Raw genomic sequence first — 56,459 nt, forward strand, 5'->3', positions numbered from 1 at the left:
CGCCAAGGTCGAGCAGCGCTGGTCGGCGCGGGTCGCCGACGGCGGGTGACGGCCTGCCGCCCGACGCGCGGCGACGACATCGCGAGAGCACGAAGCACGGAGGAGACCCGGATGAGCGTTGCCCGCCCGCCCCTTGAAGGCGTCACCGTCGTCAGCCTGGAACAGGCGGTGGCCGCGCCGTTCGCCACGCGCCAGCTCGCCGACCTGGGGGCGCGCGTGATCAAGGTCGAGCGGCCCGGCGCCGGTGACTTCGCCCGCCGCTACGACGAGACGGTGCACGGGCAGTCCAGCCACTTCGTGTGGCTGAACCGCTCGAAGGAGTCGGTGACGCTCGACGTCAAGACGGACGGCGGGCGCGCGGTCCTCGACCGGTTGCTCGCCGGGGCGGACGTCTTCGTGCAGAACCTGGCCCCTGGAGCTGCGGCCCGACTCGGCCTGTCCGCGCGGGAGTTGGCGGAGCGTCACCCGTCGCTGATCGTCTGCGACGTCTCCGGCTACGGCAGCGACGGGCCCTGGGCCCACCGCAAGGCGTACGACCTGCTGGTGCAGTGCGAGACGGGCGTCGTGTCGGTGACGGGCGCGCCCGACGCCCCGGCCAAGGTCGGCATCGCGATCGCCGACATCGCGGCCGGGATGTACGCCTTCTCGGGCATCCTCACCGCCCTGTACGAGCGGCGGGCCACCGGCACCGCCCGCGCGGTGGAGGTGTCGCTGTTCGAGGCGCTCGCGGAGTGGATGGGCTATCCCGCGTACTACACGGCGTACTCGGGCGGGCAGCCGGAGCGGGTCGGTGCCGCGCACGCGACGATCGCGCCCTACGGCCCCTACGAGGCGGCGGACGGCAAGACGGTCCTGCTGGCCGTGCAGAACGAACGGGAGTGGGCCTCCTTCTGCGCGGAGTTCCTGGACGACGCCGCGCTCGCCGACGACCGGCGCTTCCACCGCAACTCGGCCCGGGTCGCGCACCGCGCCGAACTCGACGCGATCGTCACGGCGCGCTTCGCCGAACTCGACGCGCGCGAGGCGGTCGCCCTCCTGGAGCACGCCAAGGTCGCGAACGCCCGGCTCAACACGGTCACCGACTTCCTGGACCACCCGGTCCTGAGCGGCCGCGACCGCTGGCGCGACGTCACCACCCCGGGCGGCCCCGTCCGGGCGCTCGTCCCCCCGGTGACTCTGCACGGCGTCCGCCCCCGGATGGACCCGGTCCCTGCGGTGGGCGAACACACGGAGGCCGTGCTGAAGGAGTTCGGCTACGACGCGACGACGATCGGGGAGCTGCGGACACAGGGGGCGCTCTGAGGATGGGCGGGGCGCGCGTGGGGGCCGTTCGGCCCACCACAAGGGTCACTCGGCCCGCACCGGGCGAAGGGCCTCACTGAGACACTGATGCCAGAGCCTCCCGTGCCCTCGCTCTCCCGCCGCGGCGCATGGTCGAGGCACCTGGGCCCGCCGCCCGCAGGAGGGGGAGCTGCGAACGGCGGGCCCGGCCCGGGGCCGCACCCGGCCGGATCGGGAGCGATAAGGTGTCGCGTCACCTTTGTCGCGTCACCCTTCTCGCGTCACCCTTGTCGCGCCCGATCGCTCAGGAGTACGTACGTGTCCGTAGCCATCGACCCGTCCGAGGCAGCCGTCCCCTCCGGGGAGGACACCGGCGCCGGGAACGCGCCGGAGAATTTCTGGCAGCCCCCGGCGGCGGAGAGCGGGAGCGGCCCCGGTGACGGGGACGGAGCCGAGGCCGGGCCGGACGCCGAGGACGCCGAGGACACCGAGGACGACGCTTCCCGTGAGGTGCCGGAGGCCATCGCCCGCGACGCCCGCGAGTTCGGTGTCTACGCCCGCACCGGCGGCTGGTCCTTCGCCCTGAAGGTGGCCCGCAGTGTGCGCCCGGGCGGCCAGCCCGCCGGTGAGACGCCCAAGGTGTCGGCGCGCAGGTTCGCCGAGCTGGCGGGGTGCTCGGCCGAACGCGTCATGCGCTTCTACAAGGCGTGGGACAAGGCGGCGGACGACGGGGTGGTCCCCCAGTTCGAGGCGCTGGCGCCGGGCGCCGACATCGACCTCCCCGACGCCGACGTCTGGCTGTCGTACTACGTCTCCCGGTCGAGCGCCGCCTCGGTGCGCGGTCAGGCGATCACCGAGGCCGCCGAGGCCGAGGGCATCCGCCCCACCAAGGCCCTGGAGGTCGCCGAGAACCCGACGGCGCTTCGGGCGGCCATCCTCGCCGACCCGGGCACCGCGGAGGCCGCCCGCAAAGCGCTGATGGACCGCCTCGGCGAGGACGCGGCGCTGCGTTCGGGCCTTGCCCGCGACATCGTGCGCGCCGACGACCTGAAGAAGGCCGTCGCCGAGGAGTCCAAGACCGGCGACCGACTGGAGTACGTCCGCAGGATCGCCGAGGAGGGGCAGGTCAAGACGCCTGCCGGGCAGAAGATCGAGGCCCCGCGCCAGTTGCGCGAGGAGGCCGAGCGCCACCTGTCCCTGATCGACGAGCTCGACGAGGACGAGGAGGCCGGCGAGTGGGCCCGCGAGGCGTACGACACCGTGCGCACGCTCGTCGCGGAGGCCGTCGAGGCCGACCCGGAGCTGCGGGTGCAGGAGCGGCGCGCCAAGTTCTACAGCAGCCTCCAGAAGGCCACCAAGGCGTTCGAGGAGCTGACGTTCGACGACGTCCAGGAGATCGACGCGATCTACGAGGACGACATGGTCCGTCGCCTCGAAGAACTCCAGCAGGCCCTCTCGGCCTGCATCACGGCCCTCCAGACGGTCCAGCGGAAGGACTGACGACCCCTGCGCCGGTCCGGGCGCGGACAGTGGCATCGTGGGACACGATCATCGAGCTCGGCTCAGGAGGCATTTCGTGACGGACACCCCCGACACCCCCCGCTCGACCGGCCGCCCGGCCCATCAGAACGTGACGTTCGACAGCAACGGCACGCCCGCCCACGGCTACCTCGCGCTGCCGCCCTCGGGCAGCGGCCCCGGTGTCATCGTCATCCAGGAGTGGTGGGGTCTGACCGACCACATCGCCGACGTGACCGACCGTCTCGCCGCCGAGGGCTTCGTGGCGCTCGCCCCCGACCTGTACGGCGGCAACGTGGCGCACGACTCCGGCGAGGCCTTCCGCATGATGCAGGAGCTGCCGGTGGAGCGCGGCGTCGAGCTGTTGTCCGGCGCGGTCGACCACCTGCTGGCGCTGCCCGAGGTCACCTCGGACTCCGTCGGCGCGGTCGGCTTCTGCATGGGCGGCGGGTTCGTCCTCTACCTGGCGGCCAAGGACGCGCGGGTCAGCGCGGCCGTCCCGTTCTACGGCGTCATCCAGGGCGACGTGCCCGACTTCTCGCGGCTCAAGGCCCAGATCCTCGGCCACTACGGCGAGCGGGACGAGGCCATCCCGGTGGCGACGCTCGACGGCCTGCGCCGGACCATCGAGGAGCAGTCCGGCATCGAGGCGGACCTGCGCGTCTACCCGGCGGACCACGCCTTCTTCAACGACGGCCGCCCCGAGGTGTACGACGCGGAGTCCTCGGCCAAGGCGTGGTCGGCGACGCTGGACTTCCTGCACACCACCGTCCGCTGACTCCCGGGGCGGCGGGGCCGGGAGGGCACTCGCCCCCGGCCCCGCCGCGCTCGGCTCACCAGATCCGGACGCGATCCGCCGGGTCGAGCCACAGCCCGTCCCCCGCCTTCGTGCCGAACGCCGCGTGGAACTCGTCGAGGTTCCGCACGATGTTCGCGCGGAACTCCGGCGGCGAGTGCGGGTCGATCGTCAGGTACTGCTGCTCCTGCTCCTTGCGCCGCTTCGTGCGCCAGCAGTACGCCCAGTTCAGGAAGAGGCGCTGCGAGCCGCTGATGCCGTCCTCGGTGACGGGCACGTCCGCGCCGTCGAGCGAGATCAGGTACGCGGTGTGGCCGATGGTCAGGCCGCCGAGGTCGCCGATGTTCTCGCCGACCGTCAGCGAGCCGTTGACGAACTCGCCGGGCAGGTTGCGCGGTGAGAACCCGTCGTACTGCTTGATGAGCGCCTTGGACTTGGCCTCGAAGGCGGCCTTGTCGTCGGCGGTCCACCAGTCGTTGAGGTTGCCCCGGCCGTCGTACTGGGCGCCCTGGTCGTCGAAGCCGTGCCCGATCTCGTGGCCGATGACGGCACCGATGCCGCCGTAGTTCTCGGCGGCGTCCGCGTCCGGCGAGAAGAACGGCTTCTGGAGGATGCCCGCCGGGAAGCAGATCTCGTTCGTGCCCGGGTTGTAGTACGCGTTCACCGTCTGCGGCAGCATGAACCACTCGTCGCGGTCGACCGGCGCGCCGATCTTGGCCATCTGCCGGTCGTGCTCGAAGGCGTCGGCGGCGTGCGCGTTGGCCAGCAGGTCGTCGGCGACCACGGTCAGCGCCGAGTAGTCGCGGAAGGTGTCCGGGTAGCCGATCTTGGGACGGAACGTGGCGAGCTTCTCGTACGCCCGCTGCTTCGTCTCCTCCGTCATCCAGTCCAGGGCCGCGATGGACTGCCGGTAGGCCTCCAGGAGGTTCGCGACCAGCTCGTCCATGAGCGCCTTGGACCTGGGCGGGAAGTGCCGGGACACGTACTCCTTGCCGACGGCCTCGCCCATGGCGCCCTCGACGAACGCGACGGCGCGCTTCCAGCGGGCCCGCAGCTCGGGGGTGCCGTTGAGGGTGCGGCCGTAGAACTCGAAGTTGTTGCGCACGAACGCCGACGACAGGTACGGGGCGCTGCTGCGGACGACGCGCACCAGCAGCCAGTCGCGCCACTGCTCGACGGGCGTCTCGGTCAGGACCGTGGACAGGTGCGCGAGATAGGACGGCTGCCGTACGCAGGACCGGGCGAGCGTGTCGTCGCTGCCGCCGAGCCCGGTGACGTAGCCACGCCAGTCGAACGCCGGGGCCAGTGCGGTGAGTTCGTCGAAGGTCGTCAGGTTGTACGTCTTCTGTACGTCCCGCGTCTCGGCCCGCTCCCAGTGCCCCTCGGCGAGCCGGGTCTCCAGGGCGAGGACGGTGCGCGCGGCGGCGGCCGGGTCGGCGTGCTCGGCGAGCGTAAGCAGCTCGGTGAGGTACGCCTGGTACTTCTCACGGGTCTCGGCGAACTTCTCGTCGCGGTAGTACGACTCGTCGGGCAGGCCGAGGCCGCCCTGGAGGATGTTGTAGAGGTAGCGGTCGGAGTTGCGGTCGTCGGTGTCGATGTACGAGCCGAAGAGGCCGGAGCCGCCGATGCGCTCGAAGCGGCCGAGGAAGGCGGCGAGCCCGCGCACGTCGTCGATGCGGGCGACTTCGTCGAGCAGCGGTCGCAGCGGGTCCAGGCCGCGTGCCTCGACGGCGTCCTCGTCCATGAACGACGCGTACAGGTCGGCGATCTTGCGGGCCTCGTCCGGGTCGAGGCCGGTCGGGCCGCCCGCCGCGATCTCCTGAATGATCTCCTTGACCTGCTGCTCGGCGACGTCCACGAGCTGCACGAAGGGGCCCCAACTGGAGCGGTCCTCGGGGATCGGCTCGGTCTCGAGCCACCGGCCGTTCACGTGACCGAAGAGGTCGTCCTGCGGTCGGATCGTCGGGTCCATGCCCGGCGTTGCGTCATCCAGAGTGCTCATCGCCGCAGCCTACCCAGGTCAGAGGGCGAAAAGCGTCCCGGATAGGACACCGCCCCGGCCGGCGGGGAGCCGGGCGGGGCGGGGGCGACGATCGGGAGGATCGGCGACTTATCGGGTGAGCGTGGCCAGGGCCTCGTTCAGCGTCTGCGACGGGCGCATGACGGCGGCGGCCTTCGCCGGGTCGGGGCGGAAGTAGCCACCGATGTCGGCGGGGTTGCCCTGGACGGCGAGCAGCTCGTCGACGATCTTCTGCTCGTTCGCGGCGAGCGTCTCGGCGAACGCGGCGAAGGCCTTGGCGAGGTCGGCGTCGTCGGTCTGCCCGGCCAGCTCCTGGGCCCAGTAGAGGGCCAGGTAGAAGTGGCTGCCGCGGTTGTCGATGCCGCCGACGCGACGGGTCGGCGACTTGTCCTCGTTGAGGAAGGTGCCGGTGGCGCGGTCGAGGGTCTCGCCGAGGACCTTCGCGTGTGCGTTGCCGGTGGTGGTGGCGAGGTGCTCGAAGGAGACGGCCAGGGCGAGGAACTCACCGAGGGAGTCCCAGCGCAGGTAGTTCTCCTTGACGAGCTGCTGGACGTGCTTGGGGGCGGAGCCGCCGGCGCCCGTCTCGAAGAGGCCGCCGCCGTTCATCAGCGGGACGACGGAGAGCATCTTGGCGCTGGTGCCCAGCTCCAGGATGGGGAAGAGGTCGGTGAGGTAGTCACGCAGCACGTTGCCGGTGACCGAGATGGTGTTCAGGCCCTGGCGGATGCGCTCGACCGACAGCTTGGTGGCGTCCTCCGGGGAGAGGATGCGGATGTCCAGGCCCTCGGCGTCGAACTCCGGCAGGTACTGCTCGACCTTCTTGATCAACTGGGCGTCGTGGGCGCGGCCCTCGTCCAGCCAGAACACGGCCGGGTCACCGGTGGCGCGGGCCCGCGTCACGGCGAGCTTGACCCAGTCCTTGATCGGGGCGTCCTTGGTCTGGCAGGCGCGGAAGATGTCGCCCTCGGAGACCGCCTGCTCCAGGACGACGTCGCCGGCCTTGTTCACCAGGCGGACCGTGCCCGTGGTGGGGATCTCGAAGGTCTTGTCGTGCGAGCCGTACTCCTCGGCCTTCTGCGCCATGAGGCCGACGTTCGGCACGGAGCCCATGGTCGCCGGGTCGAAGGCGCCGTGGGCGCGGCAGTCGTCGATGACGACCTGGTAGACGCCCGCGTAGGAGGAGTCCGGGATGACGGCGAGGGTGTCGGCCTCGTTGCCGTCCTTGTCCCACATGTGGCCCGAGGTGCGGATCATCGCCGGCATGGAGGCGTCGATGATGACGTCGGAGGGGACGTGCAGGTTGGTGATGCCGCGGTCGGAGTCGACCATGGCGAGGTCGGGGCCCGCGGCCAGCTCGGCCTCGAAGGACGCCTTGATCTCGGCGCCGTTCGCCAGCGACTCCAGGCCCTTGTAGATGCCGCCGAGGCCGTCGTTCGGAGTGAGCCCGGCGGCGGCGAGGTCGGCGCCGAAGCGGGCGAAGGTCTCGGGGAAGAAGGCGCGTACGACGTGGCCGAAGATGATCGGGTCGGAGACCTTCATCATGGTGGCCTTCAGGTGCGCGGAGAACAGCACACCCTCTTCCTTGGCGCGGGCGACCTGCGCGGTCAGGAACTCGCGCAGCGCGCCGACGCGCAGCACGGAGGCGTCGACGACCTCGCCGGCGATGACCGGGACGGACTCGCGCAGCACGGTGGTGGTGCCGTTGTCGGCGACCAGCTCGATGCGCAGGGCGTCGTCGGCGGCGATGACGGCGGACTTCTCGGTGGACCGGAAGTCATTGGCGCCCATCGTCGCGACGTTCGTCTTCGACTCGGCGGTCCAGGCGCCCATGCGGTGCGGGTGGGCCTTGGCGTAGTTCTTGACCGAGGCGGGGGCGCGGCGGTCGGAGTTGCCCTCGCGCAGGACCGGGTTCACGGCGGAACCCTTGACCTTGTCGTAGCGGGCGCGGATCTCGCGCTCCTCGTCGGTCTTCGGCTCGTCGGGGTACGCGGGCAGCGCGTAGCCCTGCTCCTGGAGCTCGGCGACGGCCGCCTTGAGCTGGGGGATGGAGGCCGAGATGTTCGGCAGCTTGATGATGTTGGCCTGCGGCGTCTTCGCCAGCTCACCGAGTTCCGCGAGGGCGTCGGGGATGCGCTGGCCCTCCTCCAGGTACTCCGGGAACAGCGCGAGGATGCGGCCCGCCAGGGAGATGTCACGGGTCTCCACGCGCACACCGGCGGTCGACGCGTAGGCCTCGATGACCGGCAGGAAGGAGTACGTCGCGAGGGCCGGGGCCTCGTCAGTGTGCGTGTAAATAATGGTCGAGTCAGTCACCGGGGGCTCCGCTCCACGTCTTTCCGTCGTCGTCTTCAGTCTTGTTCAGTCTTGCGCATATTGCTCGACATCAAGATATCTCGTGCCCGCCCCGGCACCGAAGGGGCCCCGCCCCTGCAAGATCGCGCCGGTGGGGCCCTGACGGTGGGCCTGCGGGTAGAGAGGTCCGGTCCGGTGCGCCAGGCTCCGAGGGGCGGGTTCAGCGGGTGATCGGCGCGGCACCGGTCGCGGCGAGAAACAGGTCCCAGAGCCGGGCCGCCTCCTTTGGGTCGATGGCGTGGGCGCGGACGCCGCCGTCGTCTGCAAGGCGTCGGCAGGTGAACACTTCCGCATCGATGATCGTCGCCTCTGTACGACCTGCTCATGTGCGCCGGTGCTCGAAAGCTGCTCTTTTTGCGCCCGTACGTACATCTGCACCCCCGGCTTCGTCCGAGGGCCGCCGGTGCATCGAGTGCGCCCGCAAGCGGCGGCATCGGCGGGGAAGCAGCATGGTGCAGGACGGCAGAGTTCATCACAGCGGGGGTGAGGATGCACAACAGCGAATTGGCCGCGGCAGCAGAAGGGAGGGCTGTGCCGCCCGGAGACCCGGGTATCCCGGGGCCAGTCGGAGCGCGGGCCACGGTCAGGCGGGCACTGGGCCAACTGGTGGCCGCACTCCCGGACGGTGTCCGCCCGGTGGCCGAGTACCACCTGGCGGTGGGAAAACCGTGGGAGCAACAGGCTGCTGGTAGTGGCAAGGGCACCCGGGCGACGCTGGTCCTCACCTGTGCGCGCTCGGTCGGCGCGGAGGAGAACGCGGCCGTGCCCGGGGCTGTGGCGGTGGAGTTGGTGCACGGCTTCTCGCTGCTGCACGACGACATCATGGACCGCGACCGGCTGCGAAGGCACCAGCCGTCCGCCTGGGTGGAGTTCGGAGTTCCGGCGGCGCTGCTGACAGGTGACGCGCTGCTGGCGCAAGCACTGCGGGTGCTGGGAGAGTCCGGTTCGCACCGCGCCGTGTCCGTGCTCGTGGACGCGCTGGACGGCCTGATGCGCGGGCAGAGCATGGACATGGCCTTCGAGCAGCGAGCCGACGTGACGCTCGTGGAGTACCGGTCGATGGCCGAGGGGAAGACCGGAGCCCTGCTCGGCGCCGCCTGCGCCCTGGGAGCCGTCCTCGGCGGAGCGCAGGAGCCGGTGGTATCCGCTTTGCGGCGTTTCGGCCAGCATGCAGGAATCGCCTTCCAGTGCGCCGACGACATCCTCGGGCTGTGGGGAGATCCGCGGCTCACGGGCAAGCCGGTCGGCAGGGACCTGACCTGCGGAAAGAAGACCTACCCGCTGTTGGCCGCACTGGCTGCCGAAGGACCGGCCGGCGACCGCGTGCGGCACCTGTACGCCTGCTCCGGTGGCTGCTCCACCAAGCGAGTCGAGGAACTACTGGAGGCGATCAAGGACGCGGGCGGCCGGGCGGCGGCCGAGCGGGAAGCGGCGGCACAAGTCCACAACGCGTTGCGCCACCTTGACAGCGCCCGCTTGTCCGAACCCGCGCGCAGGGAACTGGAGTCCCTCACTTACGGCCTGGCTGACCGCTGCCGGTGAGGCGGCCCGGACGCCTTCGACACCAGATGAGGAGCATGATGACGGAGCAGCAGGAACGCGTCCAAGCGTGTTCCGACACCGCCGGCACCGCCGACACCGCCGCGCCCGGCGCCGATGCGCAGCAGCCAACCGCATCGGACGCTGCAACGTACCGGGCGGGAGCCGGCACCCCCCGGGCAGAGGTCGGCGGCCGGCAGCCGACACCCGGGCACCTCCTGGTCAATCCGTTCCCCGTCCTGGGTGTGCACCCCGAGGTGAGCCGTATCGCGGAGTCCATCGACGACTGGCTTGCCGACAAACGCATGTTCGACGACAGCGAGGGGGTCAGGCGGGCCAAGGCCGCAGAGTACGCCAGGCTCGCCGGATGCACCCTGCCACGCGGAAACGCGGTGGTGGTCGGCCTTTTCGGGCGGTTCAACGCCTTCTTCTTCGATGCGGACGAGCGTTTCGTCGAGGTGCCTGCGCGTGAAGGCACCGTCTCTGCCGCCGCGATCGAACTGCTCTCCTGGGGTCGCATCGTGGAACACGCCCGCTTCATCCCGGCCCCCGCGGCCGGTGGACCGCGCGGCGGCCTGTACGACCTGTCGATGCAAGTGCGACAACATGCTTCGCCTGCGCAAGTCGCCCAGCTCAACCGGGGATTCCTCCAGTACATCGCGGGCGCAGCATGCGAGGCGGCCCTGCTGGCACAAGAGCGGATGCCACCGCTGGACGCCTATCTGGCCCTCCGCTACGACACGATCGCCAAGCACTGGGTGCTGCCATGGGTGGAGATCGCCGGCGGATACGAACTGTCCGCCGCACTCCGGCACGACCCCGAGCTGGATCGTATGACCAGCGCCCTGACGCATGCGGTCGCCTGGGCCAACGACATCGTCTCGTGCGAGCGCGAAGTAGGGCAGTGGGCCAAGAGCCCCAACCTGCCCAGTGTGCTGGCCCACCAACGCCACTGCGAGCTGCAGGAGGGCATGGCCGAGGCCGTCGTCATGTACGACCGGCAGATCGACCACGCGCTGTCCCTGCTGACCGATCTACGCAAAAGGGCCGACGCCATGCTGACCCGCTATCTCGACGACCTCGAAATCCTCGCCGGCGGCTGGCTCAACTGGCTGCAGAGCGCCACCCGCTACCAAGACACGACCCGGTAATCACCACGGGACGTGCCCGCGCCGATGTTGTCGACTTCCACGAACGGCAGCGGCACCCCGGAGCCGGCGCGGTCACGACGATGTCGGCCAGGGCACTGCTCCTGCGTGGCGTGACACAGGTACCGGTCGTCGGCAACGGCGCCTCAGTGAGATAGGAGCCCAGCGTGCCCAGCCCGGGAGGCCCGTTAACTTCCGTCTGTGCTGCCGTGAGTGCCTCCACCGCTGAGCGCCTGCCCGTCCCCATTCCCACCGACCGGCTCCACGGGCTGATCGACCCGGCCGACACCCCGATGGCGAAGTGCGTCGTCGCGCTCATCGCCATTCACGGCCTCGGCCGGCGCGAGACCCGCTGCCTCCGCCTCACCGACCTCGACCTCGACCTCGACCTCGGGCGCCTGACGGTCCGACGGGACCTGAAACACACCGTCTACCTCGACGAACTCACCCACGCCCTCGCCGCCGACTGGCTCCGGGACCGCCACCGGCGCTGACCCCTGACCACCAACCCCTACCTGCTGGTCAGCCAGCAGACCGTGGCCGACGACCGGCTGCCGCCCGTCTCCACCATGGTCACGAACGACATCTTCCGGCCGCTCGGCCTGACCCTGTCCAAGCTTCGCCAGGACCGCATTCTCGACGAAGCCCGCCAGACCGCCGTCCCCGTTCACCTCATGCGCGTCTTCGGCATCGCCGCCGAGACCGCGATGAAGTACATCTACGGCGCCCACCCCGAACGCCGGTCCACCCTCTGGCGCTAGGGACACCCACAGGCATCGGTCACGCGCGAGCCTCGTCCACCACCGACAACTCGGCCAGAGCCGGACGGACCCGTCCCGCGTTGATGGTCGTGATCAAGCACTCCGCGACACCACCACGGCAAATGGGGCGTCTGTAGTAGTCCGCTCGATACCGGTGCGGTCGACGCTGCACGCCACGATGGCACCCTGAAGCAGGCTCGGTCATCTCGGTCGGTAGGAAAGGACGGGATCAGCCCACCCGCCGAGCCGTCGGCTGATCCCGAAGCGCTCAGGAAGCCACCGACGCCTTTGGACGTGTCGCTCGCTCACCGCTGACCATCGGGGACCTGAGAGGTCTTCCACCCCCCACCAGGTCTTCACTGCTTTGCTGCCATTCAACTTCAACAGCGGCCAACGCGGCAGATGCAGTCCGACAAAGAACATCGATACGTCATCGCCGCACTTTGTCGTGTAGAAGTACTTCTCGGTATCTGTGTAGCTGGCGCCCAGCCCACACTCCAGGCCCATAGTTCCACCGAGCCACGTCAGAGCTAGCTTGCCGCCAACTGGGATCGATGGGACCAGCACAGGGTTGAACCACTGTTCCCCGTTCAAGCCGCGTGTAAGCGAGGTTCGTTCAGCCTGGGCAACAACGATGTTGGTAGCGGGACCGGCCCCGACATTGACCAGCCACCACTTCGGCTCCCCAGTACCGCCTTGGCCGCTCTCCCACATGAACTGAAGGACAGGCATGTGAGACCGGCGGCTGGATGCGTATGTAACGCCCAACGATCCAAGCGAGACAAGAACAGCCAAGATCGAAACTAAGAGTGCCAGCACTGTTGCTCCCCCTACGACAAACGTTTCCACCGGACATACCCAGGGAGGTGGCCAAACCCTCTGTGTCATCCCAAGCCCATGCAGACACGCGCCCTTGACAGGACTCTCCTCTCTTGCCGCGGCTGCGGACCCACCCCCTACGCACCGCTAGGCTCTCAACCACGCGCGGGTTCCGCCCCGTTCACGTCCAGGAATCCGCGAACCCGCGCGCTTCCGGCCCCGGCGTGATGATCTATTGGCACGTCGAGCGGAAGTCGGTCTGCATCTACAGCCAACTCAAGAGCTGTTCGGCCTCCGAGGTCGCCTCGATGATCGAGGGCGTGCTGCGGCACTGCACCGACATGGAAGTGGACCGGCAGTACACCGACACCTACGGCGCCTCCATCGTCGGGTTCGCCTTCGCCCACATGCTCGACTTCAGGCTGATGCCACGGCTGAAGAACATCGGCTCCGCGAAGCCGTACCGGCCGGCGGCCGGGCAGGACGAGACGTGGCCGCACCTGGCGCCGGTGCTGTCCACGTGCTGTCCACCAAGACGATCACGAACTCGGTGATCGAGTTGTCGAGCTTCTCAATCGCCTTCCGCACGCTGCAGGTTCGTCGTGGTCTCAGTCTCGGGCAGTGTGGCCTCGCGCCGATGGTCGGCGGTCCTTACTCTCCCCCGTCGGCGGAATGGAGCTGGAAGTCGACGACGACGCAACCGACCTGTCCGTCATCGGTGCGGCCGATCCAGACGGGGTAGGCCCCGTCGCCCTGGCCGGCACGGAAGGCGATGAGGTTCGGCTCGGGCTCTGTGCCGGGCAGTTCGACACTGAAACGGCTGTCGCTGTCGAGGGGTATGAAAAGGTCCTCGTCCAGCTGGTCTTCGATCACCGTCCGCGTCGCATCCATGAAAGCCGCTGTGCCGGTATCCACGCCGACGCCGTAGAACTGGCCCTCGCCGAGCAGCCCCAGGTCCTCGTCGGGCTGGAGGGCCATTTCCCACTCGCGGGTCGGGATGTTCAGGAACGTCACCCTGGCCGCGGCGACATCGGCCCCGCGCGTCGTGCGCAGAAGCGACAACGTGACCGGGAACTCGCCCAGGGGCACAGCGACGGTCCGCGGGTCTCGGACATAGCCGGGGTCCGAGACCGCAAGCTGCCCTGACGTGATCCGCAGCAGGCCGGCGTCGACGCGCTCGACCACGGCCGGCCCCTCCGGAGTGTCGCACGCGCCCGGACTGAACAGTTGCTCGATCCCGGTGGCGCGCAGCGGTCCCGATCCTTCGTCCACCGACATATCGCGCAGGATCACGGTCGTGGCGGGCTCGTGGTTCTGCTGGGCGAGGAACGGCGCGAACACCTGCCAGTCGCCGAATTCCGGTGCGGGGCACAGGAAGTTGTCGACGGGCGCCGCGAACCGCCGCACGGGGTCGCTCGACGAGCCGGATGTTCGAGCGTGCAGTGGCTCTGTCGACGCTCCCCGCTCCCCGGCGAACTCGGATGTCACCTCGACCTGCCCGTCGGCCGAGACGGTCGTGGTCTCCTGGACAGTCCACTTATTGGACGCGTACTCCTGCTCGTCGGAAAACTGCCACCGCGTGTTCCGGCGAACCAGCAACATCCCCGTGTGGTGCGGCGCGAGGTCGATCATCTGCGTGCGCCAGGACCTGTCGTCGAACAGATACACACGCCACTTCCCGCGCGGCCAGCGTTCGACCAGTGCCAGCGGTCGCTCCCGCGCGGACAGCAGAACCGCGTAATCCATCCCGGCAGCATGCTTGCGTGCCGCGAGGGCGCGTGACATCGGCTCCGGATGGGTCATTCCACGATAGGGACCCCACATCTCGCCGTACGACACATCAAGACTGTCGAAGATCACAGCCGCGCAACTCCCCTCCGAAACCTCGTTGTGCCGCAGTCTGCCACTGAGGTGTGACACAGAGGATTGTGGGAGGCTCGCGCCCTGGAGTCACCGACGAAATGGGCCGCCCCAGGTGACGAAACACAGTCGGTTCGGCGGGCCCCATCGGTGAGGCGTATCACCGCTGTACCTGCGATCCACCGCCGACTCCTCGACAGACCTGACGGAGTCCTATTGGGCCTGTCCGCCCCTCCGGTGCGGGCGAGGGTGACCGGTTCAGCCGGGGAGTGCGAGGCGGAAGGTGGTGTGTCCCGGGCGGCTGGTGACGGTGGCGGTTCCGCCGTGGGCGGCGATGACGGCGTGGACGATGGCGAGGCCGAGCCCGGTGCTTCCCGTGCCGCGGGAGCGGGCGTGGTCGGCGCGGACGAAACGGCCGAAGACTTCGGGTTGGAGTTCGTCGGGGACGCCGGGGCCGTTGTCACTCACGTCCACACAGACGGTGCTCTGTTCCGTGGTGAGGGAGATGGTCACGTCGGTGCCCGGCGGGGTGTGGGTCCGGGCGTTGGCGAGGAGGTTGCCGATCGCCTGTTGGAGGCGGTGGGCGTCGCCGGTGACGGTGACCGGTTCTTCGGGGAGGTCGAGGAGCCAGTGGTGGCCGGGCCCTGCGGCGCGGGCGTCGTCCGTCGCGTTCAGGATCAGCAGGGTCAGATCGACCGGTCGGTGTTCGAGGGGCCGTCGTCCAGGCGTGCGAGGAGGAGCAGGTCGTCGACGAGGCGGGTCATGCGCTGTGACTCGCTGCCGATGCGTTCCAGTGCGTGGCGGACTTCGGCGGGGACGGGGCCGTGGTGGCGCAGGGCGAGTTCGGCGTGGCCGCGGATGTTGGCGACGGGGGTGCGCAGTTCGTGGCTGGCGTCGGCGGCGAAGTGACGGAGTCTCTTCTCGCTCGCGTGGCGCCGGGTCAGGGCATCTTCGACGAGCGATCTGCACCGTACGGTCCGGCAGCCGGATGTCGATAGGCGAGCGGTCCGAGCGCGGCACGGCGACGTCGAGCTGTCCCGCGCGCATGTCGAGCCGCACGCCCCAGTGCCCTGGTAGCGCAGCGCGCACCCGTACTCGGAGACCTCCGGCAACGGCACCGGGTCCAGGCACAGCGCGTCGCCTCGGGCCTCCAGGCCGGTCAGCCCGCGCTGGACGAGATCGAGGGCGCCCGCCATGGCGCCCAGGTGGATGCCCTCGCCGGTGGTGCCGCCTTGCAGGTCCGCGATGTCACCGCGCAGCGCTTCCTGGACGTAGGTCCACGCGTCGGCGCGGCGCACGCGCGCGAGGACCCAGCCGTGGACCGGTCCGCTGAGGGTGGAGCCGTGGCTGGTGCGGCGGAGGTAGTGGTCGACCGGCCCCGCCAGGTCTGGCCGTCGCTGTCGAGTCTGTGCCCGAGCGGTCGGGAGAGGGCGGCGAGTTCGGCGGGCGGGAAGAGGTAGCCGAGCATCGGCACGTCGGCCTGTTCGGACGCCTGGTAGCGGTTGACGGTGTCGCCTTCCGCCTCCAGGGTCCGGTCGAAGCGGCGGGCGTCGAACGGGCTTCGGCGGCCGGGGTCCTCGGGCGGGTGCGTGTGCGGGAAGGCGTCGAAGGCCGCCTTCCATGTCGCCGCGTGCACCCGTGCCGAGTCGGTGATCACTCCGTCGCTGTCAAGGACGACAGCCCGGATGTCCCGCGGCAGGCCGATGTCGGGGTCGGAATCGGTGGTCGTCATCGGCGCCGCCCGCGCACGGGGTTGTGCGGATGCCTGGCCCTGCTCATGGGCTTCTCCGTAACGTCGCTGTACGTATCGGGGAGTGGGCTACGCGATGTGGGGTGGGCCGTGAAGAGGTCGCTGTACGAGCGGGAGTTGTACCGGTTGCAGACGGAGCTGGTGAAGCTCCAGGAGTGGGTGCGGGCCGAGGAGGTGCGTCTCGTCGTGATCTTCGAGGGCCGGGACGCGGCGGGCAAGGGCGGCACGATCAAGCGGGTCGCCGAGCACCTCAACCCCCGGGTCGCGCGGATCGTCGCTCTGTCCGCGCCCACGGAGCGGGAGCGGACGCAGTGGTACTTCCAGCGGTACGTGGAACAACTCCCGGCCGCCGGGGAGATCGTCCTGTTCGACCGGAGCTGGTACAACCGGGCGGGCGTGGAGCACGTGATGGGTTTCTGTACGCCCGTCGAGCACCGGCGCTTCCTCCACCAGTGCCCCCTCTTCGAGCGGCTCCTGGTCGAGGACGGTGTGCTGCTGCGCAAGTACTGGTTCTCGGTGAGCGACGCGGTGCAGGAGAAGCGGCTGCGGCGCCGCCTCGAAGACCCCACCCGGCGCTGGAAGTTGTCGCCGCTGGACGTCGAGTCGATCACGCGCTGGGAGGCGTACTCGCGGGCGAAGGACGAGATGCTCGTGCACACCGACATCCCGGAGGCGCCGTGGTATCTCGTCGAGAGCGACGACAAGCGGGGCGCCCGGCTCAACATGATCGCCCACCTGCTGTCCACGGTGGACTACGAGGACGTGCCGCCGCCCGCGCTGGACTTTCCGGCCCGGCCATCGGCCACGGGATACCGGCGGCCTCCCCGCGATCTCCAGAGCTACGTCCCGGATCACGCGGCGGGCCTCGGCTGACCAGGGCGGGGCGCCGGCCGCGCTCACGCGGTGTCGGGCACGATCGCCACCGGGCAGCGGGCCTGATGCAGCAGGGCGTGGCCGACCCGGCCGAGCTGGAGGCCGAAGTGACCGTGGCGGCGCCGGGCCCCGATGACCAGCAGGTCGGCGGCGGCCGAGCGGTGGGCGAGCACCTTGTGGGCGGGGCCCTCCACGGTGACCGGGTTGATCCGCACGTCCGGGTGGGCCACGACGGCGTCCTCCAGGACGGCGGCGAGGAAGTGCTGCGCCTGCTCCTCGTGCTGGTGCTCGGCGCCGCGCGCACCGGGGCTCTCGTGCGTGGGGCAGCGCCAGGTGCGTACGACGTCGAGGAGGCAGTGGCGGGCCCGCGCCTCGCGGAAGGCGAACCGCAGCGCCGCCGAGTCGGCCGCCGCGTCCCCGGCCGCGAAAAGGATCCGCTCGTGCGCGCCGGTGACGCCGGCCTCGTCACCCCGTACGACGATCACCGGGTCGTGGGAGCGCGCGGCGACGGACAGGCCGACCGAGCCCAGCAGCAGCCCTTTCAGTTCGCCGCGCCCGCGCGAGCCGGTCACGACGGCCCACGCGTCGCGGCCCTCGTCGAGGAGTGCGTTCACCGGTTCCTGCGGTGCCATCGTGGTGGAGAGCTTGACCTCCGGGTTGCGCCGGCGGGCGCGTTCGGCGGCCTCGCTCACTATGTTCTCGGCGAGCGCCTGCTCGGAGGAGGTGTCCAGGGGGGCCGCGTACGCGGTGCCTTCGTACCGCGACCACAAGAACGCGTACACGACCCGCAGCCCGAGCCCGTGCCGCGCGGCCTCGTCCACGGCCCAGTCGACCGCCTCCAGGCTCGGGTCCGATCCGTCCACGCCCACGACCAGGGGAAGTTCCACCGTCCCCACCGCCTTCCCTCATGTCTCGCGTCCGGAATCGGTTACCGCGCTGTCCGTGCTCGGCCGGCGGATCGGCGGATCGGCGGATCGGCGGACTGGTGAAGACGGCCCGGTCTGTCGCCGTCCGCCGCCGCGGGCCGCGGGCACGCGGGTGCCTCTTCCTCCCTTCTCCCACGGTCGGCCTCGCGTCCGCGAGTGCCCGTTCGGCCCCGGCAGGGGACCTTCGGCCCCATGTCCCGCCGTGGCACGCGGCCCAGGATGAGCGGACGCCGTGGACGGAGGGAGCGCATGGTGGCCGGCTCGGCACGGATCGCGGTCATCGGGGTGGGGAACGAGTTCCGGCACGATGACGGGGTGGGGTGGGCGGTGGTGGCCGAGCTCAGGGAGCGGGCACGGAAGCGCCCGTGGCCACCAGGCACCGTCATCGACGCGTGCGACGGCGATCCAAGCGCCGCGTCCCCGTCCAGCACCATCACGCGCATGTCGCCGCGGTGGCCGCCGAGCACGGGCTGCGCTCCGCGTTCATCGGCGTCGCCTACGACGGGCTCGGTCTCGGCGACGACGGCACCCTGTGGGGCGGCGAGATCCTCGTCGCCGGTCTGAGCGAATACCGCCGGGTGGCCCGCTTCGCCCGCGCTCCCCTGCCCGGCGGGGAGGCCGCGGTGCGCAACCCGGCCCGGATGGCGCTGAGTTACCTGTACGCGGGAGAACCGCTGGGCGCACCCAGGCCCTCGCCCCGGCTCGTACGCACTTTCGCCTCCCGCCTGGGAGCACGTGAGGTGGGCACCGTGCGCGCCCTGGCCGAGCGTGGCCTGGGCAGTCCGCCCGCCTCCAGTTGCGGCCGTCTCTTCGACGCCGTGGCCGCTCTGCTCGGCCTCGGTGACGTGGTCTCGTACGAGGGGCAGGCCGCCTTCGCCCTGGAGAGCGCGGCGGCGACCGTGCGCGCGCCCGCCCCGCCGTGGGAGCTGGTGCGCGCGGAGGGGCTGTGGGTGTACGACCCGACGCCGACGCTGACCGCACTGCTCGAACAGCGCGCGTCAGGCACACCCGTTCCCCGTCTGGCAGCCGCCTTCCACACGACGGTCGCCGAGGTGACCGCCGCGCTCGTCGCGCACGTGGTGGCCGACGGCGCGCCGCGCACCGTGTGTCTGGGCGGCGGCTGCTTCCAGAACCGCCGGTTGCTGGCCGAGGTACGGCGGCGCCTGCGCGCCCAGGGGCTGCGGGTGCTGACCGGACACGCGGTCCCCGTCAACGACGGCGGCATCAGCTACGGGCAGGCCGCCGTGGCGGCTGCCCGCCTCCACCAGGAAGGATGAGCGCGATGTGCCTCGGCATCCCCGGCCGGATCCTGGACATCCGCGACAGCGGCGGACTGCGCATGGGCAGCGTCGACTTCAGCGGCGTACGGCGCGAGGTCTGCCTCGCCTACACCCCGCGCGCGGGCGTCGGCGCGTACGTCATCGTGCACGTCGGCTTCGCCATCACCCAGGTCGACGAGGCGGAGGCCGAGCGCACCCTGGACGTCCTGCGGGCCATGGCCGACCAGGTGACGGACGAGCTGGGGGAACCGCTGCCGGGGCCGGCCGGCACCGCTTGAGGGCCGGTCGGCCCCCTCGTCTGCCCGGCCAGCCGCTGGGGGCGCCACCGACACCGCCGGACGCTGGGGAACGACCCCAGACGGAAGGACCGTGATCGCGCGATGGCCACGACTCACGAAGCACCGGTGCACGCGCTCCTCGCGGACGGCACCACCGTCCGCATACGCCGTGCGGGACCGGACGACCGCGACACCGTGCGCCGCTTCTACAAGCGGATGTCGCCGCAGAAAACCTCGGGGCCGTCGAAGTGGCGGGTGACGCGCAGCCCGAGGTCGGCGAAGACCTTGAGGACCTCGTGGTTCTCGGCGAGCGCGTCCGCGCTGAATGGAGGAGCGGGCACGGGCGCTGGACGGCGTCCTGACGGTCGGATCCGGGCCGCGCGGCGTCGGCACGCGAGTGGTATGGCGGGTCCCGACCGGCCGCGACGACCCGGACGCGGCCCCCTGACACTCAGGCCTGACGGCCGCTCACCTCACTCGAGGGCAGGTGCGCGACCATGATCGCGGCCTGGATCCTGCGCTGGACACCCAGCTTGGCCAGCAGCCGGGAGATGTGGTTCTTGACCGTCTTCTCGGAGAGGTAGAGCTTCTTGCCGATCTCACGATTGGTGAGCCCCTCGCCGATGAGGCCGAGGATCTCCCGTTCGCGCGGCGACAGAGCGGCCACCTCGGGCGGCACGGCGGGTGTCTCGGCGGGCTCCGCGCGCAAGGAGCGCATCAGCCGGCTCGTCGTGGCCGGATCGAGCATCGACGCGCCGCAGGCCACGGTACGGACGGCCGAGGTGAGGTCCGAGCCCTTGATCTGCTTGAGCACGTATCCCGACGCACCGGCCATGATCGCGTCGAGGAGCGCCTCCTCGTCGTCGAACGAGGTGAGCATCAGGCAGGCGAGGCCCGGCATGCGGCTGCGCAGTTCCCTGCACACGGTGATGCCGTCCCCGTCGGGCAGCCGTACGTCGAGCACGGCGACATCGGGGCGTAGTGCCGGGCCGCGGGTGAGCGCGCGGTCGGCCGTGTCCGCCGTGCCGACCACACTGATGTCGGGTTGCGCGTCGAGGAGGTCGCACAGACCGCGGCGGACGACCTCGTGATCGTCGAGCAGGAACACCCTGATCGGGTGGTCGGCGCTGAAGGAAGGTGTCTCGTTCATCGCTGTGCCTCGATTCCGGCCGAGGTCGGCCCTGCCCCGATCATCGGGCCGTGGCGCGCCGGACACCAGGGCCGACCGGCCCCGAGCGTCGGTTCCTTGCCGGTGTTCGGCCGTCCGGCGGTCGTGCGGCGCCGGCGTGCGGAGCCTCGCCGCTGCTCGTCCTACGGCGCGACGCCGGAGCCGTGGGGCCCGTAGAGATCAAGGAGTCTGGTGCGCGTGGCGCGCAGCCGACGGGCGACGATCGTGCCGATCCACTGGGACATCGCTTCGGCGAAGGCCGGATCGTCGTGGCACAGGGAGCGCACGGCGACGGCGTCGAACTCGTACGCCCTGACCGGCGTGACCGCCTGGGCGCCCAGATGCCAGACGTGCGGACCGAACAGCCAGGACCAGCCGACGAGTTCATTGTGGCCCAGCCTCTCGATCACGGCTGCCCGGCGGCCCGGCACCCGCATGTCGAGCTCGATCGTGCCGGTGCGGATCAGCCAGAAGTGGTCGGCGCGGGCTCCTTCCTCGAAGAGGCGGACGCCTTCGGGTACGGCCATCTCCCGCGCCAACTCCATGATTTTGGCGCGATGTTCGACGGGAAGGGCGCGGAGTGTGCCGAGATCGGACGCGGTGTTCATGAAGCACCTCCATGGGCGGGTGGCGCTTGTGCTCCTTCCAGGTTGTGGCGGCGCGGTGACAGGCGCCATGGGCCGCAGGGCCCGAACGGAGGGGCCCGGGACCACCGTCATGGCCGTGCATGAGCACCCCCAGCGGAGCAGAGGCCGCCACCTCCCGGTCTTCCACCGGCGGGCCACCTCCGCCCCCGACACAGCGGTGTCGGCACGCACCGCCACACCCAACGCACCGGGGTACGCGCTCACGGCCCTGCACGCTGGCCGCCGCTGCCGCGGGCACCGTGTGGGGCCTTGGCCGCCAATGGGCCGCACTGCCCTTCGTACGCGACCACACGTGGCTGCGCTGAGCGGTGGGCTCGGCACGGCAGTCGGCGCGTGCCGGGCCCACCACCCCGGGGCCCGCCCGGCCTGACGCCGCGCACACCGGGACCGCGCCGCGACGGCTGGGCCGACCGGGCCTGCCGACAGGGACCAGCAGCCCATGCTCGGCACGGCTGAACCGCCCCATGCTGGAAGCGCTACCTCTTCGAAGCGCTACCTCTTCGGAAGGGCTACCTCTTCGGAAGGGCGACGACCATGTCCCGCACCAGCACCGTGGGGTTCGACGGATCGGCCGAGAGCCGTGCGACGGCCGGATGGGCCGCACGAGAGGCGTCGTTGCGCGGTCTGCCTCTTCGACTCGTCCATGCGGGGCGGACCGCGCCGGGTCCCGCGCCATCGGCCGGGAGGGAAGCGCGCACGCTGGTGGCCGCGGGGCACGGCTGCGACATGCTGGTTTCGGGCATCCGTGGACCGGGACGCGTGACGGGCTACGCCGTCGGCTCCGTGAGCCTGTCCGTCATCGCGCACAACGCGCCCCACGACGAGGGCTCCCCCGTGAAAGCACACGCACCCGCACCCGCACCCGCGGTCCGCGCGGACGGAACCCACCTGCCCCTGGCCGCGGACCGGGCCGCGGCCTCCTGAACCGATCGATCGACGACGACCGAGGAGTACACCCTCATGACCGTCCGTGTCGGCATCAACGGTTTCGGCCGTATCGGCCGCACCTACCTGCGCGCGGCCATGGAACGTCTGGAGACGGGCTCGCTCGACGTCGAGGTGGTCGCCGTCAACGACATCGCCGCACCCGCCACACTGGCCCATCTGCTCAGGTACGACTCGACGTTCGGCCCCCTGGGCCGCGCCGTCCACCACGACGACGCGTCGATCACCGTGGACGGCCGGTCCATGACGGTCAGCGCCGAGCACGACCCCGCGGCGCTGCGCTGGTCCGACCTGGCCGTGGACGTGGTCATCGAGTCGACCGGCCGATTCCGCAGCCGTGACGCCGCCGCTCTGCATCTGAAAGCCGGTGCGGGCACCGTCCTCCTTTCGGCGCCCGGCAAGGACGTGGACGCCACCCTCGTCGTGGGCGTCAACGACGACACCTACGACCCCGGGCACGACCGCGTCATCTCGGCGGCGAGCTGCACCACCAACTGCGTCGCCCCCATGGTCAAGGTGCTCCACGAGAACTTCGGCATCGACCGCGGCGTGATGACCACCATCCACGGCTACACCAACGACCAGGCCCTGCTCGACGGCCCGCACAAGGATCTGCGCCGGGGCCGCTCCGCCGCGCTCAGCATCATCCCCACCAGCACGGGTGCCGCCCGCGCCGTCGGGCTGGTACTGCCGGAACTGGACGGCGCGCTCGACGGGATCGCCGTGCGCGTACCGGTAGCGGACGGCTCGCTGACCGACCTCGCGGTGCTCCTCGGCCGCGACGTCTCCGCCGAGGAGATCAACGCGGCGTTCATGACAGCGGCCGACGGCGCCCTCAAGGGCATCCTCACGGTGGCCGACGCGCCCATCGTCTCCCGCGACGTCATCGGCAACCCGGCCTCCTGCGTCTTCGATCCGGCCCTCACACAGGCCCACGGCACGCTGGCCAAGGTCTTCGGCTGGTACGACAACGAGTGGGGCTACACCCAACGCCTCCTCGACCTCACCGCACTCGTCGCCGACGGCTGACCGGCCACCCGCGCGAGCGCCCTTCGACAAGGGAGGCTGATCTTATGTCCGCGACACCCGCGACACCCGTACGAGTGCTGGTCGCCTACGGCACCGCCAACGGAGCGACGGCGCAGATAGCGGGCGCCATCGCCGATGTGCTCCGCAAAGCGGGGCTCCAGGCCGAGCCGCGGCTGGTCCGCTTCGTGGCCGACGTGTCGCCTTACGAGGCGGTGGTGCTCGGCAGCGGACTGTACGCCGGCCGCTGGCAGAAGGACGCCCGCAAATTCGTGCGCCGTCACCACCGCGCTCTGGCCGCGCGCCCTCTGTGGCTGTTCAGCAGCGGTCCGCTCGACGTCTCGGCGTCCCAGCGGGACATCCCTGCCACACCCTCGGTGCAGCGTCTGGCCGACGAGCTCGGCGCACGCGAGCACGTCACCTTCGGAGGGTGCCTGCACGAGGACGCGCATAGCCGGGGAGCCCGAATGATCCTTCGATCCGGCAAAGGCGGCGACTTCCGGGACTTCCCCGCGATCGAGAAGTGGGCGGCACACATCGCGGATGCCCTGCTGGCCGAACGGGGCGTCTCTCCCTGACTCGTACGGCCGGAGGTATCCGGAAAGGTGTATGAACGGGCCGGGGCGGCCCATGAATTTGCAGCCGTCCACAGGCGGCCACACCTCAGGCGCGATCCCGACTCGCCGACACGGCCCGGGCGGGGAGCCCGGGGTTCTCCATGCCGGACAAGGCGGTCAGCCCGTCGGCGGAGGTCTGCAACCTGCCGCGGCCTGGCCGTGCAGCGGTGCCACGCAGAGTCCTGTCAAGCCCCCCTCACACACGTATGCCGCAGCGTGTACCAAGCGGAAACCCTGGCGGAGCTCGACGCGCCGGTACGAACCCGTCAGGTGACCGCGCGACGCAGTTCCACTCCGCCTTCGGCAACAACCCACTGGACAAGAACGGCCGCGACCCTTCCGGCCGCACGGACCAGCTCAGCACGTCAAGCCTGCGGGCAAGCCGCTCGACTCGGCCGGGGCAACGCTCCGTAGTCAGCACCCTCACGCCCATTCATCGCAATTGGGGCAGGCCGCACAGCGGTCCGCAGGCCGCGCCGCGGGGCCGCACACGCTCGGGCTGCGGCCTGGACCACCTGACCGCCACACCCCGCCCCAAAAGTATGGTGTCCCACCACATACGCCGCTGACCTGCGTGTTCCTACCTTGTGCCAGCAACTAGACGTCCCCGTCCCCGCCTGGAAGTGGTGCACATGGCCTCCGCAGCAAGCGCTCCGCCGACCGCCGCCAGCCTCAAGCGCATCGTCGCGGCGAGTCTCATCGGCACCACCATCGAGTGGTACGACTTCTTCCTGTACGGTTCCGCCGCCGCGCTGGTGTTCAACAAGCTGTTCTTCCCCGGGTCCGATCCGCTCGTCGGCACCCTGCTGTCCTTCCTGACCTACGCCGTCGGTTTCGCCGCCCGGCCGCTCGGCGCGCTCGTCTTCGGGCACTACGGCGACCGCCTCGGACGCAAGAAGCTGCTGGTGCTGAGCCTGCTCATGATGGGTGGCGCCACGTTCGCGATCGGTCTGCTGCCCACCTACGCCACCGTCGGCGCCGCCGCGCCGGTGCTGCTGACCGTGCTGCGTCTCGTCCAGGGTTTCGCCCTCGGCGGCGAGTGGGGTGGGGCCGTGCTGTTGGTCTCCGAGCACGGGGACGCCGAGCGCCGGGGTTTTTGGGCTTCGTGGCCGCAGACCGGCGCGCCCGCGGGCCAGCTCCTCGCGACCGGTGTGCTGTCGGCCCTGACGGCGCTGCTCTCGGACGCGCAGTTCACCTCGTGGGGCTGGCGCGTGCCGTTCCTCCTCTCCGGTGTCCTGGTGATGGTCGGTCTGTGGATTCGTCTCTCTGTCGATGAATCGCCGGTCTTCAAGCAGGCGTTGGCCCGGGCCGAGGCGCGCAAGGCACAGGCGGGCGGGGCGGTCGAGAAGATGCCGCTGGTCGCGGTCCTGCGGCACCACTGGCGTGACGTCCTCGTCGCCATCGGCGCCCGTATGGCCGAGAACATCAGCTACTACGTCATCACCGCCTTCATCCTCGTGTACGCCACCACGTCGGCCGGTGTCTCCAAACAGACCGCGCTGAACGCCGTGCTCATCGCGTCCGCCGTGCACTTCGCGGTCATCCCGCTCTGGGGCGCCCTGTCCGACCGGGTCGGCAGGCGCCCGGTGTACCTGCTGGGCGCGGCGGGCGTCGGCCTGTGGATGTTCCCGTTCTTCTCCCTCGTCGACACCGGGAACTTCGGCGGCCTGATCCTCGCGGTCACCGTCGGACTGGTGCTGCACGGCGCCATGTACGCCCCGCAGGCCGCCTTCTTCTCCGAGATGTTCACGACGCGGATGCGGTACTCGGGCGCCTCGATCGGTGCGCAGTTCGCCTCGGTCGCGGCGGGCGCGCCGGCCCCGCTCATCGCGACGGCCCTGCTCGCGGACTACGACAGTTCCACGCCGATCGCGCTGTACGTGATCGCCGCCGCGCTGGTGACCCTGCTCGCCGTCGGCCTCGCGAAGGAGACCCGCCACCGCGACCTCGACGCCGTCGAGCCGCAGGACCGTACGGGCGAGGCGCCCGCCGGCCTCCGTGCCGACGCCCACAGCCTCTGACGCGCCCCGCCCGGATGCACTCCGGCCCCGTACATCCACCGTGCACGGGGCCGGTCAGCGCAGCGCCGGACCCGCCAACCGGTGCAGCCTGAGGGCCAGTTGGATCTCCAGGGTGCGCGCGGGTTCCTGCCAGTCGGGGCCGAGCAGCCGCCCTATCCGTTCCAGGCGCTGGGCGACAGTGTTCACGTGCACGTGCAGCGCGTCCTTCGTGCGGGCCGGGCTCATGCCGCACGCGAAGTAGGCGTCGAGGGTCCGTACGAGGTCGGTCCCTCTGCGCTCGTCGTACGTGACGACCTCGCCGATGGTCCGGGTGACGAACCCGCCGATGTCGCGGCTGTCGGCGAGCAAGAGCCCGAGGAACCCGAAGTCCTCGGCCGCGGCGCCCTCACCGGCTCTGCCGAGCAGGCGCAGGGCGTCCAGGCAGCGCTGGGCCTCGGCGTAGGCGACGGCGGCGGCGCCGGCCCGGGTGGCCAGGTCCGCGACGGGGGCGGAGGCGCCCACGGTGACCCTCTCGTGGGTCGCCGCGGAGAGCCGCTTGGCCACGTGCGCGGCGACCCCGGAGGCGGTGGCGTCGGCGCGCAGCGGCAGGAGCAGGACCGTACCGCCGTCGCGGGCCGCGGCCAGTCCGTGCCGGGTCGCCGCGAGGTGGTCGGCGGCCGACCACAGGCGGCGGCGCGCGGCGGCCACCTGTTCGGCGTCGGCCCCGGCCGTCTCCAGCCGGGCCGCGAGCACGACGTGGGTGGCGTCCAGGTCGGCGTGGAGGCGTGCGGCGCGTTCCCGCAGCAGCCGCGGGTCGCGGTCGCGGGCGTCGAGCAGGTCGTCCAACAGCTCGCCCCTGACCCGCTGTTCGGCCTCGGAGGCGGAGCGTCTGGCCAGCAGCAGCAGCGAGGTGACCATGGCGGCGCGTTCCAGGGTGCGCTGGTCGACGGGGTCGAGGCCCGGGTGGCCGCGCAGCACCAGGGCTCCCAGGAGTTCCCCGCCCGCGGCGACCGCGGCGACCCAGTCCTCCCCGCGGCGCACCGCGTGCCCCTCGGTGCGGGAGACCTCGACGGCCTCGGCCGGGGCGGTGTCCGTGTCGGCGAAGTGGACGGTGCTGTCGAGCACCTGGGAGACGGCGGCGGCGACATCGTGCACGCCGCCCCCGCGCAGGACCAGCTCGGCGAGCCGGTCGTGGACGTCGGAGGCCCGCTCGATGACACCGCTGCGGTCGCGGATGATCTCGTTGGCCCGCTCGAGCCCGGCCAGCGCCTCCCGGGTCTCCGTGAGCAGGTTCGCGGTGTCGATGGCCGCGGCGGCGAGCGCAGCGAACGAGCCGAGCAGCGCGATCTGTTCGCGCTCGAAGACGCGGTCGCGCCGGTCGGCGGCGAACAGCACCCCGATCACGTGCGGCCCCAGGCTGAGCGGCACCCCGAGGATGGCGACGAGGCCCTCGTCCTGGACTCCCGCGTCGATGGTGCGGGTGTGCTGGAAGCGCACGTCCTGCCCGTAGTTGGCGGTGACGTACGGCCGGGCGGTCTGGGCGACGAGGCCGCCGAGCCCCTCCCCCATGCCGAGGCGCAGTTGCTGGAAGCGGGCCGCGACGGAGCCCTCGGTGACCCGCATGTACGTGTCGCCGCGGACCGGGTCGTTCAGCGTCAGGTAGGCCACGTCGGTGCCGAGCAGTGATCGGGCGCGCTGGACGATGGCCTGGAGGACCGCGTCGAGGTCGCGCAGCCCCGCGAGGTCGTGGGCCGTCTCGAAGAGGGCCGACAGTTCGGCCTCGCGCCGCCGTCGGCCCTCCATCTCCTCGCGCACCGCGAGCGCGAGGCGTTTGGCGTCCTCCAGCGCCGCGACGCGCGCGGGCGTCGCTCCCTCGGCGCGCGCGAGCAGCACCGGCTGTTCGTAGGCGTCGGCGGAGGCGCCCCTGGCGAGCAGTTCCAGGAAGGGGGCCTGCGCTCCGTCGGTGGCCGGGTGCGGTGGGTGCTGCTCCATGCCCAACAGGATCACCCGCGGTCAGTGAGCGGTCCAGCCGCCGTCGAGCGACAGCGACGTACCGGTCATGAACGAGGCCTGCGGCGTGCACAGGTACGCCACCGCCTCGGCGACCTCGTCCGGTTCGATGAGCCGCTTGAGGGCGCTGTCCCGCAGCAGCACCTCGCGCACCACGTGCTCCTCGGGGACCCCGTGCGCGGCGGCCTGGTCGGCGATCTGCCGCTCGACGAGCGGTGTGCGCACATAGGCCGGGTTGACGCAGTTCGAGGTGACTCCGTGCGGGGCGCCTTCCAGCGCCGCGGTCTTCGACAGTCCTTCGAGGCCGTGCTTGGCCGCGACGTACGCGGACTTGAACGGGGAGGCGCGCAGGCCGTGCACCGACGACACGTTCACGATGCGGCCCCAGCCCTGTTCGTACATGTGCGGCAGCGCGCCGCGGATCAGCCGGAACGGTGCCTCCAGCATCACGGTGAGGACCGTGTGGAAGACGTCGGGCGGGAACTGTTCGATGGGGCGCACCAGTTGCAGCCCCGCGTTGTTGACGAGGACGTCGGCGCCCGCGGCGGCGGCCTCGGCGGCGTCGAGATCGGTGAGGTCGAGGACGTAGGGCTCGATGCCGTCGGTCCGCTCGGCCAGCGCGTCGAGGCCGTCCCGGTCCCGGTCCACCGCTCTGACCTTGGCGCCCGCGGCGGCGAGCCGCAGGGCGCAGGCCCGGCCGATGCCGCCGGCGGCGCCGGTGACGAGCGCGGTGCGTCCGCCGAGGTCGAGCGGTGCGGTGGGGAGTACGGCGTGAGGGGTGCGCGGGGTCATGCTCCGCACCCTAGGCACCCCGCCGACGCCGCCCGATGTGGGCGGCACCCATACTTCAGTGCTCGGTCGTGGTCCGGAACCACGTCGGTCCCTCGGACTGCGCCTGCTTGATGCGCAGCAGCGCGTGCTCGCCGAGCGGCGGCAGGGCGTCCAGCGGGAACCAGGCGACCTCCAGGGACTCGTCGTCGTTGACGCGGGCCTCGCCGCCGGTGGCCCGGCAGCGGAAGGTCGTGTCCATGAAGGCGCACTCGTCGCCGTTGGGATAGGTCAGGGGCTCCAGCGCCTCCACGAGCACGACGCGCTCGGCGACGCACTCGACGCCCGTCTCCTCCAGCACCTCGCGCGTCGCGACGTCCGCGGGCTGTTCGCCGGGCTCGGCGATCCCGGCGGGCAGTTCCCATTTGCCTGTGTCGCTGCGGCGGCCGAGGAGCACCTGCCCCTCGCCGTCGAGGACGACGGCGGTGACGCCCGGCAGGTAGAGCAGTTGGTGGCCGGCGCGGGCGCGGATCGTGCGGATGAACTCTGGAGTCGCCATACCCACGACCCTAACCGGGCCTTCTCTCCGCCCGGCGACCTAGTCGCTCGTGCGCCGCCGGGAGCGCGCGACGGCCCAGGCGAGGCCGCCGACGCCGATGGCGACGAGGAGCGCCTCGGGCCAGATTCCCGCGCGTGTGGCGACGGTCCGGGAGGTGCGCCTCGGGACGTCGGCGAGCAGGGTGTCGGCCTCGAACATGCCGGTGTGCTGCGCCACGGACCCGTCGGGCCGGATCACCGCGCTGATGCCGCTGGTGACCGGGACCATCACGGCCCGGCCGTGCTCGACGGCGCGTACCCGGTCCATGGCGAGCTGCTGGTGGGTCATCTGGCTGCGCTCGAACGTGGCGTTGTTGCTGGGCACGGAGAGGATCTGCGCGCCTTCGCGGACCTGGTCGCGGACCACGTCGTCGAACGCGGCCTCGTAACAGGTGACGTTGCCGATCTTCGTCCCCGCCATGTCGAAGGCGACGGCCTTGTCGCCGGGCACGAAGTCCCCGGCGCGGTCCACCTCCTTGCTGAAGATCCGGAAGAAGCCGCGGTAGGGCATGTACTCGCCGAACGGTTGCAGATGCCGCTTGTCGTACGTCGCGCCCGGGCCCGTCCTCGGGTCCCACAGGATCAGCCGGTTGCGCACCGAGCCGTCCTTCGCGGTGACGACGGCGCCCACCGAGATCGGCGCCCCGACCGCCCGGGCGGCCCGGGTGATCTCGTCGTAGGCGTCCTGGTTGACGTACGGGTCGATGTCGGAGGAGTTCTCCGGCCACAGGACGAGGTCGGGTCGCTTCACCTCGCCGGATCGGATCCTCGCCGCCAGCTTCAGCGTCTCGCGCACGTGGTGGTCGAGCACGGCGCGGCGCTGCGCGTTGAAGTCGAGGCCCATGCGCGGCACGTTGCCCTGGATGAGTGCCACGCGCGCGGTGCCGTCCTGCGCCGCGTTCGACACGAAGGGCATGACCGCGGCTCCGGCGAGCACGGGCGCGACGGTGAGGGCGGCAGCGGCGACGACGGTGCGGTCACGCGCTGTGCGGACGCCGTCGGCGCCGGAGCGGCGAAGGGTGGCGACGCGCAGGACGAGCGCGGCGAGTCCGAAGCCGCACAGCACCACGGCGAAGCCGAGCAGTGGGGTGCCGCCCAGCGAGGCGAGCGGCAGGAACACACCGCTGGGCTGCCCGAAGGCGACCTTGCCCCAGGGGAAGCCGCCGAACGGGAAGCGGGCGCGCAGCGCTTCGTCGGCGATCCAGACGCCGCTCGCCCACAGCGGCCACAGCGGAAGCCGCGACACGTACGAGATGCCCAGGCCGGCCAGGGACAGGATCAGCGCCTCGGCGACGGCGAGCGCCAGCCACGGCAGCGGGCCGACGTCGACGCCCGTCCACGAGAGCAGCGGCACCAGGTAGGCCAGGCCGAAGACGAGCCCGAGGCCGAAACCCGCCCGCAGCCGTCGTCCGTGCACGGCGACCCCGAGGAGCGCGAACGACAGGGGCGCCAGCCAGGGCAGTTCGCGCGGCGGGAAGCTCGCGTAGAGCAGCAGCCCGGCGAGCGCCGCGAGACCGACGGGCACGAGCCGTCGCAGGTGGGAGGGGAGAGCGGGCTGCGCGGCGGGCTCGTCCGAGGGGGCGACGGGAGGTGCGGTGGCGGTCACCCGGGGAGTGTACGGCGGGTCGCTGTCCAGGGGACATGCCGGTCGGCGGGGCCGGCGTCGCCCACTCGGCCCCGGTGGGCGGGCGGTCACCGCCGGGGCGCCCGAGAAACGTTCCTGCGCAACTCCAGCGCGCGGACCCGCACCAGCCGTTACCGTGTGCCCGAGTCCCCGACGTACCGGCCGGATCCGGCCCGTACGTGCGGGGCCCGTCATGGTCGGGGGGCGACGGGTGGAAGCTACGGGGTGGTCCGCGGGCGCCGGTCGCGGCATGGCCCGGCGGCACGGATTCGGTGACGCGGCGGGCCTCACGGTCCTCGGCGGCTGCGCGGTGTGGTCCCTGGTGACGGCGACCGCGCGAGGGGGCCGGCCCGAGGGCACCCTGCTCGCGGTCCTCGCCGTCGCCGCGGGGTACGCGTGCGGCCGGATCGGCGGGGCGCTCGTCCCCGTGGCCGCGTCGGCCGCCGCCGGGATAGGCGGGCTGTGCCTGGTCGCGGTGGACCCGCACGGCGTCCCCGCGCCGGAGACGACGGCCCCGCTCGGGCACGCCGGTGCCACGGCCGCGCTGTTCGCCCTGTCGGCGGGAGCGCTGTGCTGCGCGGCGTGGTCGGCGCGGCACCGGGCGCCGCGGATCGCCTGGCACGTGGCGGCGGCCGGGACGGCGGTACCGGCCGCGGTCGTCGGCTCGGGGGCCGGGACGGTGGCCTGCGGCGGCATCGTCCTGTGCTCGCTGGCGGCGGCCGGGGCGCGGCGCAGACCGGCCGGGCTCGTGGGTTTCGGCCTGGTGACGGCTCTGGTGGCCGCGCTCGGCGCGGCCCTGGCGAAGGGCCTCCTGCCGTCCGGACCGGCGACGACGCTGGCGGACCGGCTCACCCCGCACCGCGTCCTGCTGTGGCGCGACGCGCTGCGCCTGGCGGAGTCCGAGCCCCTGCTCGGTGTCGGTCCCGGCCGGTTCGAGGAGCTGAGCCGGGCGCTGCCCCCGTCAACGCCGCCCGACGGCAAACCGCACGCGGCGCTCCTTCAGGTGGCCGCCGAGCAGGGCATCGTCGGGGCGGTGTTGCTGGCGGCGGCCTACGGGTGGGTGCTGTACGCGCTGTGGTGCTCGGCGCGGCCGACCCCGGTGGTCCTGGCCGCGGGGGCGGCGCTGACGGCGGTGGCCGCGATGGCGTCGGTCGGCAACGCGCTCAGTTTCACGACCGTGACCGCGGGCGTGGGCCTGCTCGCGGGCATCGCCACGGCCGAACCGCTCACCGACGCCCCGCCGCACGACGTGGCCGCCCCGGCGGACGTCCGGGGCGGCCACGGGTGAGCATGCCCGGCACGGTCACAGAAGAGGGCCCGCGGCCTTCTTGATGCGGTCCCGGATGTGCCGCACGGCGCTCTCCGCGTCGTCCACGGTCACCGTGAACTTGCGGCCGTCGCCCAGGCGCAGCACCAGGCCCTCGCCGCGGCGCACGACGACGGCCGTGCCGATCTCGGGGCGCCAGCGGTAGCCCCAGCCACCCCACTGGCGCGGGGTGACGCTCGGGGCGAAGTCCGCGTCGACGACATGGGCCAGGGGGATGCGGCGGCGCGGCAGGCCGACATGGCCGCAGCGCACCTCCAGGTGGTCCTTGTCGACCTTCACGGCGACGTGCAGGAACGCGAGGGTTCCGAACAGGATCAGCAGCCCGGCGGCGATGAGCCCGACCACGGACATGGCCAGGGCGGCGATGCTCGTCGCCCAGGAGCTCACGACGGCCAGTTCGATGCCGAGGGCCAGGCAGGCGAAGCCGCCCAGGGCCAGGAGCCACTGCACGCGGTTGCGTGCGCGACCGGTCCAGATGTCGCTCGCGTGGGCGGAAGTGCGTCGCCCGGGGTGCTCTTCGGCGGCGTGTTCCCTCATGCACACGAGCGTACTCAGGTTCCGCCGCGAAGGCACCGCATCGCGGAGCGTAACCACCTCGGACGGAGGCCCCGCTCAGCCGGCGTGGCTGAGGGCCTGGAGCGAGCGGCCTTCCGCGTACGTGAGAGCCGCGGGCGGGAGGGGTTCGGTGCGGCCACTGAGGATGACGGTGAGGGTGCCCTGGGCGCCCGGTTCGGCCGGGGGCCGCTCGCCGATCCTGCGCAGCGCCTGCGCGGCGACGGCCCCGGCGCTGCTGTGCAGCACGAGCGGGGCGGCGCCGGGCCGCTGCACCGCGGCGCGGATGCGCTCCGCGACCAGTTCGTAATGGGTGCAGCCCAGGACGACCGCCCTGACGTCGCGCGGCGTGAGGGCGGCGGCGGCCGCGACGGCCCGGTCGATGCCGTCCTCGTCGGCCCACTGCACCGCGTCGGCGAGGCCCGGGCAGGGCACCTCGGTGACCTCGACGCCCCCGGCGAAATCGCGGATCAGCCCGCGCTGGTACGGGCTGCCCGTGGTGGCGGGGGTGGCCCAGATCGCGATGGGGCCGCCGCCCGCCGCGGCCGGCTTGATCGCGGGGACGGTGCCGATGACGGGGATCGCCGGTTCGAGCCGGGCGCGCACGGCAGGCAGGGCGTGCACCGAGGCCGTGTTGCAGGCGATGATCAGGGCGTCCGGCCGGTGGGCGGCGGCGGCCTCGCAGGCGGCGAGCGCACGCTGCCTGACGTCCTCGGGGGTGCGCGGACCCCAGGGCATGCTGTCGGGGTCGGAGGAGAGCACGAGATCGGCGTCCGGCCGCAGGTTCCGTACCGAGACGGCAGCCGCGAGCAGTCCGATTCCCGAGTCCATGAGCGCGATCTTCACCCGGAAACCATAGACGATCGCACCGACAGGGCCGCGTCCGTGGGGCAGACTGCGGCGGATGGACGTCGTTGTGTGGATCACCGCGGCCTCACTGGGCGCGTGGCTGTGGCTGCTGTTCTGCCAGGGGTTCTTCTGGCGCACGGACCTGCGGCTCCCGCCGCGCGGCGCGGTGGAGCCCGGGGACTGGCCCGACGTGTGCGTCGTCGTCCCGGCCCGGGACGAGGCGGCGGTACTGCCGGACAGCCTGCCGTCGCTGCTCGCGCAGGACTATCCCGGCCGGGCGGAGATCTTCCTCGTGGACGACGGCAGCACGGACGGTACGGGCGAGGTGGCCCGTGCGCTGGCGCGGCAACACGGCGGGCTGGCGCTGACGGTCTCCTCGCCCGGCGAACCGCCCGCGGGCTGGACGGGCAAACTGTGGGCGGTGCGGCACGGCATCGGCCTGGCACGCGCGCGTGGCCCGGAGTTCCTGCTGCTGACCGACGCGGACATCGCCCACGCGCCGGACAGCCTGCGGGAGTTGGTGGCGGCGGCGCGGGCGGGCGGCTTCGACCTGGTGTCGCAGATGGCGCGGCTGCGGGTGGCGAGCCTGTGGGAGCGGCTGGTCGTGCCCGCGTTCGTCTACTTCTTCGGGCAGCTCTACCCGTTCCGGCGCATCGCCGCGAAGGGGTCGCGCACGGCCGCCGCCGCGGGCGGCTGCGTCCTGCTGCGGACAGAGGCGGCGGAGCGGGCACGGATCCCGGACGCCATCCGGCACGCGGTGATCGACGACGTGTCGCTCGCGCGGGCCGTGAAGCGCTCGGGCGGCCACATCTGGCTGGGTCTCGCCGAGCACGTCGACAGCGTGCGGCCGTATCCGCACCTCGCCGACCTGTGGCGGATGGTGTCGCGCAGCGCGTACGCGCAGTTGCGGCACAACCCGCTGGTCCTGCTCGCCACGGTGCTCGGTCTCGCGCTGGTCTACCTGGTGCCGCCCCTGGCCGTCGGTGTCGGACTGGCCGCGAGCAGCGCGTCGACCGTGCTGCTCGGCGCGCTCGCCTGGGCCGTGATGGCGGCGACGTACGGTCCGATGCTGCGCTACTACCGGCAGCCTCTGTGGCAGGCCCCGCTGCTGCCGTTCACCGCCTTCCTGTATCTCCTCATGACGGTGGACTCGGCGGTGCAGCACTACAGGGGCCGGGGCGCCGCGTGGAAGGGGCGGACGTACGCCCGTCCCGACGCCGCGCCCGAGCAGTAGCGGACCGGCAGGCGCGCGGGGCTATTTGCGGCCCGGGGTCCAGTCCATGCCCCAGCCGTAGACCTGGTCCACGGTGCGCTGCGGGCTCACGCCTCGCGCGGGGACGAGGTAGCGGGCCTCGCGCTGGACGGTCAGGTCGCCGCCGTCGTGGGTGAGCAGGGCGAGCGCGCAGACCGTGGAGGGGACCGTGCACTCGTCCAGGGAGAAGTCGATGGGCGCCCCGTTCAGCGGTTGCAGGGTCACGGTCGCGTGCAGGTCGGCGAAGCTGCGGGCGCCTTCGTAGATCGTCACGAAGAGCAGGATGCGGCGGAAGGCGTCCTTGTGGTCGAGGTTGATGCCGATGTTCTCGCCGGTGGCGACGGTCCCGCTGCGGTCGTCGCCGTCGAGGTGGATGTACGGCGGCTGGTGCAGCGCCCCGAAGGCGTTGCCCAGGGCCTGTACGACTCCTTTGCGGCCGTCGGCGAGTTCGTAGAGGGCGCACAGGTCGAGGTCGAGGTCGCGGTGGTTCGCGCTCGCCCGGCCGCGTTTGCTTCCCCAGCCGCTGAACTGCTTGCGCGTCTCCCAGTTGAGGTTCACGCGCATCACGCCTGCCGTGCCGCCCTGCTTGGCCAGGGAGACGGTGGGCGCCGACTTGGTGAGCGTGACCTTGGTCAGCCGGACGGGTTCGGGGGCGCGCACGGGCGGCGCTGCCACCGGGGCGGGCTCGGTCGGCGGCGTGCGCCGCGGTTCGTCGACGCTGATCCCGTAGTCCGTGGCGAGCCCTTCGAGGCCGGTGTCGTAGCCCTGGCCGACCGCGCGGAACTTCCAGGCGCCCTGGCGCCGGTAGAGCTCACCCAGTACGAAGGCGGTCTCCACGGTCGCGTCGGCGCTGTCGAAACGGGCGAGTTCGGTGCCCGCGGCGGCGTCGACGACCCGGATGTACAGGCCGGGCACCCGGCCGAACGTGCCACCGTCCGCGGACGCGGCGAGGACCACCCGCTCGATGTCGGCCTCCACGCGCGCGAGGTCGACGAAGAGGGTGTCCGTGACGGTGCCGCCGGTGGTGGTCTTGCCTTCGTGCCGGACCGCGCCCGACGCGTGCGCGGGCTGGTTGTAGAACACGAAGTCCGCGTCGGAGCGCACCTTTCCGGAGACCAGGAGGAGCGCCGAGGCGTCGGCGTCGGGGACACCGGGCCCTGGACGCCACCCCAGTTCGACGCGTACCGCGGGAGCCGGCACCGCGACATTCGCACCCTTAGCCATTGTCATGTCTGCCCCCAAAGTTCATCTCCGGATTCCCCGTCAACCTATTCCCCGGCCGGCGAAGGGCCCCAGAGGCGCGTTCGAGGATCGTCGGGCGACCCTCGGTAACCCGTGAGGATCACGGCATTTACACGATCTCGACGCCCCAGGACGACCGTTTTTGCCAAGTTCGCTCACATTGGGGACGTGCCGTCACTGCCGACACGCAAAAGAACCCTCTTATCGGTCTCCCCAACGACCACATCGTGGGCTTAACTTATGTGCCATGACCTCCCCCCGCTCCACCTATGGCGGCGGTTACTACTCCGCGCCGTCCTTCCCGGACACTCCGATCTACGACTCCCTCGTCGCGGAACGGGGCACTCCCCAGATCGCCCCGATCCGGGTCTCTCCCGCGTACGACACCGGCAGCCAACTGCCCGCCCTGCCGGCCGCCCTTCCCGCACTGCCCTCCGCGCCGTCGCAGCAGTACGGCTACGGGGCCCAGCAGCACGCCCCGATGCAGCCTGCCCAGACCGCGTACATCCCGCAGCAGGCCGCCGCACCGCGCGGTTACCCGGCCCCGCAGGCCCAGCCGCAGCGCCCGGCTCCCGGCACCGGCTACGAGGCGATGCGCCCGGCCGCGCCCCGGCCCGCCCCGGCTCCGTACGAGGATCCGTACAACCGCCAGCAGTACCGCGGCTACTGAGAGCCCGCACAGGGGGCTGTCGGTGCCTGCTGGCAGGATGGCCCCATGTCGCGACCCGTACTCAGCTCGATCCACGTATACCCACTGAAGGCGGTCGGGGGACACGCGCCAGGTGAGGTGAGCGTGGAACCGTGGGGGATCTCCGGAGACCGCCGCTGGGTACTGGTCGACGCCGCGCACAAGGCCGTCACACAGCGCACGCGGCCGCGTCTGGCGCAGGCCGCCGCCGAGCCGTTGCCCGGCGGCGGCGTCCGGCTGTCCGCGCCCGGCAGGGAGCCCCTCACGGTCGAGGTGCCCGACCCCGCCACCGCGGCCACGAGCACGATCGAGGTCTGGAAGGACAAGGTCGAGGCGGTGCTCGCCGCCCCCGCGGCCCACGCCTGGTGGAGCGCCTTCCTGGACACCGACATACGGATGCTGCACCTGGACGCCCCGGCCACCGCGCGCCCGCTCGCCGCCGAGTACGCCGTGCCCGGCGAGACGGTCAGCTTCGCCGACGCGTTCCCGCTCCTCGTGACCACCCTCTCCTCGCTCGACGCCCTCAACTCCCTGATCGCGCAAGGCGACCACGCCGACGAGGGCCCGCTGCCGATGAACCGTTTCCGGCCGAACGTGGTCGTCTCCGGGACCGCCCCGTGGGCCGAGGACGACTGGTCGCGCATCGCCATCGGCGAGGTCTCCTTCCGCGTCACCAAGAAGTGCGGCCGCTGCGTGGTCACCACCACGGACCAGGTCACCGCCGAGCGCGGCAAGGAGCCGCTGCGCACGCTCGCCCGCCATCGCCGCTTCGGTGACCAGCTCTGTTTCGGTACGAACCTCGTACCGGAGGCGCCCGGCACCCTGCGCGTGGGAGATCCGGTCACCCTGCTCGAATAACCGTCACCCGGTAGGGGAACCCGGCCGCACGGCCTGCCCGTTGAAGGACAATGGCAGCGTCGAAGTCATCCCTACGGGTCGACACGGGAGCGGAAGGGGGTGCGGTCCGTGCGGGCTGTCACCGGCCTCTGGCGCTGGCGCCACAATCCACTGCGCCGCGCGACGGACCTGGCGGAGGCCTGGGTCGCACTGGTCGCGCTGGTCCTCGTCGTCGTCGCCGCACCGGCGGTCGGTGTCGTCGCGGGGTCCCTGTCCCGCGACGCCCTGTACCGCTCCGTGCGGGAGCAGCACGAGCGGCGGCACGAGATCACGGCGACGGTCGTCAAGAAGGTGTCGCAGCCGCCCCTCGACCCCGATCCGGAGACCTCCACCGCGCGCGACGCGCACAGCCGGGTCGTGGCGACCTGGACGGCGCCGGACGGTTCGGCGCACCGGGACCGGGTCGTCGCCAGGCTCACGTCCCCGCGCGCGGGCGACACGTTCGCGCTGTGGACCGACCGGCAGGGCCATGTCGTGGGCCGCCCCCTCGACCGGGCGACCGCCACCACGCACGCGGTGCTCGCCGGGGCCGGCGCCGCCGCCGCCCTGGCCGGGTTCGTGGAAGGCACCCGCCGCCTCGTCGTCTGGCGCATGGTCCGTCGCCGCTACGCGCGCCTGGACCGCGCCTGGGACATCACGGGCCCCGACTGGGGCCGCACGGGCACCGGCAGTTGAGAGGGTTGCGGCTGCGGTCAACCCCCGTGCTCCGCGCACGCTACGGTGGACCCACCTTTCGCAGGACAAGCGCCGGGCAGGGCGTGAAGACGACCCGCGTACGACGAGGTGGGGGCAGATCAGCGCCATGGCACAGGGCACGGTCCAGGTGACACACACCGGCACATCACGGTGGCGGCGCCGCACGGGAGAGTACGCGTCGCTGGCCGCCGCCCTGGAAGCCGCCGGTGACGGAGACGTCCTGACCGTCGCCCCGGGGACGTACCGGGAGAACCTGGTCGTGCAGCGAGCGGTCACCCTGCGCGGCCCCGAGGGCTCCTCCGGGTCGGTGCGCATCGCGCCCGTCGACGGGGTGCCGCTGACCGTGCGGGCCTCCGCGACCGTGCAGGACCTGCACGTCGAGGGGCAGGACGCGGCGGCGCCCGCACTGCTCGTCGAGGAGGGCGCCCCCGAACTCGTCGACATCCGGATCGTCACCCGGTCCGCGTCGGGGATCGAGGTGCGCGGCGGCGCCCGGCCGACCGTGCGGCGCTGCACCGTGGACAACCCCGCGGGCATCGGCATCGCCGTACTGGACGGCGGGGGCGGCGTGTTCGAGGAGTGCGAGGTCGTCGCCGCCGGGCAGGCCGGGGTCGCGGTGCGCGGCGGCGCGCACCCCCGCCTGGAGCGCTGCCGGGTGCACCACACCTCCGGCTCCGGCCTGTCGGCGACCGGTGAGCACAGCGGCCTGGAGGCCGTGGGGTGCGAGGTGTACGAGGTCAAGGGTTCGGGCGTGCAGATCACCGGGCGGGCCGCGGCCCACCTCACCGACTGCGACGTGCACCGCACGACGGCGGACGGCGTCACGCTCGACACGGACGCGGTGCTCACCCTCGCGGACTGCCGCATCCACGACATCCCGGAGAACGCGATCGACCTGCGCTCCCGCTCGGTGCTCACGCTCACCCGGTCCACGGTGCGCCAGTTCGGGCGCAACGGCCTGTCGGTGTGGGACCCCGGCACGCGCGTGGACGCCAACCAGTGCGAGATCTTCGACAGTACGGGCGACTACCCGGCGGTGTGGGTGAGCGACGGCGCGACCGCCGTCCTCGACGCGTGCCGGGTGCACGACGTGCCGGACGCGCTGTTCGTCCTCGACCGCGGCTCCCGCGTCGACGTCGTCGACAGCGACCTCAGCCAGGTGCGCAACACCGCCGTGTCGGTGAGCGACGGGGCGACCGCGCAGCTCGACGACTGCCGGATCCGGGAGGCCGCGACCGGGGCCTGGTTCCGCGACCACGGCAGCGGCGGCACCCTCGCCAACTGCACGGTGGACGCGACCCGGACCGGCGTCATCGTCACCAAGGGCGCCGACCCCACGATCGAGCGCTGCACGGTCACCTCGCCCGCCGAAGCCGGGTTCTACGTGTCCGCGGGCGGCCGGGGCAGCTTCACCGGCTGCCGTGTCACGGGCAGCGGCGGCTACGGGTTCCATGTCATCGACGGCTGCCGCACGACCCTGAAGAAGTGCCGTACGGAACGGTGCGCGCGCGCCGGGTTCGAGTTCGCCGAGGACGGCCCCCTCGTGGAGGAGTGCACCAGCGACGAGAGCGGCGGCCCGCGCCCCGGCGCGGCGGCCTCCGCCCCGGAACCGGCCGTGCAGACCGCCACCCAGACGGTCGGGCTGCTCACCGCCGTGCCCGACCAGCGCCCCACCACGCCCCCGGCCGCGGTCGCGGAGCCGTCGCGGAGCTCGAAGGACGTGCTGGGTGAACTCGACGCCCTGGTGGGGCTGGAGAGCGTCAAACGGGAGGTGCGGGCGCTCACCGACATGATCGAGGTGGGCCGCAGACGCCAGGAGGCCGGTCTCAAGGCGGCGTCCGTACGACGGCATCTGGTCTTCACCGGCTCCCCCGGCACCGGCAAGACCACCGTGGCGCGGCTGTACGGCGAGATCCTGGCGGGGCTCGGCGTCCTGGAGAAGGGGCATCTCGTCGAGGTGTCCCGCGTCGACCTGGTCGGCGAGCACATCGGTTCGACCGCGATCCGCACCCAGGAGGCCTTTCAGCGCGCCCACGGCGGCGTGCTGTTCATCGACGAGGCGTACGCCCTGTCCCCCGAGGACTCGGGGCGCGACTTCGGCCGTGAGGCGATCGACACGCTGGTGAAGCTGATGGAGGACCAGCGGGACTCCGTCGTCGTCATCGTCGCGGGCTACACCGCGGAGATGGAGCGGTTCCTGTCGGTCAACCCCGGCGTGGCGTCCCGTTTCTCACGCACCATCACCTTCTCCGACTACGTGCCCGAGGAGTTGCTGCGCATCGTGGAGCAGCAGGCCGAGGAGCACGAGTACCGGCTCGCCGCCGGGACGCCGGAAGCCCTGCTCACGTACTTCACGGCGCTCCCGAAGGGCCCGGCGTTCGGCAACGGCCGCACCGCCCGGCAGACGTTCGAGTCGATGGTGGAGCGGCACGCGGGACGGGTCGCCCAGGTCGCGGAGCCCAGCACGGACGAGCTGACGCTCCTCTACCCGGACGACCTGCCTCCCCTGGTCTGAGGCGCGTCCTCGGGCCGCGGTCGCGGGACGCCCGGGGTGAGACGGGCCAGCAGCCGCGCCCGCTCCTCGGCGAAGACCGGGTCGGCCCGGTAGTCGCCGTGGCCCAGGATCGGTGCGGGCAGCGGGTGTCGCTCGGTGCGGCCGTAGGCGAGCGGGTCGAGCAGCGCCGGGTGGTCGACCTGGGGACCGCACTCCCCCGGCAGGCCGATCGGGCCGCCGATGGGGTCGGTCCTGCGGTGCAGATTGCGCCAGCAGTCGACCTGGCGGTGCAGGGACGCGAGAGCGGCGGGCCCGAAGTGCGCCGGGAACCAGCGCCCGTACAGACGCTCCAGCGGTGACCCGTAGGTGAGCAGGCCGACCCGCTTGCGTACGGACGGGTGCAGTTGCCAGGCGGCAGCGGCGGCGAGCACGCTGCCTTGTGAGTGGCCGGACAGGATGAGCCGGCCGCCGGTGGCACGGGTCCAGGCGGCCATGCGCCAGGTCAGGTCGGGGACGGCGCGCTCGGCGTAGCAGGGCGGCGCGAAGGGGTGCGCGGCACGCGGCCAGAAGGTGCCCACGTCCCAGAGGATGCCGATGGTCCGGCGGGCGGAGGGGTCCTTGTAGGCGCGTCGCCCCCAGGTGACGAAGAGCAGGAAGCCGACGCCGATCAGCCAGGACCCGAGCGCCTGAGCGGTGTCCGCCGCGCCCTGGACGACGGAGTACGTGCCCTCGGCCGCCGTCCCCGGTACCTCGTGGGTCGTCCAGGCGCCGACCACCGCGAGGGCGCCGAGGAGCAGGGTGACCGCGGAGACGACGCCGATGATGAGGGGGGCCCGGTCGGTGAGGGCGGCACGCGCGCGCGTGCCCGCGATGCGGTCCGTGCGGGCGGCGTCCGAGGGTTCGGTGTGTTCGGCGGGCCGGCCGTCGAGGTGGTAGTCGAGCGGGACCCTCGCCTTCTCGCGCTTCTTGAGGCGTGCGGTGCGCACGGCCAGTGCGGCGCACAGGACGGCGAGGACGACCAGGAGCGGCGGGATCATCGACGCCTGCCAGGAGAGCAGGACGGGCGGCCCCTTGATGAGGCCGCTGGTGCCGTCGAGCCAGTCGGCGACGCGCTGCGCCGTACCGCCGGACATCACGCCGCCGAGCGCGCAGGCGAGCATCGCGGTGGCCGGGCCGCCGAGGCCGCGCAGGGCGGTTCGGCGGTCGGGGGCCGTGCGGTAGATCGCCTTCGCGACGACGGCCAGGGCCACCACCAGGGCGCCCTCGGCGAGGGCGATGGCCCCGAAGGTCGCGTCGCCCGGCAGCCGTCCGAAGGAGCGCCAGCCGGGTCGGGACCAGCCCGCGTACAGCATGCTCAGGGCGAGCAGGGCGAGCGCACCGTACGGGAGGGCGCGGACGAGCACCCGGTCCAGGGTGACGTCCAGCGTGTTCTCGCTGCGGCCGCGGTGGACGACGACGCCGACGACGAGCAGCGCCCCCGCGAGCAGGGCGGCGACGAGCGCCCATCCGAGGACGTCGAGGAGCGGGGGGCCGCCGGGGGCGCGGTCGTGGCGGGCCGCGGACGTGCCGACGGCCGCCGCGACGGTGAGCAGGCCCGCCGCGGTGTGCGCGGCGCGCAGCCGGGCGACGAGGCGGCGCCCGTACCAGAAGCCGGGCTTGCCGAGGGCGGTGCTCGTCTCCCCGTCGTCGGGCTCGGGTTCGTGACCCGGCGGGAGCTGGGACTCGTACGCGCTCCAGGTGCGGTGGGAGAGGTACCAGAGCAGGGCGGTCAGGGCGGTGGGCGCGAGCGCGGCGAGTGCGAGGCGGCGGCCGGGCTGGCTCCACCACCCGCCGGTGCCGTGCGCGTCCACGGACAGGAAGCCGAGCCACGCCCGCCGTTCGCCGCAGGCCGCGGTGCCCGCGCACTGCCACGCCGTCAGATCGAGCGCGACCTCGCACGCCGCGGCGACGAAGAGCACGGTGAGGGTGAGTCCGGTCAGCCGGACGAGCAGGCCGTAGAAGCGGACGGCGCGGGATCTGCGGAGGGCGTCGGGGCGCATCCAGTGCGCGAGGTTGACGACCATGAAGGGCAGCAGCAGGAGCCACAGGGCCCGTGATCCGTTGCCCGAGGTGAGGTTGCACCACACATAGGCCTCGGGCACGGGCTTGCCGCGGTAGTCCTGCGCCCTGCTCTCCGCGTCGGCGTCCTCGACACGGCGGAAGACCGCGGCCGTCTCGTCGCCCGACACCCGGACCGTGCGCGGGTCGTCGAGCATCTCCTGCGGTGTGGTGCCCCCGACCCCGTGGACGAGCAGTTCCAGGGCGGTCTCGTCCGCCGCCGTCGTCGCGTGGTGCTCAGCCGCCATGATGTGTGTCCCCCGTTCCCGACGGTCCCCAGGATCCCGGCTCAGGACGCTCGTGCGCATCCTCCGTCACGTAATCTCCCCGATCGTTGTGGCACCGATGCGCTGGTGGTACGCGCGGGCGGTGCTCCGGCCGCCGGGCGCCCGTGCGAGGATGACGCAGCAGAGCACAGCGTGTGGCAGGCGGGATCGGCGAAGGGATCCGACGGGACGTGAGCGAGAATCAGAACCTCCTCGCGGAGCAGCGCCGCGCCCTCATCCTCGACGAGGTCCGCCGCCGCGGCGGGGTCCGGGTCAACGAGCTGACCAGGAAGCTCGGCGTGTCCGACATGACGGTGCGCCGCGATCTCGACGCGCTGGCCCGCCAGGGCGTCCTGGAGAAGGTGCACGGCGGCGCCGTGCCGGTCGTCGAGGCGAGTACGCACGAGCCGGGCTTCGAGGCGAAGTCGGGTCTGGAGCTGACCGCCAAGGAGGACATCGCGCGGGCCGCGGCGACGCTGGCCGCGCCCGGCACCGCCCTCGCCCTGTCCGGGGGGACGACGACGTTCGCGCTGGCGCAGCAGTTGCTCGACGTGCCGGATCTGACGGTGGTCACCAACTCGGTGCGGGTGGCCGATGTGTTCCACGCGGCGCAGCGCAGTGCGGGCACGCGGCAGGGCGCGGCGACCGTGGTCCTGACGGGCGGGGTGCGTACGCCGTCCGACTCGCTGGTGGGGCCTGTCGCCGACCAGGCCATCGCGGCGCTCCACTTCGACGTGCTCTTCCTCGGGGTCCACGGGATAAGCGCGGAGGCCGGGTTGTCCACGCCGAACCTGGCGGAGGCGGAGACCAATCGGCGGCTCGTGCAGTCCGCGCGGCGTGTGGTGGTCGTGGCCGACCACACCAAGTGGGGGACGGTGGGCCTGAGTTCGTTCGCCTCCCTCGATCAGGTGGACACGCTGGTGACCGACGCGGGGCTGCCGGTGGAGGCGCGCGCCGAGGTCAGTGAGCATGTGCGGCTCGTCGTCGCCGGTGAGCCGGATTCCGGTACGGACATCTGACGGGCCGCCCGTCAGGGTGGGCGCCGCGTGGTGAGGGCCCCTCCTTCGGAACAGGGAACCTGACGGGCAAGCGGAACAAGCTGGTCGGACACGAACGGACCTGTACCGTGCCGTCGCCGAGGACGTCGCGGGGTGGCCGCGGTGGTTCTCGGCGGTGACACCGGCCCGGCCGCTGGACAGTGGGGTGCGGGTGCGGTGGACCTTGGCGGCGGACGGTGCCGCTCCGGTGCGGGCGGTGCTCAGGACGGGGGGTGGCGGGTTCGGGCGGGCGTTCGGGGGCGCGGTGGGGGCGCTGGAGCGGCGCCTCATCTCCGTGTGAGGCGCACGCTCAACTGCCCTTACTAATCCCCGGGTCGCGGTGGCCGGGCCCTCAGCCGGGCCACTTCCCCGTCGCCAGCAGCAGGTCGATGGTCTCCGCGTAGGGGCGGATGTCCAGACCCTGTCGCTCCAGCCAGTCGTCCGAGTAGTACTTGTCGAGGTAGCGGTCGCCCGGGTCGCACAGCAGCGTGACCACACTGCCCTTCTTCCCCGCCGCCACCATCTCCGCGACGATCCTGAGCGCGCTCCACAGGCCGGTGCCCGTCGAACCGCCCGCCTTGCGGCCGATGGACCGCTCCAGGGCGCGGACGGCCGCGACGCTCGCCGCGTCGGGGACCTTCATCATGCGGTCGATGGCGCCGGGTACGAAGCTCGGCTCCATGCGGGGGCGGCCGATGCCCTCGATACGGGAGCCGCAGTCGCTGGTCGCCTCGGGGTCGTCGGTCGTCCAGCCCTCGAAGAAGCAGGAGTTCTCGGGGTCGGCGACGCAGACGCGGGTGTCGTGCTGCATGTAGTGCACGTAGCGGGCGAGGGTCGCGGAGGTGCCGCCGGTGCCGGCCGTCGCGACGATCCAGGTGGGGCAGGGGTAGCGCTCCAGCTCCATCTGCCGGTAGATCGACTCCGCGATGTTGTTGTTGCCGCGCCAGTCCGTTGCCCGCTCCGCGTACGTGAACTGGTCCATGTAGTGTCCGCCGGTCCGGGAGGCGAGGGCCGCCGCCTCCTCGTACATCCGCCGTGAGTCGTCCACGAAGTGGCAGCGGCCGCCGTGGAACTCGATCAGTCGGCACTTCTCGGCGCTCGTCGTACGCGGCATCACCGCGATGAAGGGCACGCCGATCAGCTTCGCGAAGTACGCCTCCGAGACGGCTGTCGAGCCGCTCGACGCCTCGATGACGGGACGGTCCGGCCGGATCCAGCCGTTGCACAGCCCGTAGAGGAAGAGGGAGCGCGCGAGGCGGTGCTTGAGGCTGCCGGTGGGGTGCGTCGACTCGTCCTTCAGATAGAGGTCGATGCCCCAGTGCTCGGGGAGCGGGAAGCGCAGCAGATGGGTGTCGGCCGACCGGTTGCTGTCGGCCTGGACCTTGCGCACGGCCTCTTTGAGCCAGGTCCGGTACGCGGCGTCCGTGCGGTCGACGTCGAGCGTCGGCATCGGCTCGCCGGGCGTGGTCGCGCCCTGGGGACGGCCCTGCTGCATCATGCTCACCGCGCGGCTCCTTCTGGTCGCTGCGCACCTCGGGCCGGGCGGGACTCCACGGCAAGGGGGTGCCGACCGAACCGGTGCGAACCCGGTCGGAGATGACCGGACGACTCGATCATAGACACCTTCCGCACGCTTCTCACCTGCATAAACATGCCTTTGGGCGACTCAAAGGCACGCCTGGCACAGCGAGGAACGCCAGTGCGAGGGGGCGCACATTCCGGATGCGCCCACTGCTTCACACCGCGTCCACATGCGTACTGGTGCTCCTGGCCAGGTGCATGCAGACTGCACCGCACGAACGCATACGAGGGGGCGAGAAGGCATGGCGGAGCCGGAGTTCACGGCGACGGGCGTGCGGATCGGGCGGCGGCTGCGTTCGCTGACCCGGGCCGGGCAGGTCCGGATCGCGGGCGGCAGGCTCGAACTGCTCACGAGTTACGGCAGCGAGATCGACAGCGCGCCCTTGCGTGAAGTCCGCGCGAGCAAGCCCTGGTTCGGCTCCGAGGACCGTGCGACGGCGGACGTGGAGGGCAGGCGGTACCTGCTGCGGCTCGGCGGCCGCAGCACGGACACGGGGCCGCCGACGGCCCGTACGTTCATCGAGGCCGTCCGCAGCGCCGCGGCGCGCACGTCCTGACGTCTCCCGCACGGACGGTGACCGCCGCGGTTGCACGCCCGCACCCCCTGGGCCACGCTGGTCACACATCACTACTCAGGGTGCACCGGCGATCACGCTGCGAACCAGCCCGCCGGGACAAACCGCGGGCGGTCCTGCCACACGCGTGATCGCTCCGCTCGATCCGTTCTCGTCCTCTTCCGACCTCATTCGGGGAGTCGCAGCCGTGATCAGCCAGCCGAGCAGGCATTGCACGGTGGAGCTCCAAGCCCTGCCGTCGCGGATCGGACAGGTCCGCAGAATCGTATCGGCGCAGTTGCGCTACTGGCATCTCGATCCGTTGGTGGACCTCGCGGAACTCGGCATCACCGAGCTCCTGACGAACGTTCACCGACACGCCGAGCCCGACAAGATGTGCACCGTCGAGATGGAGCTGCTCAAGGAGCGGCTGACGCTCTCGGTGTACGACCACGACCCACGGCTCCCCGTGGTCCGCGCCACGGACTCGTTCGCGACCTGCGGTCGCGGTCTCGCGATGGTCGCCGCGGTCAGCGAGAGCTGGGGGGTGCGCCCGCACGGTGCGGACGGCAAGGTCGTCTGGTTCACCCTGCCCGCCCCCTCCCCGGCGGCGACCCCACCGCCGCCACCGGTCTACGGAGCGACGGCCACCCTGTGCGCCGGCACGCCCGAGCGGCCCCTGTCGGAACGCGCTCCCGCCCGGTCGGCCGTCGCAGGCTGACCGGGCGGTGACACGCCGGCTCGATCTCCCCGGCAGACGGCACCGGCCGCGAGCGGAGCCGCCGGTATTGCACCGAGCGTTCCAAAACCGGTACGGTCCTCCCATGGCCCGGCCGAGGACGTTCGACGAGGAGCGGGCCCTGGACGCGGCGATGCACGCCTTCTGGGAGAACGGCTACGAGGCCACTTCCACGCAGGACCTGTGCACCGCCACCGGCCTGGGCCGCAGCAGCATCTACAACACGTTCGCCAGCAAGCACGAGTTGTTCCTCCGCTCACTGACCCGCTACATCGAGAGCACGACGGCGGACCAGATGGCCGTCCTGGAGGACGCGGAGCGGGCCCCGCTCGACCGTCTCCGCGCCCTGTTCGCGCTGATCGTCGACACCGAGATCGGCACGCGCAGGGACGGCCGCAGCCGCGGCTGCCTCACGGTGAACACCACCGTGGAGCTCGCGGGGCGCGACCCGGAGACGGCCCGGACGATCCAGCGCGACCTCGAGGTGCGACTCGCCGCCCTGGCGGCCACCGTCTCCGCGGGACAGCGGGACGGCACGATCGCCTCCCGCCGCTCCCCCGCCGAACTCGCGCGCTACCTCAACACCGTGATCGGCGGGATGCGCGTCCAGGGCCAGGGCGGCGCCGACCGCACCGCCCTGGAGTCCACCGCGCGGATCGCCCTCGACGCTCTCTCGCACTGACCCCACCCGAGCCCCCTTCCCGACCAGCGGCGACCCGAGAACCGGCGCACGCCCCGCCCGCTCATGCCCCAATTTTGTACTGGTCTATCCAAAACCGCGTCCCCCGGAGGACCGCCTCATGCCCCGTGCCGTCTACGTTCTGGCCTTCGGCATCTTCGCCATGGTGACCGGTGAGTTCGTCGTCGCGGGCCTGATGCCGCAGATGGCGCACGGCCTGGGCGCGACGATCGCGCAGATCGGCTATCTCATCACCGCGTTCGCCACGGCGATGGCGTTCGGGGGGCCCTTCCTCACCGTGGCCCTTCTCAAGGTCCCGCCACGACGCGCCCTGTTGCTCCTGTTCGCCGTCTTCCTCGCCGGGAACGTGCTCGCCGCGACAGCGACGACGTACGCCGTGATGTTCGCCGCGCGCCTGGTGACCGGTGTCGCCTCGCAAGCCTTCTTCGGTGTCGCGCTCGCCCTGTGCGCGCAGCTCACCCGGCCCGAGGTGCGGGGCCGCGCCGTGTCGGTGGCGCTCAACGGGCTGATGCTCGGCACCCTGCTCGGGCTGCCCCTGGCCACGTACGTCGGCGAACGGCTCGGTTGGCGGGCCGCGTTCTGGGTCGTCTCGGCGCTCGCGGTGCTCGCCGCGGCGGCGACGGCCCTCGGCGTACCGGACCTGCCGATGAACGGGAGCGCCGGACGGTTGCGCGCCGAGTTCGGGGTGTTCAGGTCGGCCCGGCTGTGGCTGACACTGTCCACCAGCACGCTGGTGATCGGCGCGACGTTCGCCGCGTTCAGCTACCTCAACCCGATCCTCACCCGGATCTCCGGCTTCGGCGCGGGCACCGTGCCGCTGCTGCTCGTGGCGTACGGAGCGGCGACCGTCGTCGGCAACATCGTCGTCGGACGGCTCGCCGACCGGCACACGCTCACGGTGCTGCTCGTCGGCCTGGCCCTCAACTCCCTCTTCCTGCTGGGCTTCGCGCTCCTCGCGCAGGTCGGCGCGGCGGCCGTGCTGTGCATGCTGGGCATCGGCCTCGTCGGCGTCACCATGAACCCGGCGATGGCGGTGCGGGTGCAGCGCAGGGCGAACGCGGGCGCGCTCGTGAACTCCGTGCACACCTCGTTCATCACGTTCGGCATCGTCGTGGCGACCTCGGTGGGCGGCGTCGCCATCGACGCGTACGGGCTGCGGGCCCCGCTCTGGCTCGGACTGGGGCTCGCCGTCCTCGGAACGGCCACTTTGGTACCGGATCTGACGGAGCGTCGGAAGAAGACGGTCGCGGTGACCACGGAGCCGCGGCGGGCCCGCGCGCCGGTCTGAGCCTCTGCCGCCTCAGGTGCCCGTGAGGGCGCCCAGGGGGTCGTCGAGCACGGGCTGCCAGGCCAGTTCGGCGGCGCCGACCAGGCTGTTGTGGTCGAGCGTGCACGCCAGGATGGGGACGCCGCCGCTGCGCCCCCACAGGCTGCGGTCGGCCACGACGGCGCGCAGCCGCTCGGGGGCCGCCTCCAGCAGGCTGCGGTGCAGCCCACCGAGGATGATGCGGTCCGGGTTGAGGATGTTGACCAGACCGGCCAGGCCGAGGCCGAGCCGGTCGACGAGGGTCTCGACGGCCCCGCGCACCCCGAGGTCGTCCGGGATCTCGCGCAGCAAGCCGTAGGCCTGTTCCAGGAGCGAGGCGTCGGAGTCCGGGGTGCGGCCCGCGGCGACGAGGAAGGCCAACGGGTCGGCCTCGACGTCCAGACAGCCGCGGCTGCCGCAGTGGCAGGGGCGGCCCTCGGGGTTGACGGTGAGGTGCCCGACCTCCAGGGCGAGGCCCGCACTGCCCGTGTGCAGACGGCCGTCGATGACCAGGGCGCCGCCGACGCCGCGGTGCCCGGTGGCGACGCACAGCAGGTCGCGGGCGCCGCGCCCGGCGCCGTGCCGGTGCTCGGCGAGCGCGGCGAGGTTGACGTCGTTCGCGGCGAAGGCGGGGATGCCGAGGTCGGCCTCGCGCACGCAGTCGGCGAAGATCTGCCGCACCGGGGACCCGGCGGGCCAGGCCAGGTGCAGCGGGTTGAGGGCGGTGCCCTCGGGCTCGGCGACGGCGGACGGCACGGCGAGCCCCGCGCCGACGCAGCGCCGGCCGGTGGACTCCAGGAGCCGCACGCCCGCCTCCACGGCCGAGCGCAGCACGTCCGCCGGGTCGGGGTCGATGATCTCGCAGCCGGGGGTCGTGGCGACGATGCGGCCCCCGAGTCCGACGAGCGCCGCGCGGTACCCGTCGGCGTGCACCTGCGCGGCGAGGGCCACAGGGCCGTCCTCGGCGACCGACAGGCGGTGCGAGGGACGGCCCTGCGAACCGGCGGCGGCGCTCGGCCTGGCGTCGATCCGGATGAGGCCGAGCGCTTCGAGTTCGGCGGCCACGGCGCCCGCGGTGGCGCGGGTCACGCCGAGTTCGGCGGTGAGGACGGCGCGGGTCGGCGCCCGCCCGGTGTGGACGAGTTCGAGCGCGGGACCGAGCGCGCCGCGGCCCCGTTCCAGGCGCGGTGGCCGCGCGGGCCCGCCGCCTGACGTGTGGTCCCCGTCCCCGGAGGCCGCCCTGCCGCCCATCAGCAACTCCTCGCCCTGATCACGGTCAGGAATGGTAGCCGGTGAACACGGGCCGCCCGGTCGGCGAACCCCGCGGCTCCGCCCGGGCCACGGAGCGGGAGCCGCGGAGGGCCGCCGTCAGCCCCGCAGGACCGTGATCAGTTCGCCGACGGTACGGGACATGGCCTCGCGCCCGACCGTCAGATACGTGCGGGAGTCGACCGCGTCCGGGTGCGCCGCCAGGAACTCCCTGATGGCGGCGGTCATCGCGATGTTCAGCGCCGTACCGATGTTGACCTTGGCGATGCCGCCGCGCACGGCCGTCGCCAGTTCGTCGTCGGGCACCCCGGAGGAGCCGTGCAGCACGAGCGGCACGCCGAACGCACCGAGCGCCTCGGCGAGCCGCTTGAGGAGGTCGTGGTCGAGGGTGGCGGTGCGGGTGGTCATGGCGTGCGAGGAGCCGATGGCGACGGCGAGGGCGTCGACCCCGGCGTCGGTCACGAACGCGCGGGCCTCCCCCGGGTCGGTACGGGCGCCGGGCGCGTGCGCGTCGAGCGGCGCGGCCCCGTTCTTGCCGCCGACCTCGCCGAGTTCGGCCTCGACCCAGAGGCCGTTGGCGTGGCCCCAGTCGGCCGCGGCGCGGGTCGCGGCGAGGTTCTCGTCGTAGGAGAGGCGTGCGGCGTCGTACATCACCGAGCTGAATCCGGCGTCCACGGCCTGCCGCAGCAGCTCGTCGCTCTGTACGTGGTCGAGGTGGAGGGCGACGTCGACCCGGGCCTGTTCGGCGACGGCCGCCGCGGCCCGGGCCAGTGGCAGGAGGCGTCCGTAGCGGTAGCGGACCGCGTTCTCGGAGATCTGGAGGATGACGGGCGCGTCGACGGCCTCGGCGCCCGCGACGACGGCCTCGACGTGTTCGAGCGTGATGACGTTGAAGGCGGCGACGGCACCGCGCCGGTCCGCCGCGGCGCCGACGAGCGTCCCTGTTGCTGCGAGGGGCACTGCCCCCTCCTTTCCGGTGGCCGGCGGTAGGCCGGCGAGGGCGGGGCGGTCGTCAGTCGGCGGAGAGGATCACCGAGCGTGTGAGGTGGCGGGGCCGGTCCGGGTCGAGGTTCTGGCGCGCGGCGACCGCGACGGCCAGGCGCTGGGCGCGGACGAGTTCGGCCAGGGGGTCGAGGCGGCCCTCGACCCAGTGGGCGCCGGTCGCGGCGACTTGTGCGGCCAGCCCCTCGGGGGCCTCGCCGAACATCCAGGTGGCGGTGCCCGCGGTGGTGACGCTGATGGGGCCGTGGCGGTACTCCATCGCCGGGTACGCCTCGGTCCACGACAGGGACGCCTCGCGCATCTTCAGCGCGGCCTCGTTGGCCAGGCCGACGGTCCAGCCGCGGCCGAGGAAGGTGAACTGGCCGCATTCCACGAGCCCTTCGGGCAGCGGCTGCGTGAGCGCGGTGCGCGCGTCGGCGACGGCCTGCTCGGTATGGAGTCCTAGGTGGGCGCGGAGCAGGGTGAGCGCGGTGGTGGCGAAGCGGGTCTGCACCACGGACCGCTCGTCGGCGAAGTCGAGGACGACCAGGTCGTCGGCGGCCGTCCTGACGGGTGTGTCGGGGTCACCGATGATCGCGGTCGTGCGGACCGTGCCCTTGAGGGCGGCCAGCAGGTCGAGGACCTCGGTGGTGGTGCCGGACCGGGTCAGCGCCACCACCCGGTCGTAGGTTCGCCCGGCGGGGAACTCGGACGCGGCGAACGCGTCGGTCTCGCCCAGTCCCGCCCGCTCCCGCAGGGCGGCCGCGGCCTGCGCCATGAACCACGAGGTGCCGCAGCCGACGATCGCGACGCGCTCCCCCTTCACCGGAAGCGCCGCCTCGTGCGCGGGCGCCAGTGCGGCGGCGCGCGTCCAGCACTCGGGCTGGCTGTTCAGCTCGTTCTCGACATGGCTCACGCCGTATCCACTCCCCTGGCCGCCGTGCGACGCAGACGCGCCGCAGATGCTTGTTCCTGCAAGATATAGCGAGCTTTCAATCAGTATCAAGCATTCACGCGCAAACGGCTAAGGTCGGTCCGTCTGAGCCGATCGACGATTGGAGGCCGCGGATGTCCCGCGACGCCCGCTGGAAGTCCCTCCTGGAGCTGCTCGTCGAGCGGGGCCGCCTCGACGTGGAGGAGGCGGCGAGCGAGCTGGGCGTCTCCGCGGCGACGATCCGCCGCGACTTCGACCAGCTCGCCGAGCAGCAGATGCTGGTGCGCACCCGAGGCGGCGCCGTCGTGCACGGCGTCAGCTATGAACTCCCCCTGCGCTACAAGACCGCCCTCGGCGCCGCCGAGAAGCAGCGCATCGCCAAGGCCGTCGCCGAACTCCTCGCCCCCGGCGAAGCGGTGGGCCTCACCGGCGGGACGACCACGACGGAGGTCGCGCGGGCGCTCGCCGTCCGGCCCGACCTCTCCTCGGGCACCCCGGCGCTGACCATCGTCACGAACGCCCTGAACATCGCCAACGAGCTGGCGGTGCGCCCCCAGTTCAAGATCGTGCTGACCGGTGGCGTCGCCCGTCCGCAGTCCTACGAGTTGATCGGCCCGCTCGCCGACGGCGTCCTGGGCCAGGTCACGCTGGACACGGCGGTACTCGGTGTCGTGGGCCTCGACGTCACGCACGGCGCCTCCGCGCACGACGAGGCGGAGGCCGCCATCAACCGGCTGCTGTGCGAGCGGGCGCGGCGCGTCGTCGTCGCGGCGGACTCCAGCAAACTGGGCCACCGGGCGTTCGCGCGGATCTGCGACCTCGCACAGGTCGACATCCTCGTCACGGACACGGCGGCCGACAAGGAGATGCTCGGCCGGTTCGAGGAGACCGGGATCCAGGTCCTCGCGGTCTGAACGCCCCGCCCCGCGCGCCACTCCCACCGGTCCCGCGACCCCGAACCCCCTTGTCCCGAACGGAGACCCGCCTCTACCCTGACTTTGTGCCGCGATTGAACAAAGTAGGGACCGTCAGTGTCGACGGCCCGCCCTCCCCGTCCCCTTCCCTGACACGCCTGCGTATCGCCCTCACCGTCTTCTTCGCGCTCGACGGGTTCGTGTTCGCGGGGTGGGTGGTGCGCATCCCCGCGATCAAGGAGCAGACGGGAGCGTCCGCGAGCGCGCTCGGGCTCGCCCTGCTCGGGGTGTCGGCCGGCGCCGTCGTCACGATGATGCTGACGGGCGGGCTGTGCCGCCGGTTCGGCAGCCACGCGGTGACCGTGGCCTGCGGCGTCCTGCTCCCCCTCACCGTCGCCCTGCCCCCGCTGACCCACTCACCGCTCGCGCTCGGCCTCGTCCTGCTCGTCTTCGGGGCGGCGTACGGCGGGATCAACGTGGCGATGAACAGCGCGGCCGTCGATCTCGTCGCCGCCCTCGGCCGGCCGGTCATGCCGAGCTTCCACGCCGCGTTCAGCCTCGGCGGCATGGTGGGCTCGGGCCTGGGCGGCCTGGTCGCGGGGCACCTCTCCCCCACCCGGCACCTGCTGGCGATCACCGTGATCGGGCTCGTGGTCACCGCCGCGGCGGCGCCGGCCCTGCTGCGCCACACGCCGCCGCGGCCCGCCCGGCCCGCCCAGGACGACGCGCCGCGCCGCCTCGTGCGCGGCACCCGCGGCCTGGTCGTCGTCTTCGGGCTCGTCGCCCTGTGCACGGCCTACGGGGAAGGGGCCCTGGCCGACTGGAGCGCGCTCCACCTCGAACAGGACCTGCACGCCCACCCGGGCGTCGCCGCCGCCAGTTACTCCTGTTTCGCGCTCGCCATGACCGTCGGCCGGCTCTCCGGAACGACGCTGCTCGAACGGCTCGGCAGGACGCGGACGGTGGTGTGCGGCGGGGCGACCGGCGCGGCCGGGATGCTGCTCGGCTCGCTCGCGCCCTCGGTGTGGCTGACCCTGGTCGGCTTCGCGGTCACCGGGCTCGGCCTGGCCAACATCTTCCCCGTCGCGGTCGAGCGGGCCGGGGCGCTCGCGGGCCCCACCGGCGTCGCCGCGGCGTCGACCCTCGGCTACGGCGGCATGCTGCTCGGGCCGCCCGCGATCGGCTTCATGGCGGACTGGTTCTCCCTGCCCACGGCCCTGACGAGCGTGGCGCTGCTCGCGGCGGTGGCGGCGACCATCGGCTTCACCACCAGGAACGCGGCCACGCCCTGAGCCGCGCCCGCCGCTTCACGCCTTCCGCCTCCGGGGCGCCCGAATGCTGAAATCCGTACCGCCGGGCGCACGTCAGCGACCACACTCGCCCCATGGAGATTGCCGAACACCTTCACGTCCTGGACACCGAGGGCCGCCGGCTCGCGGCGGCGGCCGAACTGGCGGGCGTCGACGCCAAGGTGCCCACCTGTCCCGGCTGGCAGATCCGCGACCTGCTGCGGCACACGGGCATGGTGCACCGCTGGGCCGCGGCGTTCGTCGCCGAGGAGCATCGCTCGTACCACCCCGACGGGGGCCTGCCCGACCTCGACGAGGAGCCGCTGCTCGACTGGTTCCGGCAGGGGCACACGTATCTGGTGGAGACGCTGACGCAGGCACCGCCCGACGTGGCGTGCTGGTCGTTCCTGCCCGCGCCCACGCCGCTCGCGTTCTGGGCGCGGCGCCAGGCCCACGAGACGACGGTGCACCGGATCGACGCGCAGTCGGCGCTGACGACGGCTCCCGACCCGATCTCCGTCGACGTCGCGGTCGACGGGATCGAGGAGTTGCTGCTGGGGATGCACGCCCGGGACAAGAGCCGGGTGCGGTCGGACGAGCCCAAGGTGCTCCGCGTCCGCGCGACGGACACCGAGGCGATATGGACGGTCCGCCTCTCGCAGGATCCGCCGGCCACCGAGCGGGGCGAGGCGGGCGAGGCGGACTGCGAGCTGGCGGGACCCGCGGCGCGTCTGTACCTGTCGCTGTGGAACCGGCTGCCGTTCCCGTCCCTGACGGGTGACGCGTCGGTGGCCGCGCTGTGGCGGGAGCGCTCCGCGATCACCTGGGGCTGAGGCCGCCCCGGCAGCGGGACGTCAGGCGCCGGGCTCCAGCATCCGGCTCAGGACGGCCCGCTGCACCGGCCGCACCTCGCCGTGCAGTGCGCGCCCCTTCGGGGTGAGGCAGACCCGCACACCGCGCCGGTCCTCGCTGCACATGCCGCGCTCCACGAGCCCGTCCTTCTCCAGCCGGCCGATGAGGCGGGACAGGGCGCTCTGGCTCAGATGGACCTGGGCGGCGATCTCCTGCACCCGGAAACCGTCCGAGCCGTCCTCCGCCGGGCCCTCGGCGAGCACGTCGAGAACCTCGAAGTCGCTCGCACCGAGGCCGTGTCGGTGCAGTTCACGGTCGAGCTCGCACATCGTGCGCGCGTGTACCGCGAGGATGTCCCGCCATTGCTCCACGAGGCCCGACGGGGCCGTGGCTTCCGACTTTCGTGCCGCCATGAGCGCACCGTAGCAGAAAAAGCCGCTTTGTTGCATCGGCATTAAATGCACTTGCACTCAATGCATGTGCATGTACTCTGCTCCGCATGACTTCTCCGCTCACCACCGCTCCGTCCTCCGCCGAGGCGTCCCAGGAGCGTTGGTCCCCCCGTCTGTGGGGGACCCTTCTCGTCCTCTGCGCCGCGATGTTCCTCGACGCGCTCGACGTGTCGATGGTCGGTGTGGCCCTGCCCTCGATCGGCTCGGAACTCGATCTGTCGACCTCGACGCTGCAATGGGTCGTCAGCGGCTACATCCTGGGCTACGGCGGCCTGTTGCTGCTCGGCGGACGCGCGGCCGACCTGCTCGGACGGCGCCGCGTCTTCCTCGTGGCGCTCGGCGTCTTCGCGGTCGCCTCCCTGCTCGGCGGGCTCGTCGACTCGGGGCCGCTGCTCATCGCGAGCCGCTTCATCAAGGGGCTGAGCGCCGCGTTCACCGCACCCGCCGGTCTCTCGATCATCACGACGACGTTCGCCGAGGGCCCCGTCCGCAACCGCGCCCTGTCCATCTACACCACCTGCGCCGCCACCGGCTTCTCCATGGGCCTCGTCCTCTCCGGCCTGCTGACCGAGGCGAGCTGGCGCCTGACCATGCTGCTGCCCGCGCCGATCGCCGTGATCGCGCTGCTGCTCGGCCTCAAGCTGATCCCGCACAGCGCCAAGGAGGAGAACCACCGCGGCTACGACATCCCCGGCGCCGTCACCGGCACGCTCTCCATGCTGCTGCTGGTCTTCACCGTGGTCCAGGCCCCGGAGGCCGGCTGGGGATCGGCCCGCACCCTGCTCTCCTTCCTGGCCGTCGCCGTGCTTCTGACCGTGTTCGTCCGCATCGAGCGACGCTCGCCCGGGCCGCTGGTCCGCCTCGGTGTCCTGCGCTCCGGCGCGCAGA

Annotated in this window: 49 protein-coding genes and 5 pseudogenes (2 of these 54 only partly in view); 31 read left to right on the forward strand and 23 right to left on the reverse strand. The window is 72.2% G+C overall.

Going from position 1 to position 56,459, the window contains the following annotated elements; translation table 11 throughout:
* The 4 genes from ACIRF8_RS12260 to ACIRF8_RS12275 all read left to right on the forward strand — a co-directional run.
* Positions 1-49, forward strand: partial view of a HoxN/HupN/NixA family nickel/cobalt transporter gene (locus ACIRF8_RS12260; RefSeq protein ID WP_404213717.1) — the 3' end only. Its footprint begins 1,073 nt before the window's first position; 49 of the gene's 1,122 nt are visible here — the last part of the coding sequence; the start codon falls outside the window, past its left edge; its stop codon occupies positions 47-49.
* Positions 50-111: 62 nt separating this feature from the next.
* Positions 112-1,302 carry a CaiB/BaiF CoA transferase family protein gene (locus ACIRF8_RS12265; protein WP_404213719.1) on the forward strand — a complete coding sequence of 397 codons (1,191 nt, stop codon included), beginning with the start codon at positions 112-114 and terminating at the stop codon, positions 1,300-1,302.
* Positions 1,303-1,599: 297 nt separating this feature from the next.
* On the forward strand, positions 1,600-2,781 hold the full coding sequence (locus ACIRF8_RS12270; RefSeq protein ID WP_404213721.1) for a hypothetical protein: 1,182 nt from the start codon (positions 1,600-1,602) through the stop codon (positions 2,779-2,781).
* A gap of 76 nt (positions 2,782-2,857) precedes the next feature.
* Positions 2,858-3,577, forward strand: coding sequence for a dienelactone hydrolase family protein (locus tag ACIRF8_RS12275; protein WP_404213723.1), 720 nt, complete (start codon positions 2,858-2,860; stop codon positions 3,575-3,577).
* A gap of 55 nt (positions 3,578-3,632) precedes the next feature.
* Here ACIRF8_RS12275 and ACIRF8_RS12280 read toward each other — a convergent pair whose 3' ends face one another.
* Both ACIRF8_RS12280 and ACIRF8_RS12285 read right to left on the reverse strand, forming a co-directional pair.
* Positions 3,633-5,597 carry a M13 family metallopeptidase gene (locus ACIRF8_RS12280; RefSeq protein ID WP_404213724.1) on the reverse strand — a complete coding sequence of 655 codons (1,965 nt, stop codon included), beginning with the start codon at positions 5,595-5,597 and terminating at the stop codon, positions 3,633-3,635.
* Positions 5,598-5,705: 108 nt separating this feature from the next.
* A complete protein-coding gene (locus tag ACIRF8_RS12285) occupies positions 5,706-7,928 on the reverse strand; it encodes an NADP-dependent isocitrate dehydrogenase (protein ID WP_404213726.1) in 2,223 nt (740 codons plus the stop codon).
* 675 nt (positions 7,929-8,603) lie between these two features.
* On the opposite strand from ACIRF8_RS12285, the gene ACIRF8_RS12290 reads away from it, so the two are divergent.
* The 5 genes and pseudogenes from ACIRF8_RS12290 to ACIRF8_RS12310 all read left to right on the forward strand — a co-directional run.
* Positions 8,604-9,509: a polyprenyl synthetase family protein gene (locus ACIRF8_RS12290; RefSeq protein WP_404213727.1), complete on the forward strand. Its 906-nt coding sequence runs from the start codon at positions 8,604-8,606 to the stop codon at positions 9,507-9,509.
* A gap of 38 nt (positions 9,510-9,547) precedes the next feature.
* Positions 9,548-10,657 (forward strand): terpene synthase family protein, encoded by a 1,110-nt coding sequence (locus ACIRF8_RS12295; RefSeq protein WP_404213729.1) that lies wholly within the window; start codon positions 9,548-9,550, stop codon positions 10,655-10,657.
* Between the two features lie 206 nt (positions 10,658-10,863).
* On the forward strand, positions 10,864-11,148 hold the full coding sequence (locus ACIRF8_RS12300; protein WP_404213731.1) for a hypothetical protein: 285 nt from the start codon (positions 10,864-10,866) through the stop codon (positions 11,146-11,148).
* A 42-nt stretch (positions 11,149-11,190) separates the two neighbouring features.
* The gene (locus ACIRF8_RS12305; protein WP_404213733.1) at positions 11,191-11,415 is read left to right on the forward strand and encodes a hypothetical protein; all 225 of its coding nucleotides are present in this window, start codon (positions 11,191-11,193) and stop codon (positions 11,413-11,415) included.
* Positions 11,416-12,347: 932 nt separating this feature from the next.
* Positions 12,348-12,752, forward strand: a pseudogene (locus ACIRF8_RS12310) (Tn3 family transposase); the annotation flags it as partial.
* 133 nt (positions 12,753-12,885) lie between these two features.
* Here ACIRF8_RS12310 and ACIRF8_RS12315 read toward each other — a convergent pair.
* From ACIRF8_RS12315 to ACIRF8_RS12330, 4 genes and pseudogenes are all read right to left on the reverse strand, one after another.
* Complete coding sequence (locus tag ACIRF8_RS12315; protein ID WP_404213735.1) at positions 12,886-14,094, reverse strand: DUF4241 domain-containing protein; 1,209 nt, start codon at positions 14,092-14,094, stop codon at positions 12,886-12,888.
* 258 nt (positions 14,095-14,352) lie between these two features.
* Positions 14,353-15,050 (reverse strand): annotated as a pseudogene (locus ACIRF8_RS12320) (sensor histidine kinase); the annotation flags it as partial.
* 4 nt (positions 15,051-15,054) lie between these two features.
* A pseudogene (locus ACIRF8_RS12325) lies at positions 15,055-15,646 on the reverse strand (glycosyl hydrolase family 65 protein); the annotation flags it as partial.
* Positions 15,641-15,826: pseudogene (locus ACIRF8_RS12330) on the reverse strand (hydrolase); the annotation flags it as partial. The pseudogenes ACIRF8_RS12330 and ACIRF8_RS12325, both read right to left, overlap by 6 nt.
* A gap of 108 nt (positions 15,827-15,934) precedes the next feature.
* Between ACIRF8_RS12330 and ppk2 the strand changes: the two are divergent.
* Positions 15,935-16,717 (forward strand): polyphosphate kinase 2, encoded by a 783-nt coding sequence (gene ppk2, locus ACIRF8_RS12335; protein ID WP_404213737.1) that lies wholly within the window; start codon positions 15,935-15,937, stop codon positions 16,715-16,717.
* A gap of 23 nt (positions 16,718-16,740) precedes the next feature.
* Here the strand turns inward: ppk2 and ACIRF8_RS12340 are convergent, their stop codons facing one another.
* On the reverse strand, positions 16,741-17,604 hold the full coding sequence (locus ACIRF8_RS12340; protein WP_404213739.1) for a universal stress protein: 864 nt from the start codon (positions 17,602-17,604) through the stop codon (positions 16,741-16,743).
* A gap of 431 nt (positions 17,605-18,035) precedes the next feature.
* Between ACIRF8_RS12340 and ACIRF8_RS12345 the strand changes: the two genes are divergently transcribed.
* Together ACIRF8_RS12345 and ACIRF8_RS12350 are read left to right on the forward strand one after the other, a co-directional pair.
* Positions 18,036-18,920 (forward strand): hypothetical protein, encoded by an 885-nt coding sequence (locus ACIRF8_RS12345; protein WP_404213741.1) that lies wholly within the window; start codon positions 18,036-18,038, stop codon positions 18,918-18,920.
* A gap of 5 nt (positions 18,921-18,925) precedes the next feature.
* Positions 18,926-19,201 carry a HypC/HybG/HupF family hydrogenase formation chaperone gene (locus tag ACIRF8_RS12350; RefSeq protein WP_404214265.1) on the forward strand — a complete coding sequence of 92 codons (276 nt, stop codon included), beginning with the start codon at positions 18,926-18,928 and terminating at the stop codon, positions 19,199-19,201.
* Between the two features lie 224 nt (positions 19,202-19,425).
* Here ACIRF8_RS12350 and ACIRF8_RS12355 read toward each other — a convergent pair.
* From ACIRF8_RS12355 to ACIRF8_RS12365, 3 genes and pseudogenes are all read right to left on the reverse strand, one after another.
* Positions 19,426-19,527: pseudogene (locus ACIRF8_RS12355) on the reverse strand (GNAT family N-acetyltransferase); the annotation flags it as partial.
* A gap of 125 nt (positions 19,528-19,652) precedes the next feature.
* A complete protein-coding gene (locus ACIRF8_RS12360; RefSeq protein WP_404213743.1) occupies positions 19,653-20,351 on the reverse strand; it encodes a response regulator in 699 nt (232 codons plus the stop codon).
* A 161-nt stretch (positions 20,352-20,512) separates the two neighbouring features.
* The gene (locus ACIRF8_RS12365) at positions 20,513-20,977 is read right to left on the reverse strand and encodes a cyclic nucleotide-binding domain-containing protein (RefSeq protein ID WP_404213745.1); all 465 of its coding nucleotides are present in this window, start codon (positions 20,975-20,977) and stop codon (positions 20,513-20,515) included.
* A 798-nt stretch (positions 20,978-21,775) separates the two neighbouring features.
* Here ACIRF8_RS12365 and ACIRF8_RS12370 point away from each other — a divergent pair.
* The 4 genes from ACIRF8_RS12370 to ACIRF8_RS12385 all read left to right on the forward strand — a co-directional run bounded on the left by ACIRF8_RS12370 (position 21,776) and on the right by ACIRF8_RS12385 (position 25,625).
* Positions 21,776-21,940: a hypothetical protein gene (locus tag ACIRF8_RS12370; RefSeq protein WP_404213747.1), complete on the forward strand. Its 165-nt coding sequence runs from the start codon at positions 21,776-21,778 to the stop codon at positions 21,938-21,940.
* 36 nt (positions 21,941-21,976) lie between these two features.
* Complete coding sequence (gene gap, locus ACIRF8_RS12375; protein WP_404213749.1) at positions 21,977-22,990, forward strand: type I glyceraldehyde-3-phosphate dehydrogenase; 1,014 nt, start codon at positions 21,977-21,979, stop codon at positions 22,988-22,990.
* Between the two features lie 44 nt (positions 22,991-23,034).
* Positions 23,035-23,565: a flavodoxin domain-containing protein gene (locus tag ACIRF8_RS12380; protein WP_404213751.1), complete on the forward strand. Its 531-nt coding sequence runs from the start codon at positions 23,035-23,037 to the stop codon at positions 23,563-23,565.
* Between the two features lie 671 nt (positions 23,566-24,236).
* Positions 24,237-25,625, forward strand: coding sequence for an MFS transporter (locus ACIRF8_RS12385; RefSeq protein ID WP_404213753.1), 1,389 nt, complete (start codon positions 24,237-24,239; stop codon positions 25,623-25,625).
* A gap of 54 nt (positions 25,626-25,679) precedes the next feature.
* Here the strand turns inward: ACIRF8_RS12385 and ACIRF8_RS12390 are convergent, their stop codons facing one another.
* Genes ACIRF8_RS12390 through lnt form a run of 4 tightly spaced genes read right to left on the reverse strand, consistent with a single transcriptional unit; the run spans position 25,680 to position 30,585 of the window.
* Complete coding sequence (locus ACIRF8_RS12390; RefSeq protein WP_404213755.1) at positions 25,680-27,596, reverse strand: helix-turn-helix domain-containing protein; 1,917 nt, start codon at positions 27,594-27,596, stop codon at positions 25,680-25,682.
* Between the two features lie 21 nt (positions 27,597-27,617).
* Positions 27,618-28,406 (reverse strand): 3-hydroxybutyrate dehydrogenase, encoded by a 789-nt coding sequence (locus tag ACIRF8_RS12395; RefSeq protein ID WP_404213757.1) that lies wholly within the window; start codon positions 28,404-28,406, stop codon positions 27,618-27,620.
* A 55-nt stretch (positions 28,407-28,461) separates the two neighbouring features.
* The gene (locus tag ACIRF8_RS12400; protein ID WP_404213759.1) at positions 28,462-28,941 is read right to left on the reverse strand and encodes an NUDIX hydrolase; all 480 of its coding nucleotides are present in this window, start codon (positions 28,939-28,941) and stop codon (positions 28,462-28,464) included.
* Positions 28,942-28,980: 39 nt separating this feature from the next.
* Positions 28,981-30,585 (reverse strand): apolipoprotein N-acyltransferase, encoded by a 1,605-nt coding sequence (gene lnt / locus ACIRF8_RS12405; RefSeq protein WP_404213761.1) that lies wholly within the window; start codon positions 30,583-30,585, stop codon positions 28,981-28,983.
* A 229-nt stretch (positions 30,586-30,814) separates the two neighbouring features.
* On the opposite strand from lnt, the gene ACIRF8_RS12410 reads away from it, so the two are divergent.
* On the forward strand, positions 30,815-31,891 hold the full coding sequence (locus ACIRF8_RS12410; protein ID WP_404213762.1) for an O-antigen ligase family protein: 1,077 nt from the start codon (positions 30,815-30,817) through the stop codon (positions 31,889-31,891).
* Between the two features lie 15 nt (positions 31,892-31,906).
* Here the strand turns inward: ACIRF8_RS12410 and ACIRF8_RS12415 are convergent, their stop codons facing one another.
* Both ACIRF8_RS12415 and ACIRF8_RS12420 read right to left on the reverse strand, forming a co-directional pair.
* Positions 31,907-32,467, reverse strand: a complete 561-nt coding sequence (locus ACIRF8_RS12415) for a hypothetical protein (RefSeq protein WP_404213764.1) — start codon at positions 32,465-32,467, stop codon at positions 31,907-31,909.
* Positions 32,468-32,542: 75 nt separating this feature from the next.
* Positions 32,543-33,328: a glutamate racemase gene (locus ACIRF8_RS12420; RefSeq protein WP_404213766.1), complete on the reverse strand. Its 786-nt coding sequence runs from the start codon at positions 33,326-33,328 to the stop codon at positions 32,543-32,545.
* Positions 33,329-33,386: 58 nt separating this feature from the next.
* On the opposite strand from ACIRF8_RS12420, the gene ACIRF8_RS12425 reads away from it, so the two are divergent.
* Complete coding sequence (locus tag ACIRF8_RS12425; RefSeq protein WP_404213768.1) at positions 33,387-34,565, forward strand: glycosyltransferase; 1,179 nt, start codon at positions 33,387-33,389, stop codon at positions 34,563-34,565.
* Between the two features lie 21 nt (positions 34,566-34,586).
* Here the strand turns inward: ACIRF8_RS12425 and ACIRF8_RS12430 are convergent, their stop codons facing one another.
* Positions 34,587-35,807 (reverse strand): TerD family protein, encoded by a 1,221-nt coding sequence (locus ACIRF8_RS12430; RefSeq protein WP_404214267.1) that lies wholly within the window; start codon positions 35,805-35,807, stop codon positions 34,587-34,589.
* 265 nt (positions 35,808-36,072) lie between these two features.
* Between ACIRF8_RS12430 and ACIRF8_RS12435 the strand changes: the two genes are divergently transcribed.
* The 4 genes from ACIRF8_RS12435 to ACIRF8_RS12450 all read left to right on the forward strand — a co-directional run bounded on the left by ACIRF8_RS12435 (position 36,073) and on the right by ACIRF8_RS12450 (position 40,621).
* A complete protein-coding gene (locus ACIRF8_RS12435) occupies positions 36,073-36,495 on the forward strand; it encodes a DUF6643 family protein (RefSeq protein WP_404213770.1) in 423 nt (140 codons plus the stop codon).
* Positions 36,496-36,540: 45 nt separating this feature from the next.
* Positions 36,541-37,371, forward strand: a complete 831-nt coding sequence (locus ACIRF8_RS12440; RefSeq protein ID WP_404213771.1) for an MOSC domain-containing protein — start codon at positions 36,541-36,543, stop codon at positions 37,369-37,371.
* A 108-nt stretch (positions 37,372-37,479) separates the two neighbouring features.
* Positions 37,480-38,085, forward strand: coding sequence for a hypothetical protein (locus tag ACIRF8_RS12445; RefSeq protein ID WP_404213773.1), 606 nt, complete (start codon positions 37,480-37,482; stop codon positions 38,083-38,085).
* 127 nt (positions 38,086-38,212) lie between these two features.
* On the forward strand, positions 38,213-40,621 hold the full coding sequence (locus ACIRF8_RS12450; protein WP_404213774.1) for a right-handed parallel beta-helix repeat-containing protein: 2,409 nt from the start codon (positions 38,213-38,215) through the stop codon (positions 40,619-40,621).
* Here the strand turns inward: ACIRF8_RS12450 and ACIRF8_RS12455 are convergent.
* On the reverse strand, positions 40,591-42,945 hold the full coding sequence (locus tag ACIRF8_RS12455; protein WP_404213776.1) for a hypothetical protein: 2,355 nt from the start codon (positions 42,943-42,945) through the stop codon (positions 40,591-40,593). The two genes, ACIRF8_RS12450 and ACIRF8_RS12455, sit on opposite strands and share 31 nt — an antisense overlap.
* A 209-nt stretch (positions 42,946-43,154) precedes the next feature.
* Here ACIRF8_RS12455 and ACIRF8_RS12460 point away from each other — a divergent pair, with 209 nt between their 5' ends.
* Entirely contained in the window at positions 43,155-43,982 is an 828-nt protein-coding gene (locus ACIRF8_RS12460; RefSeq protein WP_404213778.1) for a DeoR/GlpR family DNA-binding transcription regulator, read from the forward strand.
* 370 nt (positions 43,983-44,352) lie between these two features.
* On the opposite strand, the gene ACIRF8_RS12465 is transcribed toward ACIRF8_RS12460, so the two are convergent.
* A complete protein-coding gene (locus ACIRF8_RS12465) occupies positions 44,353-45,495 on the reverse strand; it encodes a PLP-dependent cysteine synthase family protein (RefSeq protein WP_404214269.1) in 1,143 nt (380 codons plus the stop codon).
* A gap of 328 nt (positions 45,496-45,823) precedes the next feature.
* Here ACIRF8_RS12465 and ACIRF8_RS12470 point away from each other — a divergent pair, with 328 nt between their 5' ends.
* The 4 genes from ACIRF8_RS12470 to ACIRF8_RS12485 all read left to right on the forward strand — a co-directional run bounded on the left by ACIRF8_RS12470 (position 45,824) and on the right by ACIRF8_RS12485 (position 48,862).
* Positions 45,824-46,138 (forward strand): hypothetical protein, encoded by a 315-nt coding sequence (locus ACIRF8_RS12470; RefSeq protein ID WP_404213780.1) that lies wholly within the window; start codon positions 45,824-45,826, stop codon positions 46,136-46,138.
* Positions 46,139-46,343: 205 nt separating this feature from the next.
* The gene (locus ACIRF8_RS12475) at positions 46,344-46,856 is read left to right on the forward strand and encodes an ATP-binding protein (protein WP_404213782.1); all 513 of its coding nucleotides are present in this window, start codon (positions 46,344-46,346) and stop codon (positions 46,854-46,856) included.
* Between the two features lie 103 nt (positions 46,857-46,959).
* Entirely contained in the window at positions 46,960-47,556 is a 597-nt protein-coding gene (locus tag ACIRF8_RS12480; protein WP_404213783.1) for a TetR/AcrR family transcriptional regulator, read from the forward strand.
* Positions 47,557-47,674: 118 nt separating this feature from the next.
* A complete protein-coding gene (locus ACIRF8_RS12485; protein WP_404213784.1) occupies positions 47,675-48,862 on the forward strand; it encodes an MFS transporter in 1,188 nt (395 codons plus the stop codon).
* A gap of 12 nt (positions 48,863-48,874) precedes the next feature.
* On the opposite strand, the gene ACIRF8_RS12490 is transcribed toward ACIRF8_RS12485, so the two are convergent.
* The 3 genes from ACIRF8_RS12490 to ACIRF8_RS12500 all read right to left on the reverse strand — a co-directional run bounded on the left by ACIRF8_RS12490 (position 48,875) and on the right by ACIRF8_RS12500 (position 52,046).
* On the reverse strand, positions 48,875-50,131 hold the full coding sequence (locus ACIRF8_RS12490; protein WP_404213786.1) for an ROK family protein: 1,257 nt from the start codon (positions 50,129-50,131) through the stop codon (positions 48,875-48,877).
* A 117-nt stretch (positions 50,132-50,248) separates the two neighbouring features.
* A complete protein-coding gene (locus ACIRF8_RS12495) occupies positions 50,249-51,109 on the reverse strand; it encodes a ketose-bisphosphate aldolase (RefSeq protein WP_404213788.1) in 861 nt (286 codons plus the stop codon).
* Between the two features lie 52 nt (positions 51,110-51,161).
* A complete protein-coding gene (locus tag ACIRF8_RS12500; protein ID WP_404213790.1) occupies positions 51,162-52,046 on the reverse strand; it encodes an SIS domain-containing protein in 885 nt (294 codons plus the stop codon).
* A gap of 152 nt (positions 52,047-52,198) precedes the next feature.
* On the opposite strand from ACIRF8_RS12500, the gene ACIRF8_RS12505 reads away from it, so the two are divergent.
* From ACIRF8_RS12505 to ACIRF8_RS12515, 3 genes are all read left to right on the forward strand, one after another.
* Positions 52,199-52,978, forward strand: a complete 780-nt coding sequence (locus tag ACIRF8_RS12505; RefSeq protein WP_404213792.1) for a DeoR/GlpR family DNA-binding transcription regulator — start codon at positions 52,199-52,201, stop codon at positions 52,976-52,978.
* A gap of 86 nt (positions 52,979-53,064) precedes the next feature.
* On the forward strand, positions 53,065-54,270 hold the full coding sequence (locus tag ACIRF8_RS12510) for an MFS transporter (protein ID WP_404213794.1): 1,206 nt from the start codon (positions 53,065-53,067) through the stop codon (positions 54,268-54,270).
* Between the two features lie 92 nt (positions 54,271-54,362).
* Positions 54,363-55,100: a maleylpyruvate isomerase family mycothiol-dependent enzyme gene (locus tag ACIRF8_RS12515; RefSeq protein WP_404213796.1), complete on the forward strand. Its 738-nt coding sequence runs from the start codon at positions 54,363-54,365 to the stop codon at positions 55,098-55,100.
* Between the two features lie 21 nt (positions 55,101-55,121).
* Here ACIRF8_RS12515 and ACIRF8_RS12520 read toward each other — a convergent pair whose 3' ends face one another.
* Positions 55,122-55,532 (reverse strand): MarR family winged helix-turn-helix transcriptional regulator, encoded by a 411-nt coding sequence (locus ACIRF8_RS12520; RefSeq protein WP_404213798.1) that lies wholly within the window; start codon positions 55,530-55,532, stop codon positions 55,122-55,124.
* 86 nt (positions 55,533-55,618) lie between these two features.
* On the opposite strand from ACIRF8_RS12520, the gene ACIRF8_RS12525 reads away from it, so the two are divergent.
* Positions 55,619-56,459, forward strand: partial view of an MFS transporter gene (locus ACIRF8_RS12525; protein WP_404213800.1) — the 5' portion only. The gene runs 659 nt beyond the window's last position; the window shows 841 of its 1,500 coding nt (coding positions 1-841); it begins with the start codon at positions 55,619-55,621; its stop codon lies beyond the right edge, outside the window.

Origin of the sequence: Streptomyces sp. NPDC102406, from assembly GCF_044765725.1 — a bacterium.
GTDB lineage: Bacteria > Actinomycetota > Actinomycetes > Streptomycetales > Streptomycetaceae > Streptomyces.

What these genes read in the sequence shown, in the direction of transcription:
- ACIRF8_RS12415 (WP_404213764.1), bottom strand. Translation starts at nt 32,467, where the DNA reads ATGAGGGAACACGCCGCCGAAGAGCACCCCGGGCGACGCACTTCCGCC.
- ACIRF8_RS12485 (WP_404213784.1), top strand. Translation starts at nt 47,675, where the DNA reads ATGCCCCGTGCCGTCTACGTTCTGGCCTTCGGCATCTTCGCCATGGTG.
- ACIRF8_RS12295 (WP_404213729.1), top strand. Translation starts at nt 9,548, where the DNA reads ATGACGGAGCAGCAGGAACGCGTCCAAGCGTGTTCCGACACCGCCGGC.
- ACIRF8_RS12465 (WP_404214269.1), bottom strand. Translation starts at nt 45,495, where the DNA reads ATGCAGCAGGGCCGTCCCCAGGGCGCGACCACGCCCGGCGAGCCGATG.
- ACIRF8_RS12395 (WP_404213757.1), bottom strand. Translation starts at nt 28,406, where the DNA reads ATGACCCCGCGCACCCCTCACGCCGTACTCCCCACCGCACCGCTCGAC.
- ACIRF8_RS12350 (WP_404214265.1), top strand. Translation starts at nt 18,926, where the DNA reads ATGTGCCTCGGCATCCCCGGCCGGATCCTGGACATCCGCGACAGCGGC.
- ACIRF8_RS12520 (WP_404213798.1), bottom strand. Translation starts at nt 55,532, where the DNA reads ATGGCGGCACGAAAGTCGGAAGCCACGGCCCCGTCGGGCCTCGTGGAG.
- ACIRF8_RS12515 (WP_404213796.1), top strand. Translation starts at nt 54,363, where the DNA reads ATGGAGATTGCCGAACACCTTCACGTCCTGGACACCGAGGGCCGCCGG.
- ACIRF8_RS12360 (WP_404213743.1), bottom strand. Translation starts at nt 20,351, where the DNA reads ATGAACGAGACACCTTCCTTCAGCGCCGACCACCCGATCAGGGTGTTC.
- ACIRF8_RS12265 (WP_404213719.1), top strand. Translation starts at nt 112, where the DNA reads ATGAGCGTTGCCCGCCCGCCCCTTGAAGGCGTCACCGTCGTCAGCCTG.
- ACIRF8_RS12490 (WP_404213786.1), bottom strand. Translation starts at nt 50,131, where the DNA reads ATGGGCGGCAGGGCGGCCTCCGGGGACGGGGACCACACGTCAGGCGGC.
- ACIRF8_RS12440 (WP_404213771.1), top strand. Translation starts at nt 36,541, where the DNA reads ATGTCGCGACCCGTACTCAGCTCGATCCACGTATACCCACTGAAGGCG.
- gap (WP_404213749.1), top strand. Translation starts at nt 21,977, where the DNA reads ATGACCGTCCGTGTCGGCATCAACGGTTTCGGCCGTATCGGCCGCACC.
- ACIRF8_RS12380 (WP_404213751.1), top strand. Translation starts at nt 23,035, where the DNA reads ATGTCCGCGACACCCGCGACACCCGTACGAGTGCTGGTCGCCTACGGC.
- ACIRF8_RS12480 (WP_404213783.1), top strand. Translation starts at nt 46,960, where the DNA reads ATGGCCCGGCCGAGGACGTTCGACGAGGAGCGGGCCCTGGACGCGGCG.
- ACIRF8_RS12425 (WP_404213768.1), top strand. Translation starts at nt 33,387, where the DNA reads ATGGACGTCGTTGTGTGGATCACCGCGGCCTCACTGGGCGCGTGGCTG.
- ACIRF8_RS12280 (WP_404213724.1), bottom strand. Translation starts at nt 5,597, where the DNA reads ATGAGCACTCTGGATGACGCAACGCCGGGCATGGACCCGACGATCCGA.
- ACIRF8_RS12470 (WP_404213780.1), top strand. Translation starts at nt 45,824, where the DNA reads ATGGCGGAGCCGGAGTTCACGGCGACGGGCGTGCGGATCGGGCGGCGG.
- ACIRF8_RS12385 (WP_404213753.1), top strand. Translation starts at nt 24,237, where the DNA reads ATGGCCTCCGCAGCAAGCGCTCCGCCGACCGCCGCCAGCCTCAAGCGC.
- ACIRF8_RS12430 (WP_404214267.1), bottom strand. Translation starts at nt 35,807, where the DNA reads ATGGCTAAGGGTGCGAATGTCGCGGTGCCGGCTCCCGCGGTACGCGTC.
- ACIRF8_RS12455 (WP_404213776.1), bottom strand. Translation starts at nt 42,945, where the DNA reads ATGGCGGCTGAGCACCACGCGACGACGGCGGCGGACGAGACCGCCCTG.
- ACIRF8_RS12505 (WP_404213792.1), top strand. Translation starts at nt 52,199, where the DNA reads ATGTCCCGCGACGCCCGCTGGAAGTCCCTCCTGGAGCTGCTCGTCGAG.
- ACIRF8_RS12365 (WP_404213745.1), bottom strand. Translation starts at nt 20,977, where the DNA reads ATGAACACCGCGTCCGATCTCGGCACACTCCGCGCCCTTCCCGTCGAA.
- ACIRF8_RS12400 (WP_404213759.1), bottom strand. Translation starts at nt 28,941, where the DNA reads ATGGCGACTCCAGAGTTCATCCGCACGATCCGCGCCCGCGCCGGCCAC.
- ACIRF8_RS12390 (WP_404213755.1), bottom strand. Translation starts at nt 27,596, where the DNA reads ATGGAGCAGCACCCACCGCACCCGGCCACCGACGGAGCGCAGGCCCCC.
- ACIRF8_RS12450 (WP_404213774.1), top strand. Translation starts at nt 38,213, where the DNA reads ATGGCACAGGGCACGGTCCAGGTGACACACACCGGCACATCACGGTGG.
- ACIRF8_RS12435 (WP_404213770.1), top strand. Translation starts at nt 36,073, where the DNA reads ATGACCTCCCCCCGCTCCACCTATGGCGGCGGTTACTACTCCGCGCCG.